Source organism: Acidovorax sp. sif1233, from assembly GCF_019218755.1.
Taxonomy (GTDB): Bacteria; Pseudomonadota; Gammaproteobacteria; order Burkholderiales; family Burkholderiaceae_C; genus Acidovorax.
The window spans coordinates 1-56,653 of record NZ_JAHUWZ010000006.1 but is presented as its reverse complement, the minus strand read 5'-3'; the positions used below and the strand labels follow the sequence as shown (position 1 = coordinate 56,653).

Below are 56,653 nucleotides of genomic sequence, written 5' to 3'. Positions count from 1 at the left end.
GCATCGAGCCCCTACGTGCAGGGACAGGACACGGCGTTCGACTCGGCGCGCCTGAACTCGGTGTTCGCGTTTCCGCTCTCGGGCCGCGCCCCGCTGGCGCTCACGTGGGAGGACTTCACCGCCTACTTCGACAAGATGACCCGCACCGGCGTGGTCAAGAGCATGAAGGACTTCTACTGGGACATCCGCCCCAAGCCCGAGTTCGGCACCATCGAGATCCGCGTGTTCGACACCCCGCTCACCATCGAGCGCGCCGCCGCGCTGGCGGGCTACGTGCAGTCGCTGGGCGCCTGGTTCCTGGCCGAGCAGCCCTTCATGCCCACCGAGGACGACTACCTGGTCTACACCTACAACCGCTTCCAGGCCTGCCGCTTCGGCATGGACGCGGTGTACGTGGACCCGGCCACGGGCGACCACATGCCGCTGCGCGAGCACATCCTCAAGACCATGGACAAGATCGCCGGCCACGCCGCCGTGCAAGGCGCATCGAGCGCCATGCACATGCTGCGCACCGAGGTCGAAGCGGGCCAGAACGATGCGCGCTGGCTGCGCGAGCGCCAGCGCGAGGAGCAACTGCTGGCCGAGGTCAGCCGCCAGGCGGCGCAGCGCTTTCGCGGCGCCACGGCCTGATCCTGCGCAGCCCCGCCGTCACGCCGGCAGCACCGCCAGCTGGCGCGAGCGCTGCGTGCGCCCGCCATGGCCCCAGTCGCTGGCGGGCAGCTCCCGCACCACCACGTAGCTGGCGGGGGCCAGCACGCCGTCCCCGGCCAGCTGGCGCTGCAGCTCCGCGAACGCCGCCTGGATGAAGGCGGCCTTCTCTTCCTGCGTGTTCGTGCCCTGCGTGATGCTGATCTCCAGCAACGCCGTGGGCTGTTCGGCCGGCGCACCGCCGATGTGCCAGCGCGCGGCGGGCAGGTCGTCGATGACCGCCGCCGTCACCTCGCGGCGCTTGCCCAGCAGGTCCACCGTGAGGTCCGTCAGCGCGCCGGCCAGTTGCCGGTAGCGTTCGGGGTTTTGCAGCGGGGCCAGTTTCAGAACGAGGGTTGGCATGGTGTTGTCTTCCTTTCTTGCGGGGTGGGAGCAGCAGGGGACGGCGTGTTCAGCCCGGCGCTGCGCAAAACCCAAAGGCCCGCGCGCGCCAGAGTGCGCGCCAGCCAGGCGTGGGCGTCACGAAGGGCCTGCTGGCGCAGCCGCAGCGCGTCGCGCCGGGCGCAATCGCGCAGCCTCTGGTACTCAGCGGGGTGCATGGGCTGGTGCATGGCGGTTCCTTTCGAGGGCTGTTTTGCAGGGCTTGAAGCCACTGTAGGCAGCCCCGGGCGCGGCGGAAACGGCCCACGGCGCAAGACCGTTTTGCGCGGATTGCAAGGCCCCGCCGTTACCATCGCCCCATGCGCGAGATCCGCTTTGAAGACATGCACCTGTTCGTGCGCGTGGCCGACCTGGGCTCGCTCTCGGCGGTGGCGCGCGAGCGCGGCGCGCCGGTGAGCCAGGTCTCGCGCACCCTGTCGCGCATCGAGCAAGCCTGCGGCGCGCGGCTGCTGCACCGCTCCACGCATGGCCTCGCGCCCACACCCGAGGGACTGACCTTCCTGGACTACTGCCGCCGCATCACGGGCACGCTCGACGAGCTGGAAGGCGAATTCGCCCACCAGAGCGGCCAGCCCCGTGGCTGGGTGCGCGTGGCGTCCAGCTCGGTCGTGGCCGAGCACCTGTTGATTCCGAGCTTTGACAGCCTGCAGCGGCAGCACCCGCAACTGCGCGTGGAGCTGCTGGTGGATGACCGCATGGCCGACATGGCGCGCGATGGCATCGACATCGCCATCCGCACCGGCCCCCCGCTGACCGACACCGTGGTGGCGCGCCCGCTGGGCACCTTGGCACGCGCCCTGTACGCCACGCCCGGCTACCTGCAGGCCCATGGCGCGCCAGAACACCCCGACGACCTGCACGCGCACCGCCTCATCGCCAACAGCGCGGTGGCTTTCCTGAACCATTGGCCCTTCCTCGTCGATGGAGAACCCCGCGTGCTGGTGGCCGAGGGCCACTGGCGCTCGGGCAGCACCGCCATCACGGCGCGCATGGCGCTGCAGGGCCTGGGCATTGCGCGCCTGGCCACGGTGGTGGCCGAGCCCCTCGTACGCCAGGGCCTGCTGGCGCCCGTGCTCGCCGACTGCGTGGACCTGCAGCCCAGCCCCATCCATGCCATCACCCTCACCCGCAGGCACCGGCTGCCCAAGATCCAGGCCTGCATCGACCACTGGGCGCGGTGGTTTGACCCGCGCTAGCGCACCACCATGCCACGCTCTTTTTTGCTGCCGCACATGTTTTCTGATTCTTGGCCCTCCCCGGCCCACCATCCACACCGCACACACCCCATGACCACAAGGCCCTGCCATGGGTGAGTTCGACCTGATCGCCCGCTACTTCACCCGCCCCGCGCGCCCCGGCGGCGCCGTGGCCCTGGGCGTGGGAGACGACTGCGCGCTGCTGGCGCCTGCGCCCGGCATGCAGCTGGCCATCTCCAGCGACATGCTGGTGGAGGGCCGCCACTTCTTTGCGGACGTGGACCCCGAGGCCCTGGGCCACAAGGCGCTGGCCGTGAACCTGTCGGACCTGGCGGCCTGTGGCGCGCGCCCGCTGGCGTTCACCCTCGCCCTGTCGTTGCCCCGGGTGGACGAGGCCTGGCTCGCGGGCTTCTCGCGCGGGCTGCTGGCGCTGGCCGACGCCCACGGCTGTGCGCTGGTGGGCGGCGACACCACGCAGGGCCCGCTCAATATCTGCATCACGGTATTTGGCGAGGTCCCCCCGGGCCAGGCCCTGCTGCGCAGCGGCGCACGGGCCGGCGACGACATCTATGTCAGCGGCACGCTGGGCGACGCCCGCCTGGCGCTGGAAGCCCTGCTGGGCCACGCCCCCCTGCCCGCCGGCGTGCTGGCCCGCGCGCGCCAGCGGCTGGAGCGCCCCACCCCGCGCGTGGCCCTGGGCCTGGCCCTGCGCGGGGTGGCCAGCAGCGCCATGGATGTGAGCGACGGGCTGCTGGGCGACCTGTCGCACATCCTCAAGGCCTCGGGCGTCGGGGCCCGCATCGACACGCACACTACTTCAAAAATGATAGCATACAGCGCTTACTCATCAAGCGCCAACGGCCAAATTGGCTTGGAATTGATCCACCAATGCACGCTGGCAGGCGGCGACGACTACGAGCTGGCCTTCACCGCCCCGCCCGCACGGCGTGACGCCGTGGCCGCCGCGTCGCAGGCCAGCGGCACGCCCGTCACCCGCATCGGCACCGTGCGGGCCGAGCCCGGACTGCAGCTGCTGGACGCGCAGGGCCAGCCCATGGACAACCGCTACGCCTCGTTCGACCATTTCCGGTGACTGGCCCCGGCGGCCGGCGGCCACTTTTTTTCGCGGACCATGAATCCTTTGGCGAAACCAGCGGCTCTTGGTGGGGGAGGCGCCCTGTGCTGGCACCTCCTTCAACCGACCAAGGAACCAATTCCCATGCTGTACCGCAAGAACATCACCCGCCCCGAAAGCCTGCTGCGCGTTGTGGGGGGCGTCGCCCTCATCGCTGCGGGGCTGTGGTGGCTGGCCGCATCCCCCTTGGGCCTGGCGCTGGCCGCCGCGGGCGTCGGCAGCATCCTGAGCGGCGCGTTGGGCTACTGCCCCGCCTGCGCCATGGTGGGCCGCAGGCCCGTGGAATGACATGAGACATTCCCCCCTCGAGTCGCTTCGCGCTCTCACGCTGCGCGCGGGCTGGGAGGCGCAGCCAGCGCGCCGGTCTCATGGGCTGCGGGTGGCGCAATGCACCGTGGAGAACTGAGAGGATGAGCCCGACCCAACCACTACCCACGCTCGCCCAGCTGCTGCCCGCGGCGCGCAGCGGCGACGCCGTGGCGATGGAGCAGCTGCTGCGCCTGACCCGCCCCGACATCCGCCGCTATGCGCTGCGCCACTGCGCGGCCACCACGGCCACCGACGACGTGGTGCAGGAGGCGCTCATCATCGTCTACCGCCGGGTGGGCGCGCTGCGCGAGGTGGCGGCGTTTGGCGGCTGGGTGGTGCGCATCGTGCAGCGGCTGTGCATGCGGCCCATGCTCGCGTGGCTCAAGGCCGAGCCCCTGGCGCAGGTGGAGGACACGCTGGCATGGTCGCACCGGCCCGACCACGAACTGCGCCACGACCTGGCCCTGGCCATCGACTCGCTGCCCCCCCTCTACCGCGACGCGCTGCTCCTGCGCGACTTCGAGGAGCTGACCATCGAGGAGATGGCCCAGCGCCTGGGCGTGACGCGCGAAGCGGCCAAGAGCCGCCTGCACCGCGCGCGGACCCTGGTGCGGGAGTACCTTTCCGCGCCCGCCAGCACCCCGGGGCCTTGAGGCCAGGCGCCAAAGCGGCCGCGCTGCGCAATAGTTCACGCGGCGCCCTGCGGGCTTTTGCAACGCCAGGCCCGCAGCGTGCAACATCACGCCCCATGGCCTACACCTACCTGTTCTTTCAACCCGCCCGGCTGCCGCTGCGCACGGAGGACCTCTCGCCCGACACCGTGCTGGTGCTGCGCGACATCGAGCACATCAAGGCATCGCTCGCCCAGGTGCTGCCGGGGCTGGAATGGGCCCTGCCCACCTGGGGCCATGCCACGGTGCTGGGCCACGGGGTGGAGTTCCACCTTCCCGAGAACGTCTCCGAAGGCCCGCTGGCCATGCATTGCTCGCTGCGCACCGACTACACCGCGTGGGTGCAGGCGCTGTGCGACACGCTGGGCTGGCTGGCCTTCGACGAAACGCCCATGTGCCTGCAGCCCCACGGGCCGCCCTTTCCCGCTTGACGCGCCGCGCGCGAAGCCCCGGTTCGACGCCGCCGCCCGGCGGGAACGGGAAGCCGCCCCGGCCCTCCAGCCAACCAGCCAGCCGGCAAACAGGCCTTCCTTGCGCGGCGACCGCCCCGCTCAGGCGCGCACGAACTGCGCCAGCGGCCGGCGCGGCGTGGCGGGCACCTCGCCCTGCGGGTAGCCGATGCGGCAGAACATCTGCACCGTGGCATCGTCCGCGCTGCGCGGCGCGGGCCGCCCCAGCACCAGCTGGTGCACGCGCTCGTAGTGCGGCGCCATCTCGGCGAACTCCTGCAGCGCCTGGCTCATGGGGTGCATGCCCACGCCCAGCGCCGTGGCCCGCAGCTGCAGGCGCGCGTAGGCCCGGCCCGCCTGGACCTGGTCGGCGCGCGTGTTACCGCCCGCGATCCACACAAAACCCATGGCCGTGCGGCTGTGGCCTTCGAAGCGGCCCATCGCGCTCTTGTAGGCCGCGCTGCCTTCGGCGGGCGGCGCCGTGCGGTCGAACATGCCCAGCGCCGCTACCGCCCGCACGAAGGGCGAGTTCAGGGAGATGCCGTCGCGGTGGCGCAGGATTTCGGAGGGGCCCACGCGCGTGAGGTGGATGCTCTCCATCATCGTGCGCGGGGTGAGCAGCTCGACCTGTGCGGATTCCCAGCACAGCGCGCGCAGCGGCCCCAGGCGGGCATCGTCCACCGTTCCCCCGGCCTGCAGCGGCGCCCCGGGGCGCTGGCTGGCCAGCAGCGCGGCCAGCACCTCGGGCGCCACGGGGCGGGCCGTGTCGAAGTCGCTCTTGGGCGTGCGGCGCTGCAGCACCTGCGCAAACAGCGGATCGGGCTGGCCCGCGGGCTGGAGGGTGACACGCGCCACGGGCCGGTCGTCCCAGGCGGTCAGCGCCTCGGGCAGCGGGCCCTGCGGCCACAGCTGCACCTCGCTGCCCGCGCCTTGCTGCGCCAATGCCAGCACCAGCAGCTCCAGGAACGCCCCGTGGCCGATCAGGATCTGTCGGCCCAGCGGGTCGGTGTGCGGCAGCACGCGCTCGCGGTCGGTGCGCAGGGTAATCACGCCGTCCTCGCGCAGGTCCACCACCCAGGGCTGCAGGTTGTGCGGGTTCGGCGCGGTGATGGCGTAGGCCACGGCGCGGCGGCGCACCTCGGTCTCGCCCACGGGGCCCTGCCAGGCCTCGACCGCCTCGGCGGGGTAGTGCGGGCCGGCCACGCCACACGCGGCCAGCGTGCCCGTGGCGGCGGCGATGGTGCCACCACCGGCCAATCGAATGAAGTTGCGGCGATGCATGGAGACGCTCCTTGGAGGGGTGAGAAAGGCAGACACGGGTCAGGCCAGCGCGGCACGGCGCGCCTGCGGCGCCAGCAGCCCCAGGTCGGCGAGCGCCTGGCGCACCGCCTGGTCGAAGGGCGTGTGGGGTTCATCGCCGATGAGCGCGCGCAGGCGCGTGTTGTCCAGCCGGTGCGGCATGCTCCACAGGTAGCGCATGGCCGCCAGCGCGGCGAACGTGGGCGCCACGGCGCCCGCGATGCGCAGCAGCGGCCAGGGCAGCCGCCCTACCCGCAGCGCGCCGGCATCGGGCAGCCAGCCCTGTTCCGCGGCAATGGCCGTGAAGCTGTGCAGCCATTGCCGGGCGCTGGCGTGGTGCCCCGCGAAATGCAGGCATTCAAAGGCGGCCAGGCGATGCCGCTCCTGGGCCACGCGCACGAAGGCACGCGCCAGGTCGGGCAGGTAGGCCCAGGGCGTGGCCACGTCCAGCGGGCCGGGCCAGGTGATGCGGCCCCGGGGCAGCTCCCTGGCGATGGCCTGGTCGAGCCAGCTGCCCGTGCCGCTGCCAAAGAAGTCGCCCGCGCGCACCACCACCGCCCGCAGTCCGCCGTCCCGCGTGGCGGCGGCCAGGCGCTGCTCGAGCTGCACGCGCAGGCGGCCCTTGAAGCCGGTGGCGGCCTGGGGCGTGTCCTCGCGCAGCACGGCGGGCATGCCCTCGCCGAAGTTGTAGACGTTCCCGGGCAGCATGAGCGTGGCGCCCAGCGTGCGCGTGACGGCGACCGCCGCCTCCATGAGGGCGGGCGCCTCGTCGCGCCAGGCCTTGTGCGTGTAGGCCGGGTTGAGCGCATGCACCACCACCTGGGCGCCCCGGGCCTGCGCCGCCAGCGCGGGGGTGTCCTGCACCGCCGCGGGCAGCCACCACACGCCGGGGATGGCCGGCAGCGCCGCTCCCTGGGCGCCCGGCCGCACCTGCGCCAGCACCTGCCAGCCCGCCTGGGCGAAAGCGCGGGCGGCGGCCTGCCCCAGGCGGCCCCGGCCTCCAAGGATCAGCACGGTGGAAGCCGCCGGGGCGGCGGTGCTGGGCGTGGCGCTGGTGGTCATTGGGGGCCTTTGTGAAAAGAAGGAATGGGGTGATTGTGGAAATGCGCGGCGAACTACACAATTGCCTAACTTTTCATATCAGCAATTCATTTTTGAATAGCAAGGCCCGCAGAAACCGGAGCACGCCGCCGCCCCATGAATCAGACCTTCGACTGGAGCCTGGTGCAGTCCTTCCTGGCCGCGCTCGACCAGGGCAGCCTGCTGGGCGCGGCGCGCGTGCTGAACGCGAGCCAGCCCACCATCGGCCGCCACATCGCCGAGCTGGAGGCACAGCTGGGCGTGGTGCTGTTCGAGCGCACCGGGCGCGGGCTGCTGCCCACGGCCACGGCGCTCCAGCTGGCCGAATCGGCGCGCGCGATGGAGGCCGGCGCGCACCAGCTCGCGCGCAGCGTGTCGGGCGCGCAGGCCGGGGTGAGCGGCACCGTGCGCATCACCGCCAGCCAGCCCGTGGCCTGCGCGCTGCTGCCCCCCGTGCTCGCGCGCATGCGGCAGGCACTGCCCGAGGTGCAGGTGGAGCTGGTGGCCAGCAACGAGGTCACCAACCTGCTGCGCCGCGAGGCCGACATCGCGCTGCGCATGGTGCGCCCCAGCCAGGCCAGCCTGGTGGCCAGGCGCATCGGGGCGGTGACCCTGGGCGCCTACGCCCACCGCGACTACCTGCGCCGCAAGGGCGTGCCGCGCCAGCCGGCCGACCTGCTTCAGCACGAGCTGATCGGCAACGACCGGCACGAGGACATTCCGCAGGGCTTCGCGGCCATGGGCTACCCGGTGGAACGCCAGCATTTCGCCTTCCGCACCGACGATCTCATGGCCTACTGGGCGGCCGTGCGCGCGGGACTGGGCATCGGCTTCGTCGGCCGCTACCTGGCCCGCACCGATCCCGAGGTGGTGGCCGTGCTGCCCCTGCTGCCCCTGCCCGAGCTGCCCATCTGGCTCACGGTCCACCGCGAGATCCGCACCAGCAGCAGAATCCGCGCCGTGTATGACTTCCTGGCGCACGAGGTCCCGGGGATGCTGTGAGCATCCGGCAACGCCACACGGCTGCTAGCATCCCATTTCCGTTTGTCCACCGCGCCCGAGGAACCCCGTGATCCACTTCCCCATCGCCCTGCGCTTGCGCGCTCCACGCCCGCTGCGGCACGCGTGCCTGGCCGGCCTGGCCGTGCTGTGCAACGTGGCCCCGGCGGCCCTGGCCCAGGACACCTCGCGCATCACGCGCGTCACTGTCTATCCGGGCAGCGCCACCGTGGAGCGGGTGGCCAAGGTGCCCGCCGGCGCGCGCAGCCTCACGCTGGCCTGCCTGCCCGCGTCGCTGGATGCGCAAAGCCTGCAGATCAACGCTGACCCCGGCGTGCGGGTGGGCGAGTTCAATGTGCTCACCGAAGACCGCGATGTGGTGGCCGCCTGCGCCAGCCCCCTGGACGGCCGCATCCGCGAGCTGGAGGACCAGATCGCCGGCGTGAAGGCCGAGGCCTCGGCGCTGCAGCTGGTGGACAGCTACCTGCGCGGCGTGGCCCACGCGGGGCCCGCCCCCGGCGATGCGGCGGCGGCGGGCCGCACCGGCGGCCTCGCCCCCGCACCCGCGCAGATCACCGCGACGGCCGAGGTGCTGCGCAAGTCCGGGCAGGACAGCTTTGCGCGCGCGCACCAGCTCCAGCGCAAGCAGGAATCGCTGGAACTGGCGCTCAAGCCCCTGGTGGCCGAGCGCGAGCGCGTGGCCAGCCAGCGCGCGCGGGTGGTGTCCGTCACCATCAACCTCGCCACCGAGCGCGAGGCCGAGCTGCGCCTGTCCTACCAGGTGCGCGGCCCGGGCTGGCAGCCCACCTACCGCGCCACGCTGGACGCCGGCCAAGCCAAGGTGCTGGTCGAGCGCCAGGCGCTGGTGGCGCAAAACAGCGGCGAGGACTGGGGCAACGTGCAGCTGACCCTTTCCACCGGCCAGCCCGGCCGCGCCACCCAGGGCCGCCTGCCGCGCGCCTGGACGCTGGACGTGGCACCGCCGCCGCAGCCCGTGGCCGCGGCGGCCCCCATGATGGCCATGGCCCCGCCCGCCCCCGCGCCCGCGGCCCGCGCGCGCAATGTGGCCGAGGAGGCCATGCCCACGTTCGACGTGAGCGCCACCGACAAGGGTTTCGCCACCGAATTCGCGGTGCCGCAGCGCATCACCGTGCCATCGAGCGGCCAGCGCGTGACGCTGGCGCTGGGCAGCCACGCCGCGCCCGCCACGCTGATCACCCGCACGGCCCCCGCCGTGGAAGAAGCCGCCTACCTGGTGGCCGACATCGCCCAGCCGCCCGGCGTGTGGCCCGCGGGCCCGGCGGGCCTGTACCGCGACGGCGCGTTCGTGGGCAGCGGGCGCATCGACTTCGGCACGCCCAGCCCGGGCGCTCCGGCGGGCAGCACCAGCCTGTCGTTCGGCCGCGATGAACTGGTCACGGTGCGGGCCGAGCCCGCGCAGGACCTGACCGGCAGCACGGGCTTCACCGGCTCGCGCACCGAGCGCAAGACCCGCCGCGCCTACAGCGTGGAAAACCGCCACAAGACCGGCATCACGCTGCAGGTGCTGCATGCCGCGCCGGTCTCGCGCAACGAGAAGATCGAGGTCGAATCGCGCTACCAGCCCCAGCCCGCCGACATGGCCTGGAACCGCACGCCCGGCACCGTGGCCTGGCAGCAGGCCCTGGGCGCGGGCGCCACGGCGCAGTTCAGCGCCGAGCACACGATCCGGTATCCCAAGGATGTGGAGCTGCAAGAGCGCCAGTAAATGATGAGCCCCCCCCTGAGGCGCCTCGCGCCGTCACCCCTCTCTCGCTGCGCGGGAAGGGGACGCACCCGGTGGCCTGGCAAAGCCAGTTTCACAGGTACGCTGGCCTTGTGCGCGCCAGCTCCATACGCCGTGGGTTGCACGAAGCACCGTTGATTGTTGATATGACCCCCAGCTCTCCTTCCGCCCACACACCCGCCCCCCGGCGCCCCACCGTGGCGTTCATGTTTTCTCACCCGGCCCACTTCATCGCCCTGGGTTTTGGCGCCGGGCTGTCGCGCGTGGCGCCGGGCACCGTGGGCACGCTGTGGGCCTGGCTGAGCTACCTGGTGCTGCAGCAATGGCTGTCGCCCCGGCACATGGGCCTGCTGATTGCAGGGAGCACCGTGGTGGGCTGGTGGGCCTGCACCACCACCGCCCGCAACATGGCAGTGGCCGACCCCGGCAGCATCGTGTGGGACGAGATCGTGGCCTTCTGGCTGGTGCTCTGGCTGGCCATGCCCATGGGCTGGTGGGGGCAGCTCGCGGCATTCGCGCTGTTCCGCTTCTTCGATGCCGCCAAGCCCGGCCCCGTGGGCTGGGCCGACAGCCTGTTCAAGGGCTTTGGCTGGCGCGGCGGCTGGGGTATCTTGTGGGACGACTTTGTGGCAGCCTTCTGCACGCTGCTGGCCATTGCACTGTGGAGGTTCCTATGACAACCGCATCGCTATCGAATGAAGAGCTGCTGGCGCTTGATACATCAGCGCTGGAGGCCAATTTGACGCAAATTTCCCTGCGGCTGCTGAAACACAGCCACCTGCTGGCCACCGCCGAGAGTTGCTCGGGCGGCATGATCGCGGCGGCCTGCACCGACCTGGCGGGCTCCAGCCAGTGGTTCGAGCGTGGTTTTGTCACCTACTCCAACACCGCCAAGGTCGACATGCTGGGTGTGCCCGCCGCCCTGATCGAACAGGACGGCGCCGTGAGCGAGTCCGTGGCCCGCGCCATGGCCGACGGAGCGCTCACCCATTCGCAGGCGCAGGTCAGCCTGGCCGTGACGGGCGTGGCCGGCCCCACGGGCGGCAGCGACGCCAAGCCCGTGGGCACGGTGTGGTTTGCCTGGTGCGTGAATGGCGAAACCCACAGCGAGATGCAGCACTTTGCGGGCGACCGCGCCGCCATCCGCACGGCCACGGTGCGCTATGCGCTGCAGCGGCTGCTGGCCTGGTTGCCCGCCTGAGGCGGCGTTGCCTTGCGCCGTCTCACGCCGTTGATTCGCGTTGCCGCGGTACCGCACTGCCTGCGGCTTCCGCTTGGGCTATACGGTTGAACGCACATCCGCACGAGACGGCGCCCGCAGGCGGGTCGGCCTATGCGCGGCCGCGAAAAACACCGCGCCGCCTTGCAGGGATCGCTGCCAGCCCGAGCAGACCTGCCAGCAGCACCAGCCCCCACGACGAAAGCGTGGGCACGGCCATGGCCGCCCCCAGAGCCACGGCAAACACCCCCGACAGCAGGCCCAGGTTCTGCGGATTGCCGTGGGCGTCGCGCGCTCCCGTCACCTGCACGTCGACCGCCGGGAGCACCAGATTGCCCGCGCCCACGGTGAAGCTCTGCACGTAGTGCGTGCTGTCCGTCCAGCTGCCGCCCGTGGGCGTCAGTACGGCAGCCAGCCCCGGCTGGTTGGGGAAGCTCAACACCGGCGTGCTGGCGGTGTCCATGGGTTCGCTGAAAGTGATCGTCAGCGTGAAGAGCTCCCCGGCGCGCAGAATGCTGCCGCCCCGCTGCGTGGTCAGGTCGCTGCGCAATACGGCGGTGCTGGGCGCGACCGCCAGGACGCTGGGGTTCCTGGTGTCGATGCTGAACACGCCCGTGAGTTCGAAATCGGTGTTCTTGTTGTCGGGGTCGTCCTTGCGCCCCACGCCGCCGGCGATCAGCACGTTGATGCTGTCGAACTGCTCGTCGCCATCGGCAATCGTCCAGGTCACTATGTAGCGGTTGCGGTTCGCCCATGTGGATGTGACATTGCCGAGCGTGAGCGGCGTGCCACCCGTGTTGGTGAACACCAGGTTCGTGCACAGATAGTTGAGCGGCACCCCATTGGGGCACCCGCCATAGTCGCTGGCAATGTCATACCGGATAACGAATGTGACGGTTTTCCCGATGTCGGCGTCGGTGAGGACATGGCCGCTGCCGGCCGGGTGCACCAGGATGCCGCCATCGACGACACCCTTCATGTCGACGACATGCGGGGGAGGGATGTAGAGAATCTCGAACACGTCGGCCTGAAAGCCGGGGGACTGGACCGCGCCCACGGCGTCCTTCGCGCCGCTGACCGCCACGTCCACCGGGCTGATGTTCACGACCATGCTGGCGGTGCCATAGTTCTGCCGGAACGTCGTGGCATCGAGCCAGGTCGAGGTGGTGGGCACCAGAAACGCCCCGGGGTCTTCACCCGCCGTGGGAAACGAGATGACCGGAGTGACGGCGGTGTCCATGGCGACGTCGTAGGTCACCGTCAAATGAAAGGCGTCACCGCCCGACACCGGGGAGTCGCTGGGCACGACCGATACCATCGCCGGAGCCGCCAGCACAAACGGTGCCGCCAGGCACAGGCACCACGGCAGCAGCAGCCGTGCCATCAGCCGGCCCCGCCCCCTTGAAATCACGCCCACCCCAAGCCCCGCCCCGCCTGTACAGGCCATCTCTGTCGTACCCACAACCATTCCTTTTTCGGCCCACAGGGCCTGTTTCTTTTTTTGCGCCGAGCACCTTGCCGAACCACCGGTGGAATTCAGAACCTGCGAGGAAAAACCCGGTGCCACGCGGGGCTGCCGCGCACCGCGCCCCAGGCTGCTGCCGGCTGCATGCGGACACCCCGGGGTGCCACCGCGCGCGCCGGCCGCCAGTGTAACTTTACGTAAGCAAAGACGATCCGGCGGCGGCCCGGGGCGCGAGGTGGGGCACCCGGTCGCCAACGCGCCCCTCGCGCGCACCCATCACCGCGTCCACCGTCAGCGCGCTCTTGCGCTGCAGCGCTGCGGTGTAGCATGGGCGCACCTCATTCGCGGCGCACACCATGCACTGGTTCCAAGGATTCAACACCCAACGTATCGCCACGGGCGGGGCAGATATCTTTGTGCGCACGGGCGGCAACGCCGAGGGGCCGCCGCTCTTGCTGCTGCACGGGTTTCCGCAAACGCATGCGCTGTGGCACCGCGTGGCGCAGCAACTGCAGCACGACTACTTTTTGGTGATGCCCGATTTGCGCGGCTATGGCGACTCGTCGCACGCTCCCGGCCTGCCCGGCCACGCCAACTACAGCAAACGCGCGATGGCGCAGGACATGGCCGAGGTCATGACGGCGCTGGGCCATGAGGCGTTCTTCCTGTGCGGCCACGACCGGGGCGGCCGCGTGGCGCACCGCCTGGCGCTGGACCACGCGGCGCGCGTGCGCAGGCTGTGCGTGATCGACATCGCGCCCACGCTCGACATGTACGCCCGCACCGACATGGATTTCGCGCGGGCCTACTACCACTGGTTCCACCTGATCCAGCCCGCGCCGCTGCCCGAGACCATGATCGGCGGCAACGCGCGCGCCTACCTGCACGCCAAGCTGGGCGGCTGGGGCAGCGCGGGCCTGGCCCACATCGAACCCCAGGCCCTGGCCGACTACGAGCGCTGCTTTTGCACGCCCGAGGCCATCCACACCGCGTGCGAGGACTACCGCGCCAGCGCGGGCATCGACCTGGACCACGACCGCACGGGCCGCGCGCAGGGCGAGAAGATCGCCTGCGACACGCTGGTGCTGTGGGGCGAGCACGGCGTGGTGCACCGGCTGTTCGATCCGCTGGCGCTGTGGCAGGCGCAGTGCGCGGGCGCCGTGACCGGCCAGGCCGTGCCCGCCGGGCACTTCATCCCCGAGCAATTGCCCGAGGCCACGGCCGGCGCGCTGCGCGCCTTCATGCGCTGACGGCGCGGGCCCGGGCCGGCACGGACCACAATCGCCGCGGCAGGCGTGCATTTGTTCACGCAGGCCCCGGCCGGCGCCTGCCGCCGGGCACGCGCAGGGGCTCCGGCGTTCCTAGAATCCGCCGCTTCGCAGCTGCGGAATCCGTTGCGAAGGCCTGTGCGCAGGCACCCCGTTTTCCGCAGCGCCCCCCCAAAACAAGCCCTGCCGATTGCGCGACCATGCCCCCTTTCACCGCCACCCAGAACCAACTGCTCACCGAGCACCTGCGCAGCTTTCTGCACGGCATCGAGCCCGAGGCGCTGGAGCTGCTGCGGGCCCACCTGGAATGGGTGGAGGTGCCCGGCGGCAGCACGCTGATGGCGCAGGGCGAGCCGGGCGAATCGATGTACCTCACGGTGAGCGGCCGCCTGCGCGCCTATGTGCGTGGCGACGACGGCCACCAGCGCCGCGTGGCCGACATGGGGCGCGGCCAGGTGATCGGCGAGATCAGCCTGTTCACCGATGCCCCCCGCGCCGCGACCGTGGTGGCCGTGCGCGACTCGGTGCTGGTGCGCCTGACCAAGGACGTGTTCAAGACCCTGCTGGCCAGCAGCGCGCAGGTGTCCATCGCGCTCACGCGCCAGATCATCCAGCGCCTGCAATCCGGGACGGCCGCCAACGTGGCCGCGCTGGAGCGCCCCGTGGCCATGGGGCTGCTGCCGATCAGCGCCGGGGTGGACCTGCAGGGCTTCGGCCAGGGCATGGCACGCCAGCTGGGCCTCATCGGCCGCGTGCGCGTGGTGGATTCCGCCACGGTGGACGCCGAACTGCGCGAGGCCGGCATCGCGCAGCGCGAGGGCGCCGACGCCACGGCCAACCGGCGCATCGCCATGCTGCTCGACGAGATCGAGGCGCGCAACGACTTCGTGCTGCTGGTGGCCGACCCCGAGCCCACGCCCTGGACCCGCCGCGTGAGCCGCCACTGCGACGAGCTGCTGCTGCTGGCCGACGCGCAGGCCGAGCCCGCCCTCCACGCCATCGAGGAGCAGTGCCTGCTGCGCCGCGCGCCGCTGGCCGAGGCCGCCGAGATCCTGGTGCTGCTGCACCCGGCCGGCACCCGGTGCCCGCAAGGCACCCAGCGCTGGCTGGACCGCCGCCCCGTGGCCGACCATCTGCACGTGCGCCCCGCCCTCGACCGCGACATGGCGCGCCTGGCCCGCATCCAGAGCCGCACGGCCGTGGGCCTGGTGCTGGCCGGTGGCGGCGCGCGCGGCTTCGCGCACTTGGGCGTCTACCGCGCGCTGCAGGAAGAAGGCGTGGAGATCGATTGTGTGGGCGGCACCAGCATCGGTTCGGTGATGGCGGCGTACGTCGCCTCCGACCAGCCGCTGGAGGCCGTGATGGCCAATGCGCGCGAGGCCTTTCGCACCAACCCCACGGGCGACTTCAACCTGCTGCCGCTGCTGTCGCTCATCAAGGGCCGGCGCCTGCGCCACATCCTGCACGCGGCCGTGGAGCGGCTGGTGGGCTTCCCCGCGCAGATCGAGGACCTGTGGAAGAACTACTACTGCGTGGCCACCAACTACTCCAAGGCAAGCGAGCAGGTCGTGCGCCGGGGCAGCCTGGTGAAGTCGCTGCTGGCCAGCATCTCCATTCCCGGCGCGCTGCCGCCCGTGGTGCACGAGGGCGACCTGCTGTGCGACGGCGGCACGTTCAACAACTTTCCGGTGGACGTGATGCGCGGCATGCGCGGCGTGGGCACGGTGATCGGCGTGGACCTGAACTTCAGGAAGCCCCGGCGCATCGACCTGGACGACGTGCCCACGAGCTGGGCCCTGCTGCGCGACAAGCTGCGGCCGCGCGCCAAGCGGCGCTACCGGCTGCCGTCGCTGGCGAGCTACCTGATGAACGTGACCATCCTGTACAGCATGTCGCGCCAGCGCCAGTCGCAGCAGCTCACCGACCTGTACTTCAACCCGCCCATGGACCGCGTGGGCATGCTGCAGTGGAACCGCTTCGAGCAGATCGTGCAGCAGGGCTATGCGCACGGTACCGAGGTGCTCGACGCGCTGGATGCCGTGCGCCGCCAGCGCATCGGCGGGCTGCGGGCGGCCTGAGAAGCAGCCCGCGCGGTGCGCGGGTTTCAAATCAAAAAAGGCCGTGGCGCCTGCGTGACAAGCGCCAATTGCTATTCATTTAATAGCAATCCAGCCCATGGAGACCGGAACTCAGGCCGCCCCGTGGCACTTCTTGTACTTCTTGCCGCTGCCGCAGGGGCAGGGGTCGTTGCGGCCCGGCTCGGGGGCCTTGCGCACCGTTTCCACGCGCGGGCCCATGCTCTTCCAGATCTGGCGCAGGTCGTACACGGCCCAGATGGCTTCGCCGAAGGCCTCGACGCGCGCCTGGCTGGTGCTGGGCGGGCCGTCCTCGCTGTACATGCAGACCTCGGGCTTGCCGGTGTCGTCCTCGGTCAGCGCGACGATGCTGTCCAGCGCGTCGTCCAGCCACCGGGCGGCCTCCTTGTCGCGCGGGGCGGCCCAGTCCTCGGGCCAGTTCTCCACGGCGAACATGAAGCCCAGGGCCCAGACCTGGCCGAAGGACGGGATTTCCTGGTCGTCGCCCATCTCCGCGCGCTGCTCGTCGGTGAGGCTGGCCACCGCGCCGCGCATGTCCATGGCCTCGGGCTGGAAGGTGCGGTCGTCATCCAGCGTTTCGACCTTGGTGTCCAGCTGCGCCACGATCTCGTTCCAGCGGCGGTCCCACAGCGCGAGGAAACGCGCCTGCTGGGCGGCATCCGCGAAGGCGGGCAGCAGCGGCAGGGGCTCGCCCTCGGCCACATCGAGCTCGGCGCCGTCGCCCAGCAGCATGGGCAGGTATTCGGCGGGGGCGATGGGGCGGCGGCTGCAGATCACGGCGGTCATGAAACCGTCGCAGAACTCCCACTGCGGGATTTCCTCGCCGCGCGAACGCAGGTCGTCCAGGATGTTGTCGATCTCTTCGAGTTCGTCGGGGCCCAGCCCCAGGGGGGCGGCGGCAGGCGTGGTATCGGTCATGGCAGGGCTCCGGTCAATCGCTCAGGGGCGAAGAAGAACAATTTTTTACTTCTATGATGCTGCGCAGGTCCGCCGCTTGCGGCCGGGCCTGCGAAAAGGCGGCCAGTGTAGCCCTCTCGCCGCCTGGCGCCCGGCATCCCGCAGAATCAGGACCCCCATGATCCACCAACTCAACTCCCTGTACCCGGTGCGCTACACGGCCTTCGCGCTGTGCGTTTTCGGGCTGCTGCTGTCGCTGTTCGCGCTGGTGGCCTTTAGCGTGGGACTGCCCGTGGTGCTGGTGTTCGCCGCCCTGGTGGCCGTGGGCGTGTACGACCTGCAGCAGTCGCGCCACGCCATCCTGCGCAACTACCCGGTCATCGGCCACATCCGCTTCATGCTCGAATACGTGCGGCCCGAGGTGCGCCAGTATTTCATCGAAAGCGACAGCGAGGCCGCGCCGTTCTCGCGCGCGCAGCGCTCGCTGGTGTACCAGCGCGCCAAGGGCGACCCGGACAACCGCCCCTTCGGCACCCACCTGGACGTGGGCGCGCAGGGCTACGAATGGGTCAACCACTCGCTCGCGCCCACGCAGCTGCCGTCGCACGACTTTCGCGTGTGGATCGGCGGCAGCCCGGACGCGCCATCGCGGTCCGTCTCGCCCTGCACCCAGCCCTACCACGCGAGCGTGTTCAACATCTCGGCCATGAGCTTTGGCGCGCTGTCGGCCAACGCCATCCTGGCGCTCAACCAGGGCGCCAGGAAGGGCGGCTTCGCGCACGACACGGGCGAGGGCAGCATCAGCCAGCACCACCGCGTGCACGGCGGCGACCTGATCTGGGAGATCGGCTCGGGCTACTTCGGCTGCCGCAATCCCGACGGCACGTTCAGCGAAGAGCGTTTTGCGGCCAACGCCACCGACCCGCAGGTCAAGATGATCGAGTTGAAGCTGAGCCAGGGCGCCAAGCCCGGCCACGGCGGCGTGCTGCCCGGGGCCAAGGTCACGGCCGAGATCGCGGCCGCGCGCGGCGTGAAGGAAGGCGAGGCCTGCATCTCGCCCGCCAGCCACAGCGCCTTCCGCAACCCGGTGGAGATGATGCAGTTCATCGCCAGGCTGCGCACGCTCTCGGGCGGCAAGCCCACGGGCTTCAAGTTCTGCCTAGGCCACCCGTGGGAGTGGTTCGCCATCGTCAAGGCCATGCTGGTCACGGGCATCACGCCCGACTTCATCGTGGTCGACGGCGCCGAGGGCGGCACCGGCGCGGCCCCGGTGGAGTTCAGCGACCACGTGGGCGCGCCGCTGCAGGAGGGCCTGCTGCTGGTGCACAACACCCTGGTGGGCGTGAACCTGCGCGACCGCGTGCGCATCGGCTGCGCGGGCAAGGTCATCAGCGCCTTCGACATCGCCCGCATGATGGCGCTGGGCGCCGACTGGTGCAACGCGGGGCGCGGCTTCATGATGGCGCTGGGCTGCATCCAGGCGCAAAGCTGCCACACCGGCCACTGCCCCACGGGCGTGACCACGCAGGACCCGCTGCGCCAGCAGGCCCTGGTGGTGCCCGACAAGGCCACGCGCGTGGCGCAGTTCCACCGCAGCACGCTGCACGCGCTGCAGGAGCTGGTGCAGGCCGCCGGCCTCACCCACCCCAAGGACATCACGGCCCACCACATCGTGCGCCGCATCAGCGACACCGAGGTGCGCCTCTTGTCCAACCTCATCACGCGCATGCTGCCCGGCGCGCTGCTGGGCCCGCTGGACGCGCAGCACAACGTGTTCCGCCTGTACTGGCCCCTGGCCAGCGCGCACAGCTTCCAGGCCAGCGAGCCCGCGCTGGAGCCCTCCATCCCGCACCATGTGGAGCTGGTCCATGCGGCGGCGGCAGGCACCGCCGCCGCGGTGGCAGGGGACGCGGCCGTATGACGATGGACACCCCCGGGGCCACCGCCGACTACGGCGCCTTCCTGCAGCAGCACCTGGCCACGCAGCCCCACGCCGTGATGGCCCACGTGCTGGGCGGCGAACAGATCTGGATCAAGCGCGCGGGCGCGCCCCACGGCACGGGGCGCTACCGCGCCATGGCCGCGCTGGCCGGCCTGCTGCGGCTCCCGGTGCTGCGCCCCGTGCCCAACCCCGGCGGCACCGCCGCCATCGCCACCGAGGTGCGGCGCCTCACGGACCTGGCGGCGCGGGGTGTGCGCGTGCCCGTGGTGCTGGCCGCGCAGCGAGATGGCTTCGCGATGCGGCACCTGGGCCGCACGGGGGAGGAGACCCATTCGCTGGGCAACGAGATCGACCATGCCGTGCAGGCGGGCGACACGGCGGCCGTGCTGGCGCTGTGGCAACAGGGGCTGGACACACTCGCCCATGTGCACCGCCAGGGCACGTGCCTGAGCCAGGCCTTTGCGCGCAACCTGGTGCGCTGCCCCGATGGCGAAGTGGCCTGCATCGACTTCGAGGACGATCCTGCGTCCGTGCTGCCGCTGCCGGTATGCCATGTGCGCGATGCGCTGTGCTATGCGCACTCCACGGCCATCTATCTGCACCAGAGCGGCACGCTGGGCGAGGGGCGCGAGCGCTGGGCGGCGTGGGTGGCGCAGGGGAGCACGGAGATGCGGGAGGTGCTGGCGACCAGCGTTCGCCGGATGGGGTGGATGCGGCAACTGCCTGCGAGCCGCAAGCTGGGGCGGGACTTGCAGCGGGTGCGGGCGGCGTATGACCTGTTGGCATGACAAGACTAGCGCGATGAACGACTATGAGATTTACACCCCCACAGCAGAAGAAGTCCACTCCGGCGTCCTCGGCCGCCGGATGCGGCAGTTCAACTACGGATTTGTTGGCGAATACGGCCAGACGCAGCCAGTGTGGGTGAGCGCACGTGACACCAAGGGTGAATTGCTGGGCGGGCTGCGCGGATTCGTGTTTCTGCAGTGGCTGAATGTGGAACTTCTGTTTGTCGACGAATCGGCCCGGCACCAAGGGCTGGGCCGAAACCTGCTAGCCACAGCGGAACAGAAAGCCCGCGAGCTGGGTGCGCACAGCGCGACGCTGAACACCTTTGAATGGCAAGCGCGGGGCTTCTACCTCAAGCAGGGCTATGAGGAGTTCGGACACATCGACAACTACATCCAGGGCTTTCAGCTGGTGTACATGAAGAAGGTACTCGCACCTTGATGTCGCCGGGCAGGGAGACTGGATCTTCAGAAGCGCTAGACGAACCACAGCCAGATGGCCACGCCTAGACACCCCAGCGAGAGCACAACAAAGGCCCAGCAGAGGCCAGGAATGCCACCGATGGCAGTGAACTTGTTCGCCTGCAGCCCCTCCTGTTCAGCGCGTGACAGGGGGTCCACTCCGACAGCCCGACCAGAAGATGGCGGTACAGCCCAGATCGTATGGTCCGACGTTCGCTCGAACTGACGCGCATCGAATGCAAGGTACGCGAAGAAGCCTGAGAGGACTAGAAAACCCAATGGTCCCATACCGATCCTTCCAGTGACGGCCGCATCAAGCCACTGCAGCGACGGACGCTTCTTCCAGCACCAACTCCGTCGCCACATCCGCGCCCAAGCTCAACAACCGCTTGCGCATACAAATCACCGCCTTGTCCTTGCTCAGCAAAATCGCCCGGTGCGCGGCGGCCAGGTCGATGAACTTCTGGTCGTCCGCGTCCTTGCACACATAGGCCACCTTGGGCGCAACATCCACCAGCTGCACCTGCACATCAAACGCGGACAGCACCTGCGCCGCGTCCACGCGGTAGTAGTCCATGCGCTCTGCGATGTGCGGGTAGGCCAACACCCGCTCCAGCTCATCGCGCATGACCTGCGTGGCGATCCATGACAGGCGCCCCTGGGCCAGCAGCGTGCGCAGCGGCGCGGTACGCGGGTCGCTGAAGATCAGCAGGTCCAGCGCCACGTTGGTGTCCACCACCACGGGGCGCGCGGGCTCGCCCTCAGCGGCCTCGGCGGGCAGCGAAAGCTCAACCCGCATCGCGCGGGCCGCCGGCATCGGGCGCCTGGGGCGGCGCCTTGGCACCGCGGTCGCGCACCGCGCCCTTGATCATGTCGAAGCGGAACATGCGGCATTCGATGGGGCCGTTCCACATCGGCACGCGGCGCGACTCCTTCAGGCGCATCTTGCCGGGCAGCTTGAGGTCGGGCGTGAGCATCCAGGCCGTCCAGCCGCTGTAGTTCTTCTTCCAGTGCGCGGCCAGCTGGCTGAAGAACTCGCCGCCATCGTCGGTATGGGCTTCTTCACGGCCCACGGCCAGGCCCTGGGCACGGTCGGCCGCGCGCTCGCTGGCATTGCGGCCCGCGGCACCGGCCGCGGCGATGCGTTCGCCGTACGGGGGGTTCAGGAGCATCACGCCGGGCTGCTCGCACGGCGGCATGCGCTGCAGCGCATCGCCTCCGCGCAGCTGCACGGCGCCCGCCACGCCGGCGCGCTCGGCATTGCGCTCGGCGAAATCCACCATCCGGAAGGCGACGTCACTGCCGAAAATAGGTACAGCGCTTGTCTGTATTGCGCCTTCAGCTTCATTTTTAATAGCAGACCAGACATGGGCCTGGTAGGGCAGCAGTTTCTCGAACGCAAAGCGGCGCAGCCTGCCCGCCGGAATGCGGCAGGCGATCTGCGCGGCCTCGATGGCGATGGTGCCGCTGCCGCAGCAGGGGTCGTACAGCGGCTGGGGGTTGTCGCCGTGGGGGTCCCAGCCGCTGGCGGCGATCATGGCAGCGGCCAGGGTCTCCTTCAGCGGGGCGTCGCCCTTGTCCTCGCGCCAGCCGCGCTTGAACAGCGGCTCGCCCGAGGTGTCGATGTAGATGGTGGCTTCGTCGGTGGTCAGGTGCAGGTGGATGCGCACGTCGGGCCACTGCGTGTTCACGTCGGGGCGCACGCCGCTCTTGGCGCGAAAGCGGTCGGCCACCGCGTCCTTGACCTTGAGCCCCGCGAAATTGAGGCTCTGCAGCGGGCTGTGCTGGGCGGTCACCTCGACCTTGAAGGTCTGGCGCGTGGTGAACCAGATTTCCCAGGCCACGTCGCTGGCGGCGGCGTAGAGGTCGTTCTCGGAGCGGTACGGGCGGTGCGCCAGCTGCACCAGCACGCGCTGGGCCAGGCGGCTGTGCAGGTTCAGCAGCAGCGCGTCGCGCCACGAGGCGCGCAGCAGCACGCCGCCCCGGCCCACCAGCAGATCCTGCCCCGTGAGGCCGGTGATGCCATGCACCTCGTCGGCCAGGAAGCCCTCCACACCGGCGGCGCAAGGGAGAAAAAGTTGGAGTTGATTCATGACGATGGTGAGGATACGCGCTCGGAAAGTGCGTGTGAATCCGGCGCGCCGGCACGGGCCAGCAGCAACTGGCGGATGGAGTCCGGGATCGGCGCCACCTTGCGGCCGGCCTTGCCGATGAAAACGATGCCGATCTTGCCGCGCGCCACCTCTCGGCCCGAGGTCTTCTCGGTCATGCAAAAGACCAGGTCGAACCCATAGCGGTTGAAGTCCGCAGGCGCCATCTCCACGCGCATGGTCTCGCCGTGGAACCCCTCGGACTTGTACTGCGCCACGATGTCTCCGACCACGATGGACAGCCCGCCCACGTCGGCCTCGGGGTAGCCGAGTGACTGGAAAAACCGCACCCGGGCCTCGGACACGAGGCTCAGCAGCTGCGCGTTGTCCAGGTGCCCGCCCTGGTTGACGTGGCTGATGTAGATCTGCATTTCGGTGGCGAAACCGAAGTGCGCGGGAAGGTCGAAGACGATGCGGGCCATGGACGGGGTGGCGAAGTAAGGGGGAAAGACGGCAACGGAGCGGAAAAACGGGCCACCAGGCGCATGCGCCGCGCACACGCCCGCACGGCGCCTACAGCGCCTTGCGCAGATTCGCCGGCGCGATCTTGAGCGCCTCGCGGTACTTGGCGACGGTGCGGCGCGCGCACTCGATGCCCTGCTCCTTGAGCATCTCGGCGATCTGGCTGTCGGACAGCGGCTTGGTCGGGCTCTCGGCGGCCACGAATTGCTTGATGAGGGCACGCACGGCGGTGCTCGACGCATTGCCGCCGGTCTCGGTGCCCAGGCCCGAGCCGAAGAAGTACTTGAGCTCGTAGGTGCCGATGGGCGTGGCCATGTACTTGGCCGTGGTCACGCGGCTGATGGTGGACTCGTGCAGGCCCAGCTCGTCGGCGATGTCGCGCAGCACCAGCGGGCGCATCGCGAGTTCGCCGTGGGTGAAGAAGTTCTTCTGCCGCTCCACGATGGCGCGCGAGACGCGCAGGATGGTGTCGAAGCGCTGCTGGATGTTCTTGATGAACCAGCGCGCCTCCTGCAGGCGCTGCTGCATGCCCTGGTGGCCCTCGCCGCCCTTGTGGCCGCGCAGGGCGCCGGCATAGATGTCGTGCACGCGCAGGCGCGGCATCACGTCGGGGTTGAGCTGCACGATGAAGTTGTGCTGCCCGTCGCGGCCATTGGCGCGCCCGGCCTTGCGCACGATCACGTCGGGGATGATGATGTTGCGCTCCACGTCGGCGAAGCGGCGCCCCGGGCGCGGCTCCAGCCGGGCGATCAGCGCCATGGCGGCGCGGGTGCGCTCCTCGCTGTCGCCGCAGGCCTGCGTGAGGCGGCGCACGTCGCGCCGCGCCAGCATCTCCAGCGGCTGCTGGCACACGCGCAGCGCGGTCTGCACGGTGTCGGGGTCGATGTCGCTGTCCTCGTCGGCGGCCAGCGCCTTGAGCTGCAGCGTCAGGCACTCGGCCAGGCCGCGCGCGCCCACGCCCACGGGCTCCAGGCTCTGCAGCAGCCGCTGTGCCACGGTGAAGCGGTGCACCAGTTCCTCGATCTGCTCCAGGTCGTCGGGCCCGGCCAGGCTGATGGCCAGCTCTTCGAGCGGATCCTCCAGGTAGCCGTCGTCGTTGAGCGATTCGATCAGGAAGCGCAGCGCGGCGCGGTCGATCTCGGACAGGCGCAGCGCCAGCGCCTGTCGGTGCAAAAAGGCGGTCAGCGATTCGTGCGTGCGGGCCAGCTCGGTGGCGTCGGCCTCGTCGCCTTCGGCGTCGTTGCGGTTGCGGGCGGGGGCGTCGCCGCCCCACTCGGCGTCGTTGGGCGCCATCTCCACCGTGCCGTCGCCGCTCCAGTCGGGCTCGTCGGCGCCCGCGCTCGGTGTTTCAGCATCATTTTGAGCCTCAGCGCTGGTACTGCTTGCGCTGGTAGCTCCTGAAAAAATAGCATCATCCGCGCTGTAGTCGTCGGCCTGGGCCGGCGTATCGGCGGCTTCCAGGCCAAACTCCTCGCGCGGCGCCTCGTCGGCGTTGCGTTCGAGGAACGGGTTTTCGTCGAGCATCTGCTCGACTTCCTGCGAGAGTTCCAGCGTGGACAACTGCAGCAGCCGGATGGACTGCTGAAGCTGGGGGGTCAATGCAAGATGCTGCGAGACGCGCAGCGAGAGTCCAGGTTTCATTGATTGAGCGCCGCCGGGCCGCCCCAAGGCGCGAAGGCCCCCTCGGGGGGCAGCGAACCACGCGCAGCGGGGAGCGTGGGGGTACCGTACCGCGCCGCCGGGCCGCCCCAAGGCGCGAACGCCCCCTCGGGGGGCAGCGCAGTACACGAAATGACAAGCGTGGAGGCCATGTCTACATGCGGAAATGTTCGCCCAGGTACACCCGGCGCACTTCGGCGTTGTCCACGATCTCGGACGGCGTGCCCTGGGCCAGCACCTGGCCATCGCTGATGATGAAGGCGTGGTCGCAGATGCCCAGCGTCTCGCGCACGTTGTGGTCGGTGATGAGCACGCCGATGCCGCGCGCCTTGAGGAAGCCGATGATGCGCTGGATCTCGATCACGGCGATGGGGTCGATGCCCGCAAAGGGCTCGTCCAGCAGGATGAAGCGCGGCTGCGTGGCCAGCGCGCGGGCGATCTCGACGCGGCGGCGCTCGCCGCCCGACAGGGCCATGGCGGGCGAGGCCCGCAGGTGGTCCACGCGCAGCTCCTGCAGCAAGGCCGTGAGACGCTCTTCGATGGCCTCGCGCGACAGCGGCTTGCCGTCGTCGTCCGCGCGCTGCAGCTCCAGCACCGCGCGCACGTTCTCTTCGACCGTGAGCTTGCGGAAGATGGAGGCTTCCTGCGGCAGGTAGGACAGCCCCAGCCGCGAGCGGCGGTGGATGGGCATGTGGGCCACCGAATGGCCGTCGATGCGGATGTCGCCCGCGTCGCTGCGCACCAGGCCCACGATCATGTAGAACGAGGTGGTCTTGCCCGCGCCGTTGGGCCCCAGCAGGCCCACGACCTCCCCCTTTTGCACGACCAGCGACACATCCTTGACGACCTTGCGGCTGCCATACGACTTGGCCAGGTGCTGCACCTCCAGGCGGCTGCCCGCCTGGGTGTCAGGACCGGGGCTGACGGGCTGCGCGCTCACTTGGAGCCGCCGCCAAGGCTGTTGCTGGGGCGCAGCACCGGCGCCGATGCCGGGGGCGCGGCCTCCGGCGCGGCGGTACCGGCGGGCGGGTCCTTGGGCGCGAGCACCGCACGCACCCGGCTGCCGGGCGCGGGCGCATCGCCCGCCGCATTGGTCGCGGGGGTGCGCTTGCCGTCCACGGTGAACACATCGGTGAGGTTGTTGTAGACGATCACGGCGCCGGTGATCTCGTCGCTGAGGACCGCCCCGCGGTAGCGGCGCAGCTCGGCGCGGGTGATGAAGCGCACGTTGTCGGCCTTGCCGTCGTACTCGATGACTTCGCTCTCGCCTTCGATGAACTCGTCCGGCGCGCCCGCCACGGTATCGCGCTTCTGGCGGAAGAAGGCCCGCTTGCCCGCCTCGGCCGTGACCACGCCGTACTGGTAGCCGTCGGCGTCCTGGCGCACGTCCAGCCGCGCGCCGCGCAGCACGATGGAGCCCTTGGTCATGACCACGCGGCCCGAGAACACGCTGGTCTGCTTGAGCTCATCGTGCCGCAAGGCGTCGGCCTCGATGTTCATGGGCTTGGCGCGGTCGGCCTTTTCGGCGTGCGCCGCGCCCAGATGGCAGGCCAGGGCGACAAGCAGGAGGTGGGGGAGGATGCGGTAGTTCATAGGGCACGAATCTTGCAGGTCATTGTAGCCACCCCACGGCGTGCGCCATGAAAAAAGCCCGCATCCGCGGGCTTCTTCTTGGGGCATCCGAGGCCGTCGGCGCTTGGAAGCCGCCGCCTGCACCCGTGGAGCCGGCGCTGCCGGGCCGCCGGGTGCGTCCCCCTGGGCAGGAAGGCGGCTCACGAGGGCCACGCTTCCTTCAAGGAGGCGTCACCCCTTTTTCGCCGTGGCGGCCAGGTGCTCCACCACCTGCAGCACGTTCTGCATGTTGCCGGCCATGGTGCCATCGGTGTAGTACTTGCCGGCCACGCCCATGGAAGGCACGCCTTCCACGCCATACGCGTCCTGCAGCTGCGACGCACGGCGCACCTGGTTGGACACGGTGAAGGAGCCGTAGACCTCCTTGAACTTGGCGGCATCGACCCCCTGCTGGGTCACCCAGGCCAGGATTTCGTCGTCCTTGGCCAGCTTCTGCTTTTCCACATGGATGGCGCGGAACACCTTGGCGTGCAGCGCGTCGAGCTTGCCCATGCCTTCGAGCGTGTAGTAGAGCTTTTGCTGCGGCACGAAGCTGGCATTGAAGGCCACGGGCATGCGGCGGATGCTCATGTCCTTGGGGGCGCTCTTCACCCATGCGTCGAGCGTGGGCTCGAAGGCGTGGCAGTGGGGGCAGCTGTACCAGAAGAATTCGATCACATCGACCTTGCCGGCGGGCGCATCGGGCGCCACGGGCTTGTCCAGCCGCTTGAAGTCCTTGCCCTCCTTGAACTGGCGGGCCTGGGCCAGCGCGGGGGTGGCCACTGGCAGCGTCAGGGCGGAAGCGGCAACCGCCGAGGCGGCGGACAAAGAAAACTCACGGCGTTTCATGGCAAAGACTCTCCTGGTTCTGGTCTGGGGGATGTGAGCCATGCCCCCGCAAAAAGTTCAGCTCCCGCTGCGCGGCAGTTCAGCGCTGCACCCGCACCAGGGCCGATTCCACCCCGGCGCCGTCGAGCTTTTCCTTGAGCTGCTCGGCATCATCGCGCTTGGTGAACGGGCCCACGCGCACGCGGAACACGGCCCGCCCATTTTGCTCGCGCTCGCTCACCCGGGCCTCCCAGCCCAGCATGGCCAGCTTGGCGCGCTGGGCATCCGCATCGGCCTGGGTGCGGAATGCCCCGGCCTGCACGAAGTAGTCGAACGGGTCCAGGTTGCCCTTGGCGGCGGCCTTGGCGACGGCCAGATCGCCCAGCGGGTCGGCGCCGGGCTTGCTTTCGGCCTTGGCCGCCTCGGGCTTGCTGGCAACCGGCTTGGGCGCGGAGGCGGCCGCCCGCACCTCGGGCGCCGCCGCGGAGGCGGGCGCGGAAGCCGCCGCCACCGCCGGCGCGGGGGGACGCGCGGGGTTCTTGCCGTACAGCGGAGAGTTCGGGTCCCAGTTCTTGTTCTTCTGGGATTCGGCGGCATCCATGTCCACGCCCCGCCCGTTGCCCTTGTTGAGGAAAGGCACCGGCACCTTGGTCACGTACACGGCCACCGCCAGTGCGGCCCCCAGGCCCACGATGACCCCGACGATGAAGCCGATGATGGTCCCACCCGTCTGTTGTTTCTTCATAGTGACTGCTTACATTCTGGCCGGAGCCGACACGCCCAGCACGGCCAGGCCATTGTGCAATACCTGCGCGGTGGCGGCGACGAGGGCCAGCCGGGCCCGCTTGACGGTTTCATCGTCCACCAGGATGCGCTCGGCATCGTAGTAGCTGTGGTAGCTGGCGGCCAGGTCGCGCAGGTAGAAGGTCACGTCGTGCGGCGCCTCGCCGTCGGCGGCGGCGGTGAGCATCTCGGGGTACTTGGCCAGCTGCAGCATCAGCGCCTGGGCCTGCGGGCCTTCGAGCGCCGACAGGTCCGCGCCCTGGAGCGAGGCCACATCGCCGCCGCCCTGCTCGGCCCAGCCGCGCAGCACCGACTGGATGCGCGCGTGGGCGTACTGCACGTAGTACACCGGGTTGTCGTTGTTCTGCGCCACGGCCAGGTCCACGTCGAAGGTGTACTCGGTGTCGGGCTTGCGGCTCAAGAGGAAGAAGCGCACCGCGTCCTTGCTGGTCCATTCGATCAGGTCGCGCAGCGTGACATAGCTGCCCGCGCGCTTGCTGATCTTGACCTCTTCGCCGCCCTTGACCACGCGCACCATGGTGTGCAGCACGTAGTCGGGGTAGCCCTGCGGGATGCCCACGCCGGCCGCCTGCAGCCCGGCGCGCACGCGGGCGATGGTGCCGTGGTGGTCCGTGCCCTGGATGTTGACGACCTTGGTGAAGCCGCGCTCCCACTTGGCGATGTGGTAGGCCACGTCGGGCACGAAGTAGGTGTACGTGCCGTCCTTCTTGCGCATGACCCGGTCCTTGTCGTCGCCGTAGTCCGTGCTCTTGAGCCACAGCGCGCCGTCCTGCTCGTAGGTCTTGCCGTTGGCCACGAGCTTGCCCACGGTGGCCTCGACGCGGCCGCTGGTGTACAGGCTCGACTCGAGGTAGTACTCGTCGAACTTCAGATTGAAGGCCTGCAGGTCCTTGTCCTGCTCGTTGCGCAGGTAGGCCACGGCGAACTGGCGGATGGACTCCACATCGTCCACGTCGCCGCTGGCGGTGAACGCGCGGTCGTCGGCCTTGACGGTCTTCTTCGCGAGGAAGTCGTTGGCGATGTCCTGGATGTAGTCGCCGTTGTAGAACGCCTTGGACGCCGGGTTCTCGGGGTCGGTGGGCCAGCACTCGTCGCCGGGCTTGAAGCCCTTGGCGCGCAGCTGCGTGCTGGTGGTCAGCGTCTGGATCTGCACGCCCGCGTCGTTGTAATAGAACTCGCGGTGCACCTTCCAGCCCTGGGTGGCAAAGAGGTTGCAGATCGCGTCGCCCAGCGCCGCCTGGCGGCCGTGGCCCACGTGCAGCGGGCCGGTGGGGTTGGCCGAGACGAACTCGACCAGCACGCGCTGGCCGTTGTCGGCCTGGTAGCCAAAGCGGTCTCCGGCACCCAAGACCTCGCGCACCACTTCCTGCTTGGCGGTGGGCTTGAGGCGGATGTTGAGAAACCCGGGGCCGGCGATCTCGATGGCATCGACCCAGCGGGCAAACGCGGGCGTGGCCTCGAGCGCGGCCTTGAGCTGCTCGCCCAGCGCGCGCGGGTTGAGCTTGAGCGGCTTGGCCAGCTGCATGGCCGCCGTGCAGGCGAAGTCGCCGTGGGCGGCCACCTTGGGGGATTCGAACGCAGCGCGCCCGGCAGTGCCGGGCGACAATTTTTCCAGCTCGCCGGCGAGCGCCGCGAGCAATTCCTGTTTGACGGAGAGCATGCGGGGATTCTACGGGGGCGCCCCGTCATCCCATCCCGCCGCTGTGGCGTTATGCTGAATGGCCCGGTGTCCACCGGGCCGTCCATCCCCCTACCCGCAGGAGCATTACATGAAGAAACTGCTTTCCCTGATGACGGCCATCGGCCTGACCCTCTCCCTGGCCACGGCCCATGCCGCCGACGCGCCTGCTGCCGCGGCCTCCGCGCCGGCCAAGGCGCCCACCGCGCAGCAAAGCAAGATGGCCACCTGCAATGCCGACGCCAAGGAAAAGAAGGGCGACGAGCGCAAGGCCTTCATGAAGGAATGCCTGTCTGCCAACAAGCAGGAAAAGCAGCAGACCAAGATGAAGACCTGCAACGCAGACCCCAAGGCCAAGACCCTCAAGGGCGACGAGCGCAAGGCCTTCATGAAGGAATGCCTGAGCAACAAGCCCGCCTGACACACCTTGGCCCCCAAACAAAGCCCCGCACGCGGGGCTTTGTGCTTTCTAGCGCGTGCCCACGCCCCGCGCCAGGAACACGGCCAGCAGCGGAATCACCACCAGCAGGTGCGCCTCGATCATCACCAGGCGGCGCGTGCCGCGCACCTCGGCCTCGGTGGGCAGCGCACCCGTGGCGCGCAGCTGCTTGCGCCAGCGCAGAAAGCGCACCGTGGGCACGATGGAGATCAGGCCGATGACCACGAACAGCGTGACCTTGGTGTGCAGCAGGGGCTGCGACCAGTACCACCCCGCGCCCTTCATGCCCCACCAGGTGCGCGCCAGGCCCGTGGCCAGCACGGCGATGGCGGAGATGCCATAGACCATGTCCACCCGCGCCAGGCGCTCCACCACCGCGGCGTTGAGCCACTCCTTGCGGCACAGGGCCGCCTCGCTGGCCAGGAAGACGGTCATGGTCAGGATGGCCAGAAAGTGGGCGTAGGCCAGCAGGGCTTCAGTGGTCATGGGGCGCCTCGTGACAATGGGACTGGCAATGCTAGCGCATCCGGCAAAAAACTCCTGATTTGATAGCTTTCAGCGCTTTCTCATCAAGCGCTGGAGGCCGATCTGGCTTGAAACCTGCGCAGCGCTGCCAGCCCCAGCAGCGCCGCCAGCACGAGCAGGCCCCATTCGGACAGCGTAGGAATCGCCTGCGCGGCGGCGGCCAGCATCAGCATGGCGTGCGGGTCGGCGATGGCGCCGGGGGCGGGGTCGTTGTCGCCCGTGCCGTTGTCGGTGACGGCAAAGCTCACCGTGTCGCCGCTGACCGCGCCATGCGGGAACCAGAGCGCCGTGGCACCGGCCGTGGCGGGGCCGAACTTGCGCGGCACCAGCCCCGCCAGGCTGCCGCCGGGGTAGGTGATGGCCACCGCGAGCGTGGCGCCCGCGCAGCCCGTGGCCGTGAAGCGCAGCACGCCCAGCGGTGCGGTCGCGCCTGCGGGCAGGTTGTCGCCCGGGGCGGCGGCGGTCAGCGCCAGGCTGCCCACGGTGCAGCCCGCCGGGCCGCCGGAGATGCTGGCCTGCGCCATGCCGCCGCCGGGCACCGCCAGGCTGGCCTGGCCCACCGTCAGCGCCAGAGGCCCGCCCGTGGCGCTGGTGTTGTTGGCATCGCCCGCATAGCTGGCGGTGATGGCGTGCGCGCCCACCAGCAGGCCGCTGACGGTGCAGGCGGCCACGCTGCCCGTGATGGCGGGCGGGGCCGCGCAGGCCAGCGGCAGGCCGTCCGCGCTGAAGCTCACCGTGCCCGTGGGGTTGCTGGCGCTGCCGAACGTGGCGGTGAGGGTGACGCTGGCCCCCAGTGCGCTGGGGTTGGCGTTGGCCGCCAGCGCCAGCGTGGGCGCCGCCATCACGGCAAAGGTACGCGCTACGGGCGCCGCCGCCGCCCAGGCCCCGCCGCCCGGCTGGCTGGCCGTCAGCGTGCACGAGCCCGCGCCGCTGAAGCTGGCCACGCTGCCCGCCACGCTGCACGCGCCCGTGGCGCTGTAGGTGATGGGCAGGTTCGACGTCGCCGTGGCGCCCAGGGTCAGCGTGGTGCCCGCAGCCTGCGCGGGGATGGTGGCGGGGAGGAAGGTGATGCTCTGCGCGCCCAGGGGCGTGACCGCGTTGGTCACGGCGGCGTCCGAATCGGGTTGCGTGGGGGATCCGTTGTGCGCCACCACGCGGAACGTGTAGCTTGCTCCATTGGCCAGGTTCGCCACGGTGCAGCTGTGCCCGGAGCCGGTCACGGTGCAGGATCTGGCGGGGTCTTGCACGGCGGTGGCGGTGTAGCTGGTGATGGGGGCCCCATAGGCGTCCGCCCACCGTTCCGGGCTCCAGTCCACCGTCGCCTCGGCGTCGCCCGCGGTGGCGGTGGCGCTGGCCGGCGGGGGCGGCTTGCCTGCCTGCACCGTGATGGAAGTGGGCAGCGACGCCGAGCAGTGGCGGCTGTCCGTCACCGTGGCCGTGAAGCTGAACGTGCCCGTGGCCGTGGGGGTGCCGGAAATGGCGCCTGCAGCCGACAGCACCAGACCCGGCGGCAACGCCCCCGCCGCGACCGCGAAGGACGACCCGCCCACCGCCCCGGCCTGCGCCAGCGTGTAGGCATAAGCGGCCCCGGCCGTGCCGTTGGCGGGCGTGCCGGTGGCCGTCATGGCGGGGGCGGGGCAGAGCGTCACGTCGTCGATGCCGATGTAGTCGCCGTTCGCGCCGAAGGTGCCGGCGCCGGTCACGAAGTAGCGGAACGCGACGCGGCCCGAGGTGGGGGCGGCCAGCCCGGACACGGTGATGCGGTACTGCGTCCAGGCGGCGGGGTAGCCGCCCGCCGCCAGGCCAGGGTTGATGCTCGTCAGCAGCGTGGTGAAGTCTCCCACGTCGGTGGCGGTGGTGCCCACGTCCGTGCTGGCGCCCTGCGTGCTCATGCGCACTTCCAGGCGGTCGGGGTAGTCCGTTGGGTTGGGGACCGGCTTGCGCGTGTAGAAGGTCAGCACGTCGCCATTGCTCAGTGTGCGGTTCGGCATGACCAGCCAGTTGCTGATGGTGCCGCTGCTGCCCGTGTTCCTGAAGTTGGCCGCTATGTAGGCATTGGCTGCGCCGCTGTAGGCGTCGAACGGGCCGGGGTCCGGCAAGGCAGAGATGGGGGTGCCCTGGAACCAGCCCATGGCGCCCACCGGGGCGCTGTTGTTCTGCATGACCCAGCCATTGCCCGATAGCGTGAAGGTGTCGTCAAAGCCTTCGTACAGGACTTGCGCAGGGGCCGCGCCCGGCAGCGCAGCCGCGGCGGCCAGCAGCAGGCCCGCAAGGCGGGCGGTGGTGGAGGGGAATGGCATGGGTGGGCTGGTGGCGATGAAGATGCGCCATGTTGCCGTTGCCTGCCGCTTTTGTATGTCCTCAGAACTGAGGACAAGGCCCTGCCAGGGTTCTATGCAAAAAATTGCCTCCAGCGCCCACCCATCAAGCGCCAGCAGCTACAAAAAGAGAAGTGATTCACACCACCCGCCTTCCCACGCGGCCCGCTGACAGCGCCACCAGGGCCAGCAGGGCCGACAGCAGCAGCAAGCCCCCTTCGGACAGCGCCGGAATCGCCTGCGCGCCGGCGGGCGCGGCGGCCAGCAGCAGCATGGCGTGCGGGTCGGCGATGGCGCCGGGGGCGGGATCGTTGTCGCCCGTGCCGTTGTCGGTGACGGCAAAGCTCACCGTGTCGCCGCTGACCGCGCCATGCGGGAACCAGAGCGCCGTGGCACCGGCCGTGGCGGGGCCGAACTTGCGCGGCACCAGCCCCGCCAGGCTGCCGCCGGGGTAGGTGATGGCCACCGCGAGCGTGGCGCCCGCGCAGCCCGTGGCCGTGAAGCGCAGCACGCCCAGCGGTGCGGTGGCGCCTGCGGGCAGGTTGTCGGCGCCGGTGGCCGCGCTCAGGCCCAGGGTGTTCACGGTGCAGCCGGCCGGGCCGCCGGTGATGCCGACCTGCGCCGTGCTGCCGCCGCCGCCCGGCACGGGCACGGCGGCGGTGTTGACGGTGTGCGCCAGCGGGCTGGCGGTGGCGGGCGCGTTGTCGGCATCGCCCGTGTAGCTGGCGGTGATGCTGTGCAGGCCCATGGCCAGGCTGCTGGTGGCGCAGGTGGCCACGCCGCCGCTGAAGGTGGCCGTGGTGCAGGCCAGCGGCGCGCCATCCACGCTGAACGCCACCTGGCCCGTGGGGCTGGCGGATGCGCCGTTCAGCGCGGCGGTGAAGGTGACGCTGGCGCCCACGGCGCTGGCGGACAGGGCCAGCGTGGGCTGGGCCTGCGTGCCCAGCAGCAGCGCGTTGGACGCCATGCCGTTCACGAACGCCCGCAGCGCATACCGGCCGCTGGGCAGCGCGCCCGGCGCGGCCACGTCGATGCTGGCGGCGGTGGAGCCGGTGGGCGCGAGCCAGGTGTGCGCGCCGTTGTCCAGCCGCGTCAACTGCACCAGCGGCAAGGGGGTGGGCGATGCGCTGGTGCTGCCGCCGCTGGCCTCGCTGTCGCCGCGCAGCCGCAAACCGGTGAGGGTGAAGGCCGCGCCGCTCAACCGGACGGGGCCGCCGGTCAATGCGGGAATGCGGGCCGGGGGCACTGCGCCGCCGGCAGGGTCGTAGCGCTCGGCGGTGGCGATGCCGCTGGTGGCCGTGACGCCGTCGCGCCCCCCGGCGGCGAGCACCGTGCCATCGGGCAGCACGGTGGCGGTGTGGTAGGCGCGCACAGTGGCCAGCGCGCCGGTGGCGGCCCAGGCGCCCGTGGCGGGGTCGTACAGTTCGGCGCTGCCCAGGTAGCCGCCACCACCCCCCCCAGCGGCCAAAACCTTGCCGCCGGGCAGCAGGGTGGCGGTGTGGCCGGAGCGTCCGGTGTTGAGCGGGCCGGTGGGGCTCCATGCGTTCAGGGCGGGGTCGTAAAGCTCGGCGCCGCCGAGGTCGGTGCCGTCGTGCCCCCCCGCGACAAGCACCTTGCCCTGGGGCAGCAGGGTGGCGGTGTGGGTCCAGCGTGGGCTGGCCATCGTGCCGGCGCCGCTCCAGGTGCCCGAGGCGGGGTCGTACAGCTCGGCGCTGCCCAGGGTGCCGCCGCTGCCATTCCCCCCCGCGATGAGCACCCTGCCGGTGGGCAGCAGGGTGGCCGTGGGCCATTGGCGTGCGGCGCTCATCGCGCTCGTGGCGGACCAGAGGCCGGTGGCGGGGTCGTACAGCTCGGCGGTGGCGGTTTGGCTGTTGCTGATGTTGCTGCCCAAGCCCCCCACGACCAGCACCTGGCCGCTGGGCAGCAGGGCGGCGGCGTGCCGCAAGCGGGGGCTGGCCATCGCGCCGGTGCCGCTCCAGGTGCCCGTGGCGGGGTCGTAGAGTTCGGCGCTGGCGAGCGCTCCTGCGCTGCCGAGGCCGCCCACGACGAGCACCTTGCCGCCGGGCAGCAAGGTGGCGGTGTGGTAGGCGCGCGCGGCGGCCAGCGGGCCCGTGGCGGCCCAGGCGCCGGTGGCGGGGTTGTACAGCGCGGCAGCGCCGATGAGCTGCCCGGTGCCATAACCGGCGCCCCCGCCCGCGACGAGCACCTTGCCGTCCGGCAGCAGGGTGGCCGTGTGCTCCGTGCGCTGGCCTGGCAGCGCGCCGGTACCCTCCCAGGTGCCGATGGCGGGGTCGTAGAGCTCGGTGCTGGCGAGCGGCGCGCCAAGGTCGCTGGCGCCCCCGATGAAGAGCACCTTGCCCTGGGGCAGCAGGGTGGCGATGTGGCGCCAGCGCCCGTCGTTCAGGCCGCCGGCGGCGGTCCATTGGTTGGTGTCAGGGTCGTACCGTTCGGCGCTTTGGAGAGCGCTGCCGCTGCCGAAGCCTCCCGCCACGAGCACCTTGCCGCCGGGCAGCAGCGTGGCGGTGTGGAACAAGCGCTTGCTGTTCAGCGAGGCGGCAGGCGCCCAGGTATCGCCCTGGGGGTCGTACAGCTCGGCGCTGGCAAGCTGCTCGCTGCCGCTGTTTCCGCCCACGGCAAGCACCCTGCCGTCGGGCAGCAAGGTGGCGGTGAAATCGCTGCGCGGCCCTTGCGGCAGCGGGGCGGCGGAGCCCCAGGTGTTGTCGCTCGGGCGGTACACCTCGGCGGTGGCGAGGTATCCGGTGCCGTTGCCGCCGCCGACGACGAGCACCCTGCCGTCGGCCAGCAAGGTGGCGGTATGGCCCTGGCGCGCTTCGGCCAACTGCCCGGCGGGGGACCAGGCGCCGGTGGCGGGGTCGTACAGTTCGGCCTGGGCCACCTGCCCCCCGCTGGCGTGGCCGCCCGCGACGAGCACCCGGCCATCGGCCAGCAGGGTGGCGGTGTGTTCCGTGCGCGGCTGGGCCAGCGCGCTGGCACCGCTCCACAAGCCGGTGGCGGGGTCGTACAGCTCGACGCTGGCGATGAATGCGCTGCCGTCGTAGCCACCCGCCACGAGCACCTTGCCATGGGGCAGCAAGGTGGCGGTGTGGCCGCGGCGCGCGTGGGCGAGCGGGCCGGTGGCGGCCCACTGGCCGGCGGCGGGGTCGTACAGCTCGGCGCTGGCAAGGTGGCTGAGGCTGCCGCCGCCATAGCCGCCCGCGACGAGCACCTTGCCGCTGGGCAGCTGGGTGCTGGTGTGCCATTGGCGCCCATCGCCAAGGCTGCCGCTGACCGCCCAGGTGCCCGCCTGGGCGTGCGCGGCGGGCCAGGCGGCCAGGCAGGCGATGGCGATGAACACGAGCTGGAGCAGCAGGGCGCGCAGGGCGCAGGGGCGGCGGGGCATGGCGGGGCCTTGGTGTGTGACGAACCGCCGGAATGTTAAGAAATTGCAACACGCCTGTATGTCCTCAGAACTGAGGACAAGGCCTTGCCGGGGTTTGATGCCTAACAGGCCTCCAGCGCTTAGCAGGCAGGCGCCGGCAGCTATCAAAAGAGTAGTTATTCAATCACCGCGCGCCAGCGGCAGCCACAGGGTGAATTCGCCCCCGCCCTCCCATGCCGCCCACTGGCAGCGCCCGCCCAGGGCCTGGGCGCGGTGGCGCACGTTGAGCAGGCCCTGCCCGGCCAGGGCGGCGGGCGGGCCTTCGGACAGCACGAAGGCGCCTGCGTTGTCGCGGATGCGCACCACCACGCCCGCGCCGCCCTGCCCGGCTTGCGCCTGCGGCGCGGTGGCCACGTCGATCAGGGTGGCCTGGGTGTGCTTGAGGATGTTGGCCAGCACTTCTTGCAGGATGCGCAGCACGTGCAGCGCGGACTGCGGGTCGAGCCAGGGCAGCGGGGGCAGGTCCTGCACGTTCCAGGCAAGGGTGATGCCCGCGGCCTTGAGCCGGGGCGCCAGGCGAAAGCGCACGGCCGCCAGCAGCGCCAGCAGGTCGGCATCGGCGGGGTCCAGCGAGTCGATGGCGAGCTTGAGGTCGTCGATGCAGTCCTTGAGCACCTGGGCCGTGTCGGCCGTGCTGGCCTGGCCGCGCTCGACCATGCGCAGCGCGCTCATCAGCGACGAGCCGATGCCGTCGTGCATGTCCTGCATCATGCGCTGGCGCTCGGTGGCCAGGGTCTGCTGGCGCTCCAGCGCGCGCAGTTGCTCGTGGCTGGCGGTCAGTTCGCGCTCGCGGGCGGCGAGCTGGCTCTCCAGCCCGGCGTTGGCCACCTCGACCGCGTGGATGGCGCCCACGTAGCGCCGCCAGACGATGGCCAGGAAGATGGCGAACAGGCCGATGGCGTTGTAGGGCGCCAGATAGACATGCTCCATGTCGATGCGGTAGTTGACCATCAGCAGGTCGTGCGCGCCCGCGGGCACGTTCAGCGAGAACCAGGCGAACAGCACCAGCCCCTCGCGCGACCGCGCGCGCCACGAGGCCCACAGGCCCGACGCGGCCACCACCGCCGTCAGCAAGGTGATGACGAGATAGACCAGCGGCAGCATGGCATCGAGGTACGGCAGCAGCGGCGGCAGCGGCAGGGTGAGCACGGTGCCCAGCGACACCAGCCCCGCGATGCCCAGCGCCAGCGCGGGCATGCGCCGCCCGTGCACGCGGAAGGCGAAGGCGAAGGTGCACACCATGGCCCAGCCCAGCGAATTGACGGTCATCCAGCCGAACCAGTCGTCGGGCACGGGCAGGGGCCGGTCGTCCACCACGTAGTGCAGGCTGCGCAGCAAGGTGGTGACGGAGATGGCGAAGAACAGCAGGTAGATGGGCTCGCGGCGGCGCACGCAGCCCACGGCCAGCGCGAACAGGCCAATGGCCAGAAAGGCGGCGCCGGTCAGGCTGATGAAGTCGTTCTGCACGAAGCGGCGCACGCTGTAGCGCCACAGCAGGTTCTGCTCGGTGCCCACCCAGGCGCTGGAGACGGCCCCGCCCACGCCGCGCTGGCTGGCCATGCGCAGCCACACGGTGCGGGGCGGCTCGCCACCGGCGGCGTGGTTGCCCAGCGCCACCCACAGGGGCCGGTTGAAGCTGTTCCACACGCGGCTGCCGCGCGTGCGGTAGGCCATGCGGCCATCGACATAGATGGCGACGATGCCGATGGTCTGCCAGCGCGGCAGGTACAGAAACAAGTCCTGGCCCGGCGCGCCCGATGCGCTGGGGGCACCGGGTGTACCGGGCGGGGGCAGGTCGAGCCGGTACCAGGCCACGTCGGGCGGGGCCCGCAGCGAGGCACCGCCCTCGGCCAGGCTGCGCTCCCGCGCGTGGGGCAGCGGCACGCTGGCCCACGCGCCTTTCTCCTCCTCCCCTGCGAAGGGCGGCGCGGGCGGAGGTTCCCAGCCCGCGCCGGGCTCCATGCGGAAGGCGGCCTGCCGCAGGTGCGTGGGGTTATCGGTAGCGCTGCCGCCGCCGCAGGCCGCGAGCCAGGCGGCCAACAGCAGCGCGGCGCACCACCTACCCGTTCGCCAGAAGGCCTTGCCTGTGGGCGGCATGGATGGCCTCGGCGCGCGTGTTGACCTGCAGCTTGGCGTAGATGCGCCGCACGAAGGTGAGCACCGTGGTGCGGGAGACGCCCATGGTGCGGGCCGTCTCCTCGGTGGTGAAGCCCTTGCTCACGCAGCGCAGCACCTCCTGCTCGCGCGCGGACAGCAGCGCGGCGGGCGGCTCGGTGGCGGGCGGCAGGCTGGCGGCGGCGCGCGCCAGGATCTTGCGCGCCACCATGGGGCTGATGGGGCTGCCGCCCGCGTGGATGCTGCGGATTTCCTCGGCCAGCTCGGCGGCGCTCACGTCCTTGAGCAGGTAGCCCATGGCCCCGGCCTCGATGGAGCGCAGCACGTGCGTTTCATCGCCAAAGATGGTGCTCACCAGCACGCTGCAGCCGGGCCACTGCGCGCGCGCGGCGCGGATCACGTCCAGGCCCGAGCCGTCGGGCAGGCCCAGGTCCACCAGCAGCACATCCATGGGCGACTGGGGCAGCAGCGCCAGCGCCTCGGCCCGGCTGGCCGCCGCCATGGCCAGCGCCAGGTCGGGCTGCGCGCCGATCATGGCGATGAAGGTGTCGCGGCAGGCCGGGTCGTCCTCGACCACGCCCACCCGCAAAGGAGCCGGCAGGCGCGCGGGCCAGGGGGCGGGCAGGGGCGGGGCGGTGTCGGGGGCCATGGGCTGGATTATGGGCAAGCGCCGGGCAGCAGCGCCATGTCATCAGTTCTGAGGACAGACAGGCGCATGGCCAATCCCTACCATCTGTGACTTCACGCCAATGCTTTCAATTTCATAGCTGCCTGCGCTTTCTGTGTGGGCGCTGGAAGCCTTTTTTATGCCCAAACGAATCGCCCTCGCCGCCGCCTGCCTGCTGGCCGCCAGCCTGGCCCCCGCGGCCACCATCACCGTCAACACCACGACCGTCATGGGGGGCGACGGCCTGTGCAGCCTGACCGAGGCCCTCGGCAGCGCGGTGACGGATACCGTCTGGGACGCCGACTGCGCGCTGGGCAGCGGCGCCGACACCATCGCGTTCGACCCCGCCGCCTTTCCCGCAGGCAGCACCATCACGCTGGGCAGCGCGCTGGACATCTACCAGGCCTCGAACACCACCATCGACGGCGGCGGGCGCGTGACCCTGGACGGCGGCGGCGCCACACCCCTGGTCACCGCCACGCTGGCGGGCACCACGCTCACGCTGCGCGGGCTGACGCTGGCCGGCGGCAATACCGCCGGCGGCGGCCCGACGGATGGCGGCGGCATCTACGCGGACGGCGTCACCCTGAACATCGACCACAGCGTCATCACCGGCAACACGGCCCTGGCCAACGGCGGCGGCCTCTTCAGCCGCGACAGCACGGTGACCATCACGGACAGCCAGTTCACCGCCAACACCGCCAGCCTGGGCGGCGCCGTCTACAGCACGGGCAGCGGCTCGCTGACGGTGGCGAACAGCCGCTTCACGGGCAACGTCGCCGGCCAGCAGGGCGGCGCCCTCTACAGCGGCGTGAACACGCTGGTCACCGGCAGCATCATTGCCAACAACGCCAGCCCCGCCGCAGGCGGCGCGAACAGGGGCGCGGGCGTCCGGTTCAGTGCTCCGGCCGGGCACACGTTCACGCTGAACCACAACCAGATCACCGACAACACGCCCGGCGACAACTGCTATAGCGCCATCCCCTTCACCGGCACGGGCAACCAGTACTGGCCGGAGAGCGACACGAGCTGCCCCGCAGCCGCGGGCCGCTTCGTCAACCCCCTTGCGCCGCCCGCGGCCATCCCCGTGGATGCGCCCTGGGCGCTGGCGCTGCTGTCTGCGCTGGTGGCCGCGCTGGGCTTGCACCGGCGGCGAGGCGGCGTTTAAGGCCAAAACACCCTTCAACGCCCGCTCAGCAAGCGCAAACAGCTATCAAAACAAAAGCAAACAAGCCATGTTCCACACCCCGTGCCCCCATCCCCTGCGCGGGCTGGCCTGCGCCGCCGCGCTGGTGGCCGCTGGCGCCGCCCAGGCGGCCAGCCTCACCGTGACCAACGGCAACGACAGCGGCCCGGGCAGCCTGCGCCAGGCGCTCGCCGATGCCAACGCCAGCGGCGACACCATCGCCTTCGCGGGCGGCGTGTCCCGCGTGGCGCTGCAGGGCCAGCTCGTCATCGGCAAGAGCGTCACCATCGACGGCCCCGGCGTCACGCTGGACGGGCAGCTTCGGGGCCGCGTGCTGTGGGTCAACGCGGGCGCCACCGCCACCCTGCGCGGGCTGGTCATCACGCGCGGGCTGCTGGCAGGCAAGGGGATCGACGTGGGCGGCACGGCGCAGTCGGGCTCGTCCTGGGGCGCGGGCATCCGCAACGATGGCACGCTCACGCTCGACGGCGTGCAGGTGCAGGGCAACTACGCCACGGGCGGCGGGCAGAGCGGCATGGGCGGCGGCGGCGGGGGCAGCGGCGTGGGGCTGAACATCGGCCAGCCGGGCGAGATCAAGGGCGCGGGCGGCAGCGGAGGCAATGGCAGCAGCCTCAATGGAGGCGGTAGCGGCGCCATCGATGCGCCAACGGGTGGGGAGGGTTTCAGCAATGGCGGCAGCGGCAGCCATGGCGGGGGCGCGGGGGGCGGTGGCGCCGGTGGTGGCGGTGCCGGCGGCGGTGGCTGGGCGGGCGGCGGTGGCGGTGGCGGATGGTACGGCGCGGGAGGTGGCGGCTATGGCGGCGGCGGTGGAAACACCGACGCCGGGAACGGCAGCAACGGCAGCAGCGGCGGCGCAGGCGCAACCCTTGCAGGAAACGGCGGCACCGGCAGCACGGGCTTTCCAGGAAATGCTGGTGACACGGGCGGCGGCGGGGGGTATGCCGCGCTCGGCGGCGTCTGGGTGGGCGGCGGCGGGGGCGGGGGATGGATTAGCGGCGGCGGAAATAGCGCCGGCGGCGCGGCGGCCGGCGGCATCTACAACGCGCCGGGCGCGCAACTCACGGTGCAGGGCGCGGGCTGCGCCATCAGCGCCAACCTGGCCGCGGGCGGTGGCGGTAGTGGTCACCCTGCCAGCTTCGCTGGCGGCCAGGCCGTGGGCGGGCTGTGGAACGATGGCCAGCTGACCCTGGCGCCCGGCTGCGAACACAGCGTCAGCGGCAACGCGGCCGGCGCCGGGATGCGGGGCCGGAACGCAGGCCCTGACCGCGCCGACGCCGACCTGCGCGACGACAAGCTGCTGCAACTGGCCGTGCTGTCCACGGGCGGCAGCGTGGGCGCCACGGCCCCGCCCGCCCCCACGGCAGGCCAGATCACCAACTGCATTGCGAGCAGCGGCACCTGCGAGGCCAGCTACCTCGCGGGCGGCGTGGTGACCCTCACGGCCACGCCCGCCACCGACTGGCACGTGGTGTGGGGCGGCGACTGCGCCGGCAGCGCCACCACCTGCACCGTCACCCTGGACCAGGCGCGCAGCGTGACGGCGAGCTTCGCCATCAACACCCATGCCCTCAGCGCCAGCGCATCGCCCGCCGGCGGCGGCATCGTCACCTGCCCGGCGAGCGTGAACCACGGCGGCGGCGCCACCTGCACCGCCAGCGCGCCCCACGCGGGCTTCACCTTCACCGGCTTTACCGGCTGCGACGGCGTGGACCTGCCCAGCCGCACCTGCACCCTCGCCAACGTGCAGGCCCCGCGCAGCGTGCAGGCGCAGTACGCGGCCATCACCACCGCCACCGGCACCACCGTGCCGGCCGGCGGCGCGGGGGGCGCGGCCAGCGCCAGCTTCACCGGCGGGGGGGCGGGCTGCCGCTTCGACCCGGCGGCCACCGGGTTCATCGCGGCGGCCGCAACGCCGCCAGGCCGCACCGCGCCGCAAGGCGCATTCCGCTTCAAGCTGGTGGGCTGCACCCCGGGCGCGACGGTGCGCGTCACCACCATCTGGCCGCAGGCGGTGGACGACTTCATCAAGCACAGCCATGGCAACTTCATCACGCCCGGCAACCTGCTCATCAACGGCAACACCGTGGGCTTTGACGTGACCGACGGCGGCGTGGGCGATGACGATGGCCTGCAGAACGGCGAGATCCTGGACCCGGCGATGCCCCTGGCCGCCGCCCCCCCCAGCGCCCATGGCATCCCGGCACTGGGCGGATGGGGCTTGCTGCTGCTCACGCTGCTGGCGGGCTCGGCAGGCATGGTGGCGCAGCGGCGCAAGGCATTCGCCTGAACACAGACGGGGGCCAGCGCTTGTCCAGCAAGCGCAAGTAGCTATTACATCAATAGCAAAAAAAAGCGGCACAAGCCCCGGGGCCTGCGCCGCTGCGGCGGCGAGTGGCGACGTATCAGGCCGCGGAGCGGGCCACCGCGCCCAGGGGCACCTCGGCGGCGGGCACCACCCCGGGGGCGGGCAGCGGATGGCCGTTCAGCGCGGCGTCCAGGCGTTCGTGGTCCAGCGCGTTTTCCCAGCGCGAGACGACCACGGTGGCGACCGCGTTGCCGATGAAGTTGGTCAGCGAGCGGCACTCGCTCATGAAGCGGTCCACGCCCAGGATCAGCGCCATGCCGGCCACCGGCACCTCGGGCACCACGGCCAGGGTGGCGGCCAGGGTGATGAAGCCCGCGCCGGTCACGCCCGCCGCGCCCTTGGACGACAGCATGGCCACCAGCAGCAGCGCCACCTGGTGGCCCAGCGAGAGTTCGGTGTTGGTGGCCTGGGCGATGAACAGCGCGGCCAGCGTCATGTAGATGTTGGTGCCGTCCAGGTTGAACGAGTAGCCCGTGGGCACCACGAGGCCCACCACCGACTTGCTGCAGCCGGCCTTTTCCATCTTCTCCATCAGCGACGGCAGGGCCGATTCGGACGACGAGGTGCCCAGCACCAGCATCAGCTCGGCCTTCAGGTAGCGGCACAGCTTGAGCACCGAGAAGCCGCACAGCCGGGCCACGAAGCCCAGGATGACCACCACGAACAGCAGCGAGGTGATGTAGAACGAGCCCACCAGCCAGGCCAGGTTGACGAGCGAACCCAGGCCGAACTTGCCGATGGTGAAGGCCATGGCGCCGAACGCGCCGATGGGCGCGGCCTTCATCACGATGCCCACCACCTTGAACACGGGCGTGGTCAGCGCTTCCAGAAAATTCTGCACCGGGCGGCCGGCCTCGCCCACCATGGCCAGCGCGATGCCGAACAGCACGGCCACCAGCAGCACCTGCAGGATGTTGTCGCCCACGAAGGGGCTGACCAGCGTCTTGGGGATGATGTCCATCGCGAAGCCGGTGAGCGACATCTCGTGCGACTTGGCCACGTAGGTCTTCACGGCCGTCTGGTCCAGGTCGGCGGGGTTGATGTTCATGCCCGCGCCGGGCTGCACCACGTTGGCCACCACCAGGCCGACGACCAGCGCCAGCGTGGAGAAGAACAGGAAGTACGCCATGGCCTTGCCGAACACCCGGCCCACGGTGGAGAGCTGCGACATGCCCGCGATGCCGGTCACGATGGTCAGGAAGATCACCGGGGCGATGATCATCTTCACCAGCTTGATGAACGCGTCGCCCAGCGGCTTGAGCGCCTCGCCGTAGGCCGGCTCGAAGTGGCCCAGCAGCACCCCGAGGACGATGGCGACCACCACCTGGAAGTACAGTTGCCGGTAAAAGGGAAGCCGCACGGGATGGGCGGTGGGGGCGGTAATGGCGTGCATGGGGATGTCTCCTGAAATCACGGTGACTGCACCAGCGGGGTGCGTCGAGGGTGCCGTTTGTACAGCCGCCCCCGGATTCAGCCGATAACCTATTGGTATTAGTCGGTGGCACCGCCAGAGGGCGCCCCGTGCCCCAATATAGGGAAAACCCCTAGGCGCCAGCGAGGTGAGGCACACTCGCTGCCCTCACCATCACAGCCCGGGGCACGCTCCCGGCCCCCTGATTTCTGCCCCATGACGACGCCGCGCCTTCGCAAATTCTGGACCCTGCTGATCCTCCTCACCGGCATGGCGGGCAGCATGTTCGTGGCCGGGCAGTGGGCGTGGCAGCGTTCGCTGCACGAGGAGAGCGACAGCGTGCAGCAGCAGCTGACCCTGTACGGCCAGACGCTGGCCCAGCGCATCGACCGCTACCGCACCCTGCCCGAGGTGCTGGCGCTGGACGCGCAGCTGCAGGATGCGCTGACCCGCGCCCTGAGCCCGGCGGAGGTGGAGCAGCTCAACCTCAAGCTGGAGCAGGCCAACGGCGCGAGCCAGTCGTCCACGCTCACCCTGCTCAACCGCGAAGGGCTGGCCGTGGCGGCCAGCAACTGGCGCACCACCACCAGCAACGTGGGGGTGGACTACAGCTTTCGCCCGTATGTGCAGGAGGCGCTGGCGCAGGGGCGCGGCAGCTTCTACGGCATCGGCGTGACCACGGGCGAGCCGGGCTACTTCCTGTCGCAGGCCATCCGCGACGCCAGCGGCCACACGCTGGGTCTGGTGGCGATCAAGATCGCGCTGCAGGAGCTCGAGCGCGAGTGGCTGCAGACGCCGGACATCGTGCTGGCCTCCGACGCGCACGGCGTGGTGTTCCTGGCCAGCCAGGACGCGTGGCGCTACCGCCTGCTGGAGCCCCTGGGCGACGAGGAGCGCCGCGAGCTCAACGCCACGCGCCAGTATTCGAACCAGCCGCTGCGCCCGCTGGCCTGGCGCGTGGACGACCACATGGACAACGGCGGCCGCCTGGTGCGCCTGTTGTCGCCCGACCTGCCGCCCCTGCCCGGCCGCGTGCTGTGGCAGACCCAGCCGCTGCCCGGCACGCCCTGGCAGCTGCACCTGGTGCACGACACGCACAGCAGCATCGCCGACAGCCGCTGGGCCGCGGCGGCCGGCGGCGGCGGGTGGCTGGCACTGGCCCTGCTGGTGCTGTTCGTGCGCCAGCGGCAGCGCCTGGCGAACCTGCGCCAGCGCAGCCGCCAGGAGCTGGAGACCGTGCTGCAGCAGCACGCGCAGGAGCTGCGCACCGCCCAGGACGGGATCGTGCAGGCGGCGCAGCAGGCCGCCCAGCAGACCGACACGGGCCTGTCGCGCAGCCTGGAGCACCTGCCCCAGGGCGTGGTCATCATCGATGCCGACCTGAACCTCGTGGCCTGGAACTCGCGCTACGTGCAGCTGTTTCGCTACCCCGCCGACCTGATGCGCGTGGGCCAGCCCATCGCGGACCTGCTGCGCCACAACGCGCGCCGCGGCCTGCTGGGCCCCGGCCCGGCCGACGAGGCGATCGAGCGGCGCCTGTCGCACCTGCGCAGCGGCCTGCCCCATCTGCACGAGAGCGCCAAGGGCGATGGCACGGTGCTCGAGATCCGCGGCAACCCGCTGCCCGAGGGCGGCTTCGTGACCAGCTATGCCGACATCACCAGCTACAAGAACGCCGCACGCGAACTGCGCAGCCTCGCCGATGCGCTGGAGCAGCGCGTGGCCGACCGCACGCGCGACCTGGACGCCGCGCGGCGCGAGGCCGAGCGCGCCAACCGCTACAAGACCCGCTTCGTCGCGGCCGCCGTGCACGACCTGCTGCAGCCGCTGAACGCCGCGCGCATGTTCACCTCGCTGCTGCGCAGCCACCTGCAGGACGACGCCGAGCGGCGCACGGTGGACAGCATCGACGGCGCGCTCGCTTCGCAGGACGCGATCCTGAGCAGCCTGCTCGATATCTCGCGCATGGAGTCGGGGCAACTGGACGTGCACATCCACGACGTGGCCCTGGGCCCGCTGCTGCAGGTGCTGGCCCACAACTTCGGCGTGCTGGCCGAGGGCCAGGGCCTGCAGCTCCGCTGCGTGCCCACGCGCGCCGTGGTGCGCACCGACGAGAACCTGCTGCGCCGCATCCTGCAGAACTTCGTCTCCAACGCCATCCGCTACAGCCGGCAGGGGCGCATCGTGGTGGGCTGCCGCAGGGCCGGCGACCACCTGCGCATCGAGGTGCACGACCAGGGCCCGGGCATCCCCGAGGCGCTGCAGCGCGAGATCTTCGAGGAGTTCCGCCGCCTGGACGAAGGCCGCGCCGACGACCGGGGCGCGGGCCTGGGCCTGGCCATCGTCGAGCGCCTGGGCCGCCTGCTGGGGCACGAGATCGGGCTGCGCTCGCAGCTGGGGCGCGGCAGCGTGTTCTGGGTGCGCGTGCCGCTGGGCGACCCCGCCGCCGCGCGGCAACAGCCAGCCGCCGCCGCCACGGCCGCTCCACGGCAGCCGCAGGAAGACGCCCCGCTGCAGGGCAGCAGCGCCTGGGTGATCGAGGACGACGGGCCCACCTGCGCCGCGACACGCGCCCTGCTGGAGCGCTGGGGCTGCCAGGTGCCGCTGGCCGGCGGCGCGCCCGAGGCGCTGGCCCAGGCCGAACGCGGCCAGGCGCCGCAGCTGGTGCTGCTGGACGTGCACCTGGGCGCCCGCCACCATGGCCCCGATGTCTACGCCCAGCTGTGCGAACGCTGGGGCCAGGCCCCAGCGGTGATCCTGGTCACCGCCGAGCACGACGCCACGCTGCGCCGGCAGGCGGCCGAACGCGGCTGGGGCTTTCTGGCCAAGCCGGTGCGGGCGCCGGCGCTGCGGGCGCTGGTGAGCCAGACGCTGCTGAGACAGGGAGCATCCCCCTGAGCCGCTGCGCGGCTTCCCCCTTCTTTCTCTCTGCGCGCTGCGCGCTACGGGAAGGGGGACGACGCCAGTGCAGGCACCGTGTGCTGGCGGCCCTCGCACGGCGTCTCGCACATGGTGCTGCGCCCGGTTGGGGAGGCTGCGCTCATTGCTACGCTTTTAGTAGCTGCCAGCGCTTGATGAATAGGCGACAGCGGCCGTTTTGATTCAGATCCCGACCTCAGGAAGACACGCCGTCTTCCGTCTCCAGGCTTTTCACCAGCACCGCCGCCTGCGTGCGGCTGTAGCACGCGAGCTTTTTCAGGATGGCCGTGACATGCACCTTCACGGTGTTCTCCGCCAGGCCCAGCGCGGCGGCGATCTGCTTGTTGAGCAGGCCGTCGGCCAGGCACAGCAGCACGCGGAACTGCTGGGGCGTGAGCTGCGCGAGCCGCGCGGCCAGTTCGGCGTCGGCCTCGGAGCGCTCGGCCGCCATGGGCGGGAACCAGCTGCCGCCGTCGAGCACGGCCTCGATGGCCTCGCCCATGGCCTCGGCCGGCGCGGACTTGGGGATGAAACCGGCCGCGCCGAACTGCTGCGCGCGGCGGATCACGCGCGGGTGGTCGTTGGACGAGATGATGACCACCGGCAGCTCGGGGTACTCGCCGCGCACGTGCAGCAGCGAGGAGAAGCCGCGCGCGCCGGGCATGCTCAGGTCCAGCAGCACCAGCTCCACCTCGGGGTGCTCCTGCAGCGCCGTGCCCAGCGTGGCGGCGCTGGCCGCCTCCAGCGTGCGGAACTGCGGCAGACGCTCATGCAGCACGTGCAGCACGGCGGCGCGGAACAGCGGGTGGTCGTCAGCGACGAGAAGCGTGGGCTCGGCCATGGAGTGCGCAGTCTGCCACGGGGCGGTCCATCAGCACCACACGTCGCACGGAGCGGGCCAACGCATGGGGCGCGCCAAGGCCAGCGCTACCGTGGAACCGGCTTGGCCCCCGAAGGCATCCCGCTTCGCGTCGGAGGAAGGCGCGCAGCGGCCCAGGGAAGTCATTCGCCTTTCCAGAACGCGGGCTGCGCGTACTGGTGTTTCAGGAAGTCGATCCACAGCCGCACGCGCAGCGGCAGGTGCTTGCGCTGGGGGAACACCACGTAGATGCCGTTGGGCGGCGCGGCGAAGTCCTCCAGCACCGCGACCAGGCGACCAGCGGCGATCTCGGCCTCGACCTCCCAGGTGCTGCGCCAGGCGATGCCCCAGCCGCCCAGGCACCAGTCGTGCAGCACCTGGCCGTCGGAGCAGTCGAGCGGCCCGCCGGGCTTCAGATGCATGACCTCCGTGGCGCCATCCGCAAGGGGCACCCGGAACGCCCAGCCGCGCGTCTGCGATGCGTCGCTGGACAGCGTGAGGCAGTCGTGCTGCACGAGTTCGGCCGGCGCGCGCGGCGTGCCGCGCCGGGCCAGGTATTCGGGCGTGGCCACGCACAGGCGGCGGTTGTCGGCGATGCGAACGCTCACCAGCGACGAGTCGGGCAGGTCGCCCACGCGCACGGCGCAGTCGAAGCCTTCCCCCGCGAGGTCCACCACGCGGTCGCTGAGGTTCAGCGAGATGGTCACGTCCGGGTGCGCCGAGCGAAAACGCGGCACCAGCGGCGCCACATGGCGGCGGCCAAAACCCGCGGGCGCGGTGATGCGCAAATGGCCCGTGGCCTTGACCCCGCCTTCCGACACGCTGGCCTCGGCATTGGCCACGTCGGACAGCAGGCGCTGGCAGTCTTCCAGGAACGCGCTGCCCTCGTGCGTGAGGCTGATGCGCCGCGTGGTGCGCACCAGCAGCTTCACGCCCAGGTGCTCTTCCAGCGCGTCGAGCCGCCGCCCCATGATGGCGGGCGCCACGCCCTCGGCCTTGGCGGCGGCCGTGAGGCTGCCGCGCGTGGCCACCGACACAAAGGATTCGAAGGCCTTGAGTTTGTCCATGGGCAGTGATTATGGAGACATCCGAGGGCGTGCAAGCCCGGCGCCGCACGGGCCTTACGCCCCCGGCCTTGAAGCAAAAACAGCGTCCAGCGCCCGGGGGCATTGCGCCAATAGCTATTGTTTTTATAGCATTCAGAACAGGCGCGACTTGAGGAAACCCACCGTGCCATACCGCTTGACGTCCGCGTAGTGGTCGCGCGTGAGCCCCTGCACCATGGCCGTGTAGGCATCCGCCAGGTCGGGCGCGATGGTGAAGTGGTCGTAGTTCACGATGGCCTCCACGCGCTCGCCCTGGGCGGCAAGCGGTGCCAGCAGGCGGCGCACCTCGTGCTCGATGGCGTCGATGGTGGTGGCCGTGTTGATCTGCAGGCCCGAGAAGTCGATGTGCAGCAGCCTGCGCGCGGCGTCGAGCTCGAAGCGCTGCACCAGCGGGCGGTTGAGCAGCTGCTCGCGCAGGCCCAGCGGGCCGGGCTCGAACAGGCGCATGTCCATGGCCTGCAGGCCCGGGCTGATGCGCGGCGTGAAGGCCATGTGGGCGAGCACGTCGCGGTGCAGGTCGATGCCGGGCGCCAGCTCGATCAGCTCCAGCGCGCCGCTGCCGCCCTCCTCGCCCGAGGGCACCAGGCGGAACACGCAGCGCTCGGTGACGTACAGCACGCGCTGGCCGCGCCGCAGCGCCTCGGCGCCGCTGAAGGTGCGGTGCTCGACCTCGCGCACCAGCTTGCGCGCGCCGCCTTCGTGCAGGATGTGCAGGTGGCCGTCGACCGCCTCCACCTGCAGCGCCCCCGCCGTGAACGTGCCGACGAACACCACGGTCTTGGCGTTCTGGCTGATGTTGATGAAGCCGCCCGCACCCGCCAGGCGCGGCCCGAACTTGCTCACGTTGAGGTTGCCGTGCTGGTCGGCCTGCGCCAGGCCCAGGATGGCGATGTCCAGGCCGCCGCCGTCGTAGAAGTCGAACTGGTTGGGCTGGTCGATGATGGCCTGCGGGTTCACGGCCGCGCCGAAGTTCAGGCCCCCGGCGGGGATGCCGCCGATCACGCCGGGCTCGGCCGTGAGCGTGACCAGGTCGATGATGCGCTCCTCGGCCGCCACGTTGGCCACGCCCTCGGGCATGCCGATCCCCAGGTTCACCACCTGGTGCGGGCGCAGCTCCAGCGCCGCGCGGCGGGCGATGATCTTGCGCTCGGTCAGGGGCATGGCCTCCAGCGTGTCCACGGGCACGCGCAATTCGCCCGCGAACGCGGCGCTGTAGGGCTCGGCAAAGGTCTGGTGGTGGTGCGCGGGCTCGGTGGCCAGCACCACGGCGTCCACCAGCACGCCGGGCACCTTCACCTGCCGGGGGTTGAGCGTGCCGCGTTCGGCGATGCGCTCGACCTGCGCGATGACCACGCCGCCCGAGTTGCGCGCGGCCATGGCGATGGCCAGCGCTTCGAGCGTGAGCGCCTCGCGCTCCATGGTGAGGTTGCCGTCCGCGTCGGCCGTCGTCGCGCGGATGATGCCGACGTGGATCGGGAAGGCCTTGTAGAACAGGTAGTCCTGCCCGTCGATGGGCAGGACGCGCACCAGATCCTCGGTGGTGCGCGCGTTGAGCTTGCCACCGCCGTGGCGCGGGTCCACGAAGGTGTCGAGACCCACGCGCGTGAGCGTGCCGGGCTTGCCCGCGGCGATGTCGCGAAACAGGTGCGTGATCACGCCCTGCGGCAGGTTCCAGGCCTCGATCTGGTTGTCCACCGCGAGCTTCTGGATGCGCGGCACCAGGCTCCAGTGCCCGCCGATCACGCGCCTGAGCAGGCCCGCGTGGCCCAGGTGGTTGAGGCCGCGCTGCTTGCCGTCGCCCTGGCCTGCGGCGTAGACCAGGGTGAGGTCGCGCGGGGTCTGTGTGGCCTCCCAGCGCTGGGCGAGCGCCACGGCGATGCTCTCGGCAAAGCCGATGCCGACGAAGCCGCCCGTGGCCACGGTGTCGCCATCGTGGATGAGCAACACCGCGTCGGCGGCGCTGACGATCTTGTTCTTGTAGGCTGCGTTCAGCGCGCCAGCGGCCAGGGGTGCCTGCATGGGTTTGTCTCCCGGTGGGTTTGTTGTGTGCGCAGCGTAGTGGGTAACCGGCCAAAGCACCATTCCGGGCGACTACGGACGGCCACCAGCTGTGCGTAAAAGTCACTGGTTTAGAGATTTTCAGCGTATTTATGTGGGCAAATATTTGCAATACAGTCTGTCCATGGCCTGCTCATGCAGGTCCCGTTTTCTTTTTCATTGATTCACGTTTGCACAACTTTCTAGGCACCCCATGACCGATCGCACCAAAGTCCACGGCCTGCAAGTGGCCACCTCCCTGTACCGCTTTGTCGAAGACAAGGTGCTGCCCGGCACGGGTGTCGATGCCGCCGCCTTCTGGAAGGGCTTTGACGCCATCGTGGCCGACCTGGCCCCGCGCAACATCGCCCTGCTGGCCGAGCGCGACCGCCTGCAGACCGAGCTCGATACCTGGCACAAGGCCAATCCCGGCCCCATCAAGGACATGGTGGCCTACCGTGGTTTCCTGGAAAAGATCGGCTACCTGGTGCCCCAGCCCGCCGATGTGAAGGCCACCACCGCCAATGTGGACGACGAGCTGGCCACGCAGGCCGGCCCGCAGCTGGTGGTGCCCATCCTGAACGCCCGCTATGCGCTGAACGCCGCCAACGCGCGCTGGGGCAGCCTGTATGACGCGCTGTACGGCACGGATGCCATCAGCGAAGAAGGCGGCGCCGAAAAGGGCAAGGGCTACAACCCCGTGCGCGGCGCCAAGGTGATCGCGTTCGCGCGCCAGGTGCTGGACGACACCGCGCCGCTGGCTGCGGGTTCGCACAAGGATTCGACGGGCTACAAGGTGGAAGGCGGCCAGCTGGTCGTCTCGTTCGCCAACGGGAGCACCACGGGCCTGAAGGATCCCTCGCAGTTCAAGGGCTACCAGGGCAACGCCGCGGCGCCTTCGTCGGTGCTGCTGCAGCACAACGGCCTGCACCTGGACATCCAGATCGACCGTTCCACGCCCATCGGCCAGTCCGATGCGGCGGGCGTGAGCGACCTGGTGCTGGAAGCCGCGCTCTCCACCATCCTGGACCTGGAAGACTCCGTGGCCGCTGTGGACGCTGAGGACAAGGTGCTGGGCTACAGCAACTGGCTGGGCATCATCCAGGCCACGCTGACCGAGCAGGTCGCCAAGGGCGGCAAGACCATCACGCGCGGGCTGAACCCTGACCGCATCTATACGGGCCCGCAAGGTGGCGAGGTGCGCCTGCACGGCCGCTCGCTCATGTTCCTGCGCAACGTGGGCCACCTGATGACCAACCCGGCCATTCTCTGGACCGACGCGCAGGGCGCGCAGCGCGAGATCCCAGAAGGCATCATGGATGCAGTGGTCACAACGGCCATCGCATTGCACGACCTGCAAGGCCACGGCGCGAACGGTATCCGCAACTCCCGCAAGGGCAGCGTCTACATCGTCAAGCCCAAGATGCACGGCCCGGCCGAGGTGGGCTTTGCCAGCGACCTGTTCGGCCGCGTGGAGCAACTGCTGGGCCTGCCCGCCAACACCGTGAAGCTGGGCATCATGGACGAAGAGCGCCGCACCTCCGTCAACCTCAAGGCCTGCATTGCCGCTGCATCGAGCCGCGTGGCGTTCATCAACACCGGCTTCCTGGACCGCACCGGCGACGAGATGCACACCGCCATGCACGCCGGCCCCATGGTGCGCAAGGGCGACATGAAGACCAGCGCCTGGATCCAGTCGTACGAGAAGAACAACGTGCTGGTGGGCCTCTCCTGCGGCCTGCGCGGCAAGGCACAGATCGGCAAGGGCATGTGGGCCATGCCCGACCTGATGGCCGAGATGCTCAAGCAAAAGATCGCCCACCCCAAGGCCGGCGCCAACACCGCCTGGGTGCCCAGCCCTACCGGCGCGACGCTGCACGCGCTGCACTACCACCAGGTCAACGTGGCCGAGATCCAGATCGGCCTGGAGAAGACCGACGTGAACGCCGAGCGCGACAACCTGCTGACCGGCCTGCTCACCGTGCCCGTGGCAGCCGCCCCCAACTGGAGCGACGCCGAGAAGCAGCAGGAGCTGGACAACAACGCCCAGGGCATCCTGGGCTATGTGGTGCGCTGGGTGGACCAGGGCGTGGGCTGCTCCAAGGTGCCCGACATCCACAACGTGGGCCTGATGGAAGACCGTGCCACGCTGCGCATCAGCAGCCAGCACATGGCCAACTGGCTGCTGCACGGCGTGGTGACCGAAGCGCAGGTGCGCGAGACCTTCGAGCGCATGGCCGCGGTGGTGGACGGCCAGAACGCGGGCGACCCGCTGTACCAGCCGATGGCGGGCCACTTCGCCACCAGCATGGCCTACCAGGCCGCCTGCGACCTGGTCTTCAAGGGCCAGGAGCAGCCCAGCGGCTACACCGAACCCCTGCTGCATGCCTGGCGCCTGAAGCTCAAGGCCGCACAGGCCACCTGATTCCGGGAGCGCCGCGCGCAAAGCGCGCCACGCTCACCTATTGATAGCTGCCAGCGCCTGCCCATCAAGCGCTGGCAGCTGTTTTTTTATGGATTGCCCTGGCTGCGGCGGGCCACGTGCCAGTGGTGCGCGGCACGGACCGCCCGCCGCGCATGGCACCGGCGCCCAGGCTTTCCCGCTGCGCGGAAGACGGGACGCCGCAGGCGCCTTACACTGGGCCCGCAGCCGCCTCCCATCCACAGCGGGCGCGTGCCGCCCGCCATCATGCCGCCCTCCAGTGCCCCGCCATCCGCTGCGCCGTCTTCCTCCCCCTCCTCCAGCTGCCCCCTGTGCGGCCAGCCGAACCAGTGCGCCATCGCGGCGGGCCAGCCCGCCGAGAGCTGCTGGTGCATGGCGCGGGTGATCAACCCGGAAGCGCTGGCGGCGCTGCCGGCCCCAGCACGGGGCCAGGTGTGTATCTGTCCTGCGTGCGGCGCGCGGGGCGCTCCAGCGGCGCCCCGGCCCGGCGCCTCTGAAGACGCGCCGGCGCCGATATGATTTCCGCTTTTGTTTTCTGCAACTATCTCCAAGGAGGCTGATATGCCCACGTACCACGTCGAAATGATGGAAGGCCGCACGGTCGAGCAAAAGCGCAAGCTGGTGGAAGAGATCACCCGCGTCTCCGTCGAGGTGCTCGGCGGTTCGCCCGAGTCGGTGGACATCCTGATCACCGACGTCAAGCGGGAGAACTGGGCCACGGGCGGCAAGCTCTGGTCGGAGAGGAGCTGACATCCCCCTGAGGCACTGGGCGCCTTCCCCCTGCTCTCGAATTGCTTTGCAACAATCCGAGAAAGGGAGGGCCCGGTCCTCGGTGCGGGGCGGCCCGTCCCTGGCTGCGCTGACCTGGGGCTGCGCCAGCCCATTGAAGAATCCGTGCTTCTTCGCAACTGATCGCCAGCCCACCGATCCATGAAAACACAGCCTTCTTCTAGTTCCCTCGCCGCCCTGCGCGAACGCCATGGCGAGCGCTACCGCTGGCTGCTGCTGCTGTCCGTCATGGTCGGCACGATGGCGTCGATCATGTCGTCGACCATCGTGAACGTGGCCATCCCCGACATGAGCCACTACTTCACCCTGGGCCAGGAGCGCGCCCAATGGGTCACCTCGGGCTTCATGGTGGCCACCACGGTCTCGATGCTGACCACGCCGTGGCTCCTGTCCCGCTATGGCTACCGCGCCACCTATGTGGGCGCCATGCTCCTGCTGCTGGCCGGCGGCATCGGCGGCGGGCTGGCCCGTGATTTCGGCCTGGTGCTGGCCGCCCGGGTGGCCGAGGGGCTGGCGGCCGGCATCGTGCAGCCCATTCCCGCCGTCATCATCCTCTACGCCTTCCAGCCCCACGAGCAAGGCCGCGCCAGCGGCATCTTCGGCATGGGCGTGGTGCTGGCGCCCGCCATCGGACCGAGCATCGGCGGCCTGCTGGTCGACTGGTTCGGCTGGCGCTCCATTTTCTTCATGGTCGTGCCGCTGTGCCTGGCCTCCCTCTGGCTCGCCTACAAATTCGTGCCCGTCACCGCGCCGGGCGGCGTGGCCGCCAACCGCCAGGGCGAGGCGCTCGACTGGCGCGGCCTGGCGCTGGGCACGGCCGGGACGCTGTGCCTGCTCAATGGGCTGGTGGCACTGCATGGGGGCACCGCATCGGAGGCCATCCTGTTGCTGGCCGGTGCCGTGGTCGCCACGGGCCTCTTCATCGGCTGGCAACGCCGGCAGCTGCGGCAGGGGCGCAAGCCGCTGATGGATTTGCGGTTGTTCCAGTACCGGCAGTTCGCCATGGGCAGCATCGTGGCGTTCATCTATGGCACGGCGCTGTTCGGCTCCACCTACCTGTTGCCGGTGTTCATGCAACTGGGGTTGTCGCTCTCGGCCTCGCACGTGGGCACCATCATGCTGCCCGCGGGCTTCGTGCTGGCCATCACCATCGCCCTGGTGGGACGGCTGGCCGACAGGCAGCCCACGCACCTGCTGGTGAGCATCGGCCTGGCCCTGCTGGCCCTGTCGTTCGGGCTCATGGTGCTGGTGGGCCTGGGCTCCGCACTGTGGATGCTGGTGGCTTTTGCGATCCTGGGCCGCATCGGACTCGGCTTCATCCTGCCGTCGCTCAACCTGGGGGCCATGCGGCCGCTGGACAAGTCGCTGATCTCGCAGGGATCGAGCGCCATCGGCTTCCTGCGCATGCTCGGCGGGGCCGCCGGCGTGAGCCTGTGCGGTATCGTGCTGGAGTGGCGCCTGGGGGCGCATGGTGCATCGCTGACCTCGGGCGCGAGCAACACGGCCCGCATCGACGCCTTTGGCGAGACCTTTCTGATGCTGACCGCGCTGTGCCTGCTGGCCCTGGTGGCCGCGTGGCAGCTGCGCGAAGCGCCTGCGGCGCCGGCCGATACCTCCCCCCCTTCACCCCCGGCCTGATGGCCGATTGATCCGGACTTTGCTCGACCATGTGCCAACTGCTCGGTATGAACTGCAACACGCCGACCGACGTGACCTTCAGCTTCACCGGTTTCGCGCAGCGCGGCGGCAATACGGCCGACCATGCCGACGGCTGGGGCATCGCCTTTTTCGAAGACCGGGGACTGCGGCACTTCGTGGACCATCTGCCCGCCGTGAATTCGCCCGTGGCGGAGTTGATCCGCCGCTACCCCATCCAGAGCCGCAACGTGATCGCGCACATCCGCAAGGCCACCCAGGGTGTGGTGAGCCTGCAGAACTGCCACCCCTTCGTGCGCGAGCTGTGGGGCCGGTACTGGGTGTTCGCCCACAACGGTGACTTGAAGGACTTCCGCCCCCGCCTGCATGCGCATTTCCATCCGGTGGGGGATACCGACAGCGAGCACGCCTTCTGCTGGATCATGCAGGAGCTGGCCAAGTCCCATGCCAGCGTGCCCAGCATTGCCGAACTGACCATCACCTTGAAAGAGCTGGCCGCGCGCATCGCGCCGCATGGCACCTTCAATTTCCTGCTCTCCAACGGCCAGGCGCTGTGGGCCCATGCATCCACAGGGCTGTACTACATCGAGCGCAAACACCCGTTCAGCGAGGCACAGTTGTCGGACGAGGACGTGCGCATCGACTTCGCCACCCGGACCACGGCCACGGACCGCGTGGCCGTGATCGTGACGGCCCCCCTCACCACCAATGAGGAGTGGACGGCCTTCGGCAAGGAAGAACTGCTGGTGTTCGTGGACGGACAGCGGCAAGGCGGTTGAGCCACCGGGCTTTCGCGCAGGCCCTTCCCTCGATCCCTCGGGGTGTACCGCCCGCGCCTGCCGGGCTTAGCGTCCCTAAACGCCAGTGGTGTCACGGAAGACGCACTGCCCACAACGTGCTTTTCGCCGTTCCCCAAAGCAAAAAACCCCAGTCATTGCTGACTGGGGTTTTCTGGGCTGTAAGAGCCTGACGATGACCTACTTTCACACGGGAACCCGCACTATCATCGGCGCAAAGTCGTTTCACTGTCCTGTTCG

At 70.4% G+C, this 56,653-nt stretch carries 47 protein-coding genes (1 of these 47 cut by a window edge); 24 read left to right on the top strand and 23 right to left on the bottom strand.

What is annotated here, in order from left to right; genetic code table 11:
- Window positions 1-630: the 3' portion of a YbdK family carboxylate-amine ligase gene (locus tag KW843_RS19240; protein WP_218296778.1), read on the top strand. 495 nt of this gene lie to the left of the window's left edge; 630 of the gene's 1,125 nt are visible here — the last part of the coding sequence; its start codon lies off the left edge, out of view; its stop codon occupies window positions 628-630.
- Window positions 631-648: 18 nt separating this feature from the next.
- Here KW843_RS19240 and KW843_RS19235 read toward each other — a convergent pair whose 3' ends face one another.
- The gene (locus KW843_RS19235) at window positions 649-1,050 is read right to left on the bottom strand and encodes a tautomerase family protein (protein WP_218296777.1); all 402 of its coding nucleotides are present in this window, start codon (window positions 1,048-1,050) and stop codon (window positions 649-651) included.
- A 338-nt stretch (window positions 1,051-1,388) separates the two neighbouring features.
- Here KW843_RS19235 and KW843_RS19230 point away from each other — a divergent pair, with 338 nt between their 5' ends.
- From KW843_RS19230 to KW843_RS19210, 5 genes are all read left to right on the top strand, one after another.
- Window positions 1,389-2,285: a LysR family transcriptional regulator gene (locus KW843_RS19230; protein ID WP_218296776.1), complete on the top strand. Its 897-nt coding sequence runs from the start codon at window positions 1,389-1,391 to the stop codon at window positions 2,283-2,285.
- 109 nt (window positions 2,286-2,394) lie between these two features.
- Window positions 2,395-3,378 (top strand): thiamine-phosphate kinase, encoded by a 984-nt coding sequence (gene thiL / locus KW843_RS19225; protein WP_218296775.1) that lies wholly within the window; start codon window positions 2,395-2,397, stop codon window positions 3,376-3,378.
- 126 nt (window positions 3,379-3,504) lie between these two features.
- Window positions 3,505-3,708 carry a DUF2892 domain-containing protein gene (locus tag KW843_RS19220; RefSeq protein WP_218296774.1) on the top strand — a complete coding sequence of 68 codons (204 nt, stop codon included), beginning with the start codon at window positions 3,505-3,507 and terminating at the stop codon, window positions 3,706-3,708.
- Window positions 3,709-3,830: 122 nt separating this feature from the next.
- On the top strand, window positions 3,831-4,382 hold the full coding sequence (locus tag KW843_RS19215; RefSeq protein ID WP_218296773.1) for an RNA polymerase sigma factor: 552 nt from the start codon (window positions 3,831-3,833) through the stop codon (window positions 4,380-4,382).
- A gap of 95 nt (window positions 4,383-4,477) precedes the next feature.
- On the top strand, window positions 4,478-4,831 hold the full coding sequence (locus KW843_RS19210; protein ID WP_218296772.1) for a hypothetical protein: 354 nt from the start codon (window positions 4,478-4,480) through the stop codon (window positions 4,829-4,831).
- A 120-nt stretch (window positions 4,832-4,951) separates the two neighbouring features.
- Here the strand turns inward: KW843_RS19210 and KW843_RS19205 are convergent, their stop codons facing one another.
- Window positions 4,952-6,130: a twin-arginine translocation pathway signal protein gene (locus KW843_RS19205; protein WP_218296771.1), complete on the bottom strand. Its 1,179-nt coding sequence runs from the start codon at window positions 6,128-6,130 to the stop codon at window positions 4,952-4,954.
- 39 nt (window positions 6,131-6,169) lie between these two features.
- On the bottom strand, window positions 6,170-7,210 hold the full coding sequence (locus KW843_RS19200; protein WP_218296770.1) for an NAD-dependent epimerase/dehydratase family protein: 1,041 nt from the start codon (window positions 7,208-7,210) through the stop codon (window positions 6,170-6,172).
- 135 nt (window positions 7,211-7,345) lie between these two features.
- Here KW843_RS19200 and KW843_RS19195 point away from each other — a divergent pair, with 135 nt between their 5' ends.
- The 4 genes from KW843_RS19195 to KW843_RS19180 all read left to right on the top strand — a co-directional run bounded on the left by KW843_RS19195 (window position 7,346) and on the right by KW843_RS19180 (window position 11,193).
- Complete coding sequence (locus tag KW843_RS19195) at window positions 7,346-8,230, top strand: LysR family transcriptional regulator (RefSeq protein WP_218296769.1); 885 nt, start codon at window positions 7,346-7,348, stop codon at window positions 8,228-8,230.
- 67 nt (window positions 8,231-8,297) lie between these two features.
- Window positions 8,298-9,974, top strand: coding sequence for a DUF4139 domain-containing protein (locus KW843_RS19190; RefSeq protein ID WP_369643602.1), 1,677 nt, complete (start codon window positions 8,298-8,300; stop codon window positions 9,972-9,974).
- Between the two features lie 164 nt (window positions 9,975-10,138).
- Window positions 10,139-10,669: a phosphatidylglycerophosphatase A gene (locus KW843_RS19185; protein ID WP_218296768.1), complete on the top strand. Its 531-nt coding sequence runs from the start codon at window positions 10,139-10,141 to the stop codon at window positions 10,667-10,669.
- Window positions 10,666-11,193, top strand: a complete 528-nt coding sequence (locus tag KW843_RS19180; RefSeq protein ID WP_218296767.1) for a CinA family protein — start codon at window positions 10,666-10,668, stop codon at window positions 11,191-11,193. Before KW843_RS19185 ends, KW843_RS19180 begins: the two co-directional genes overlap by 4 nt.
- 130 nt (window positions 11,194-11,323) lie before the next feature.
- Here the strand turns inward: KW843_RS19180 and KW843_RS19175 are convergent, their stop codons facing one another.
- Entirely contained in the window at window positions 11,324-12,595 is a 1,272-nt protein-coding gene (locus KW843_RS19175; RefSeq protein WP_255594826.1) for an IPTL-CTERM sorting domain-containing protein, read from the bottom strand.
- Window positions 12,596-13,032: 437 nt separating this feature from the next.
- On the opposite strand from KW843_RS19175, the gene KW843_RS19170 reads away from it, so the two are divergent.
- Together KW843_RS19170 and KW843_RS19165 are read left to right on the top strand one after the other, a co-directional pair.
- Window positions 13,033-13,926 (top strand): alpha/beta fold hydrolase, encoded by an 894-nt coding sequence (locus KW843_RS19170; RefSeq protein WP_218296766.1) that lies wholly within the window; start codon window positions 13,033-13,035, stop codon window positions 13,924-13,926.
- A 218-nt stretch (window positions 13,927-14,144) separates the two neighbouring features.
- Window positions 14,145-16,022, top strand: a complete 1,878-nt coding sequence (locus tag KW843_RS19165) for a cyclic nucleotide-binding and patatin-like phospholipase domain-containing protein (protein ID WP_218296765.1) — start codon at window positions 14,145-14,147, stop codon at window positions 16,020-16,022.
- A 111-nt stretch (window positions 16,023-16,133) separates the two neighbouring features.
- Here the strand turns inward: KW843_RS19165 and KW843_RS19160 are convergent, their stop codons facing one another.
- Window positions 16,134-16,958, bottom strand: a complete 825-nt coding sequence (locus KW843_RS19160) for a YecA family protein (RefSeq protein WP_218296764.1) — start codon at window positions 16,956-16,958, stop codon at window positions 16,134-16,136.
- Between the two features lie 157 nt (window positions 16,959-17,115).
- Here KW843_RS19160 and KW843_RS19155 point away from each other — a divergent pair, with 157 nt between their 5' ends.
- Genes KW843_RS19155 through KW843_RS19145 form a run of 3 tightly spaced genes read left to right on the top strand, consistent with a single transcriptional unit; the run spans window position 17,116 to window position 20,109 of the window.
- On the top strand, window positions 17,116-18,858 hold the full coding sequence (locus tag KW843_RS19155) for an FMN-binding glutamate synthase family protein (RefSeq protein ID WP_218296763.1): 1,743 nt from the start codon (window positions 17,116-17,118) through the stop codon (window positions 18,856-18,858).
- Complete coding sequence (locus tag KW843_RS19150; RefSeq protein ID WP_218296762.1) at window positions 18,855-19,667, top strand: hypothetical protein; 813 nt, start codon at window positions 18,855-18,857, stop codon at window positions 19,665-19,667. Before KW843_RS19155 ends, KW843_RS19150 begins: the two co-directional genes overlap by 4 nt.
- Before the next feature lie 13 nt (window positions 19,668-19,680).
- Complete coding sequence (locus tag KW843_RS19145; protein WP_218296761.1) at window positions 19,681-20,109, top strand: N-acetyltransferase; 429 nt, start codon at window positions 19,681-19,683, stop codon at window positions 20,107-20,109.
- A 333-nt stretch (window positions 20,110-20,442) separates the two neighbouring features.
- Here KW843_RS19145 and KW843_RS19140 read toward each other — a convergent pair whose 3' ends face one another.
- The 9 genes from KW843_RS19140 to argS all read right to left on the bottom strand — a co-directional run bounded on the left by KW843_RS19140 (window position 20,443) and on the right by argS (window position 29,303).
- Window positions 20,443-20,928, bottom strand: a complete 486-nt coding sequence (locus KW843_RS19140) for a putative toxin-antitoxin system toxin component, PIN family (RefSeq protein ID WP_218296760.1) — start codon at window positions 20,926-20,928, stop codon at window positions 20,443-20,445.
- Window positions 20,918-22,222: a class I SAM-dependent RNA methyltransferase gene (locus KW843_RS19135; RefSeq protein WP_218296759.1), complete on the bottom strand. Its 1,305-nt coding sequence runs from the start codon at window positions 22,220-22,222 to the stop codon at window positions 20,918-20,920. The genes KW843_RS19140 and KW843_RS19135 overlap by 11 nt, the downstream gene beginning before the upstream one ends.
- On the bottom strand, window positions 22,219-22,701 hold the full coding sequence (locus KW843_RS19130; protein WP_218296758.1) for a thioesterase family protein: 483 nt from the start codon (window positions 22,699-22,701) through the stop codon (window positions 22,219-22,221). Before KW843_RS19130 ends, KW843_RS19135 begins: the two co-directional genes overlap by 4 nt.
- Before the next feature lie 91 nt (window positions 22,702-22,792).
- On the bottom strand, window positions 22,793-24,382 hold the full coding sequence (locus KW843_RS19125; RefSeq protein WP_218296757.1) for an RNA polymerase factor sigma-54: 1,590 nt from the start codon (window positions 24,380-24,382) through the stop codon (window positions 22,793-22,795).
- A gap of 172 nt (window positions 24,383-24,554) precedes the next feature.
- On the bottom strand, window positions 24,555-25,340 hold the full coding sequence (lptB, locus tag KW843_RS19120) for an LPS export ABC transporter ATP-binding protein (protein ID WP_218296756.1): 786 nt from the start codon (window positions 25,338-25,340) through the stop codon (window positions 24,555-24,557).
- Window positions 25,337-25,993: a lipopolysaccharide transport periplasmic protein LptA gene (lptA, locus tag KW843_RS19115; protein WP_218296755.1), complete on the bottom strand. Its 657-nt coding sequence runs from the start codon at window positions 25,991-25,993 to the stop codon at window positions 25,337-25,339. Before lptA ends, lptB begins: the two co-directional genes overlap by 4 nt.
- 210 nt (window positions 25,994-26,203) lie before the next feature.
- The gene (locus KW843_RS19110) at window positions 26,204-26,860 is read right to left on the bottom strand and encodes a thiol:disulfide interchange protein DsbA/DsbL (protein WP_218296754.1); all 657 of its coding nucleotides are present in this window, start codon (window positions 26,858-26,860) and stop codon (window positions 26,204-26,206) included.
- 79 nt (window positions 26,861-26,939) lie between these two features.
- A complete protein-coding gene (locus tag KW843_RS19105) occupies window positions 26,940-27,584 on the bottom strand; it encodes an SPOR domain-containing protein (RefSeq protein WP_218296753.1) in 645 nt (214 codons plus the stop codon).
- 9 nt (window positions 27,585-27,593) lie between these two features.
- Window positions 27,594-29,303 (bottom strand): arginine--tRNA ligase, encoded by a 1,710-nt coding sequence (gene argS, locus KW843_RS19100; RefSeq protein ID WP_218296752.1) that lies wholly within the window; start codon window positions 29,301-29,303, stop codon window positions 27,594-27,596.
- 109 nt (window positions 29,304-29,412) lie between these two features.
- Between argS and KW843_RS19095 the strand changes: the two genes are divergently transcribed.
- On the top strand, window positions 29,413-29,742 hold the full coding sequence (locus KW843_RS19095) for a PsiF family protein (RefSeq protein WP_218296751.1): 330 nt from the start codon (window positions 29,413-29,415) through the stop codon (window positions 29,740-29,742).
- 48 nt (window positions 29,743-29,790) lie between these two features.
- On the opposite strand, the gene KW843_RS19090 is transcribed toward KW843_RS19095, so the two are convergent.
- The 5 genes from KW843_RS19090 to KW843_RS19070 all read right to left on the bottom strand — a co-directional run bounded on the left by KW843_RS19090 (window position 29,791) and on the right by KW843_RS19070 (window position 38,806).
- A complete protein-coding gene (locus tag KW843_RS19090) occupies window positions 29,791-30,246 on the bottom strand; it encodes a DUF2214 family protein (protein ID WP_218296750.1) in 456 nt (151 codons plus the stop codon).
- 83 nt (window positions 30,247-30,329) lie between these two features.
- Window positions 30,330-32,585 (bottom strand): IPTL-CTERM sorting domain-containing protein, encoded by a 2,256-nt coding sequence (locus KW843_RS19085; RefSeq protein WP_218296749.1) that lies wholly within the window; start codon window positions 32,583-32,585, stop codon window positions 30,330-30,332.
- 157 nt (window positions 32,586-32,742) lie between these two features.
- Window positions 32,743-36,003 carry an IPTL-CTERM sorting domain-containing protein gene (locus KW843_RS19080; protein ID WP_218296748.1) on the bottom strand — a complete coding sequence of 1,087 codons (3,261 nt, stop codon included), beginning with the start codon at window positions 36,001-36,003 and terminating at the stop codon, window positions 32,743-32,745.
- A gap of 159 nt (window positions 36,004-36,162) precedes the next feature.
- Window positions 36,163-38,139 (bottom strand): 7TM diverse intracellular signaling domain-containing protein, encoded by a 1,977-nt coding sequence (locus tag KW843_RS19075; protein WP_218296747.1) that lies wholly within the window; start codon window positions 38,137-38,139, stop codon window positions 36,163-36,165.
- Complete coding sequence (locus KW843_RS19070; RefSeq protein WP_218296746.1) at window positions 38,102-38,806, bottom strand: response regulator transcription factor; 705 nt, start codon at window positions 38,804-38,806, stop codon at window positions 38,102-38,104. Before KW843_RS19070 ends, KW843_RS19075 begins: the two co-directional genes overlap by 38 nt.
- A gap of 157 nt (window positions 38,807-38,963) precedes the next feature.
- Between KW843_RS19070 and KW843_RS19065 the strand changes: the two genes are divergently transcribed.
- Window positions 38,964-39,992: a right-handed parallel beta-helix repeat-containing protein gene (locus KW843_RS19065; protein ID WP_218296745.1), complete on the top strand. Its 1,029-nt coding sequence runs from the start codon at window positions 38,964-38,966 to the stop codon at window positions 39,990-39,992.
- A 67-nt stretch (window positions 39,993-40,059) separates the two neighbouring features.
- Window positions 40,060-42,318 (top strand): IPTL-CTERM sorting domain-containing protein, encoded by a 2,259-nt coding sequence (locus tag KW843_RS26940; RefSeq protein ID WP_304505118.1) that lies wholly within the window; start codon window positions 40,060-40,062, stop codon window positions 42,316-42,318.
- 115 nt (window positions 42,319-42,433) lie between these two features.
- Here KW843_RS26940 and KW843_RS19055 read toward each other — a convergent pair whose 3' ends face one another.
- Window positions 42,434-43,789: a dicarboxylate/amino acid:cation symporter gene (locus KW843_RS19055; RefSeq protein ID WP_218296744.1), complete on the bottom strand. Its 1,356-nt coding sequence runs from the start codon at window positions 43,787-43,789 to the stop codon at window positions 42,434-42,436.
- 234 nt (window positions 43,790-44,023) lie between these two features.
- On the opposite strand from KW843_RS19055, the gene KW843_RS19050 reads away from it, so the two are divergent.
- Window positions 44,024-46,705: a PAS-domain containing protein gene (locus tag KW843_RS19050; RefSeq protein WP_218296743.1), complete on the top strand. Its 2,682-nt coding sequence runs from the start codon at window positions 44,024-44,026 to the stop codon at window positions 46,703-46,705.
- 217 nt (window positions 46,706-46,922) lie between these two features.
- Here KW843_RS19050 and KW843_RS19045 read toward each other — a convergent pair whose 3' ends face one another.
- The 3 genes from KW843_RS19045 to KW843_RS19035 form a co-directional block, all read right to left on the bottom strand.
- Window positions 46,923-47,567, bottom strand: a complete 645-nt coding sequence (locus tag KW843_RS19045) for a response regulator transcription factor (RefSeq protein WP_218296742.1) — start codon at window positions 47,565-47,567, stop codon at window positions 46,923-46,925.
- A gap of 161 nt (window positions 47,568-47,728) precedes the next feature.
- A complete protein-coding gene (locus KW843_RS19040; protein WP_218296741.1) occupies window positions 47,729-48,652 on the bottom strand; it encodes a LysR family transcriptional regulator in 924 nt (307 codons plus the stop codon).
- Window positions 48,653-48,784: 132 nt separating this feature from the next.
- Window positions 48,785-50,710: an acyl CoA:acetate/3-ketoacid CoA transferase gene (locus KW843_RS19035; protein ID WP_218296740.1), complete on the bottom strand. Its 1,926-nt coding sequence runs from the start codon at window positions 50,708-50,710 to the stop codon at window positions 48,785-48,787.
- Window positions 50,711-50,942: 232 nt separating this feature from the next.
- Between KW843_RS19035 and KW843_RS19030 the strand changes: the two genes are divergently transcribed.
- The 5 genes from KW843_RS19030 (at window position 50,943) to KW843_RS19010 (ending at window position 56,395) form a co-directional block, all read left to right on the top strand.
- On the top strand, window positions 50,943-53,153 hold the full coding sequence (locus KW843_RS19030) for a malate synthase G (RefSeq protein ID WP_218296739.1): 2,211 nt from the start codon (window positions 50,943-50,945) through the stop codon (window positions 53,151-53,153).
- A 264-nt stretch (window positions 53,154-53,417) separates the two neighbouring features.
- Window positions 53,418-53,690: a cysteine-rich CWC family protein gene (locus KW843_RS19025; RefSeq protein ID WP_218296738.1), complete on the top strand. Its 273-nt coding sequence runs from the start codon at window positions 53,418-53,420 to the stop codon at window positions 53,688-53,690.
- Window positions 53,691-53,714: 24 nt separating this feature from the next.
- A complete protein-coding gene (locus KW843_RS19020; RefSeq protein WP_370627859.1) occupies window positions 53,715-53,921 on the top strand; it encodes a 4-oxalocrotonate tautomerase in 207 nt (68 codons plus the stop codon).
- A 180-nt stretch (window positions 53,922-54,101) separates the two neighbouring features.
- On the top strand, window positions 54,102-55,598 hold the full coding sequence (locus KW843_RS19015; protein WP_218296736.1) for an MFS transporter: 1,497 nt from the start codon (window positions 54,102-54,104) through the stop codon (window positions 55,596-55,598).
- A gap of 29 nt (window positions 55,599-55,627) precedes the next feature.
- On the top strand, window positions 55,628-56,395 hold the full coding sequence (locus KW843_RS19010) for a class II glutamine amidotransferase (RefSeq protein WP_218296735.1): 768 nt from the start codon (window positions 55,628-55,630) through the stop codon (window positions 56,393-56,395).
- Window positions 56,396-56,653 lie beyond the last annotated feature (258 nt).

Coding starts and splice junctions, on each gene's coding strand:
- KW843_RS19230 (WP_218296776.1), top strand. CDS start 1,389: ATGCGCGAGATCCGCTTTGAAGACATGCACCTGTTCGTGCGCGTGGCC.
- KW843_RS19135 (WP_218296759.1), bottom strand. CDS start 22,222: ATGAATCAACTCCAACTTTTTCTCCCTTGCGCCGCCGGTGTGGAGGGC.
- KW843_RS19130 (WP_218296758.1), bottom strand. CDS start 22,701: ATGGCCCGCATCGTCTTCGACCTTCCCGCGCACTTCGGTTTCGCCACC.
- KW843_RS19055 (WP_218296744.1), bottom strand. CDS start 43,789: ATGCACGCCATTACCGCCCCCACCGCCCATCCCGTGCGGCTTCCCTTT.
- KW843_RS26940 (WP_304505118.1), top strand. CDS start 40,060: ATGTTCCACACCCCGTGCCCCCATCCCCTGCGCGGGCTGGCCTGCGCC.
- KW843_RS19035 (WP_218296740.1), bottom strand. CDS start 50,710: ATGCAGGCACCCCTGGCCGCTGGCGCGCTGAACGCAGCCTACAAGAAC.
- KW843_RS19180 (WP_218296767.1), top strand. CDS start 10,666: ATGACAACCGCATCGCTATCGAATGAAGAGCTGCTGGCGCTTGATACA.
- KW843_RS19140 (WP_218296760.1), bottom strand. CDS start 20,928: ATGCGGGTTGAGCTTTCGCTGCCCGCCGAGGCCGCTGAGGGCGAGCCC.
- KW843_RS19220 (WP_218296774.1), top strand. CDS start 3,505: ATGCTGTACCGCAAGAACATCACCCGCCCCGAAAGCCTGCTGCGCGTT.
- KW843_RS19110 (WP_218296754.1), bottom strand. CDS start 26,860: ATGAAACGCCGTGAGTTTTCTTTGTCCGCCGCCTCGGCGGTTGCCGCT.
- KW843_RS19010 (WP_218296735.1), top strand. CDS start 55,628: ATGTGCCAACTGCTCGGTATGAACTGCAACACGCCGACCGACGTGACC.
- KW843_RS19015 (WP_218296736.1), top strand. CDS start 54,102: ATGAAAACACAGCCTTCTTCTAGTTCCCTCGCCGCCCTGCGCGAACGC.
- KW843_RS19170 (WP_218296766.1), top strand. CDS start 13,033: ATGCACTGGTTCCAAGGATTCAACACCCAACGTATCGCCACGGGCGGG.
- KW843_RS19150 (WP_218296762.1), top strand. CDS start 18,855: ATGACGATGGACACCCCCGGGGCCACCGCCGACTACGGCGCCTTCCTG.
- KW843_RS19025 (WP_218296738.1), top strand. CDS start 53,418: ATGCCGCCCTCCAGTGCCCCGCCATCCGCTGCGCCGTCTTCCTCCCCC.
- KW843_RS19045 (WP_218296742.1), bottom strand. CDS start 47,567: ATGGCCGAGCCCACGCTTCTCGTCGCTGACGACCACCCGCTGTTCCGC.
- KW843_RS19210 (WP_218296772.1), top strand. CDS start 4,478: ATGGCCTACACCTACCTGTTCTTTCAACCCGCCCGGCTGCCGCTGCGC.
- KW843_RS19200 (WP_218296770.1), bottom strand. CDS start 7,210: ATGACCACCAGCGCCACGCCCAGCACCGCCGCCCCGGCGGCTTCCACC.
- KW843_RS19095 (WP_218296751.1), top strand. CDS start 29,413: ATGAAGAAACTGCTTTCCCTGATGACGGCCATCGGCCTGACCCTCTCC.
- KW843_RS19065 (WP_218296745.1), top strand. CDS start 38,964: ATGCCCAAACGAATCGCCCTCGCCGCCGCCTGCCTGCTGGCCGCCAGC.
- KW843_RS19145 (WP_218296761.1), top strand. CDS start 19,681: ATGAACGACTATGAGATTTACACCCCCACAGCAGAAGAAGTCCACTCC.
- KW843_RS19165 (WP_218296765.1), top strand. CDS start 14,145: ATGCCCCCTTTCACCGCCACCCAGAACCAACTGCTCACCGAGCACCTG.
- KW843_RS19105 (WP_218296753.1), bottom strand. CDS start 27,584: ATGAAGAAACAACAGACGGGTGGGACCATCATCGGCTTCATCGTCGGG.
- KW843_RS19070 (WP_218296746.1), bottom strand. CDS start 38,806: ATGGCCCCCGACACCGCCCCGCCCCTGCCCGCCCCCTGGCCCGCGCGC.
- lptA (WP_218296755.1), bottom strand. CDS start 25,993: ATGAACTACCGCATCCTCCCCCACCTCCTGCTTGTCGCCCTGGCCTGC.
- KW843_RS19160 (WP_218296764.1), bottom strand. CDS start 16,958: ATGACCGATACCACGCCTGCCGCCGCCCCCCTGGGGCTGGGCCCCGAC.
- argS (WP_218296752.1), bottom strand. CDS start 29,303: ATGCTCTCCGTCAAACAGGAATTGCTCGCGGCGCTCGCCGGCGAGCTG.
- KW843_RS19195 (WP_218296769.1), top strand. CDS start 7,346: ATGAATCAGACCTTCGACTGGAGCCTGGTGCAGTCCTTCCTGGCCGCG.
- KW843_RS19215 (WP_218296773.1), top strand. CDS start 3,831: ATGAGCCCGACCCAACCACTACCCACGCTCGCCCAGCTGCTGCCCGCG.
- KW843_RS19090 (WP_218296750.1), bottom strand. CDS start 30,246: ATGACCACTGAAGCCCTGCTGGCCTACGCCCACTTTCTGGCCATCCTG.
- KW843_RS19080 (WP_218296748.1), bottom strand. CDS start 36,003: ATGCCCCGCCGCCCCTGCGCCCTGCGCGCCCTGCTGCTCCAGCTCGTG.
- KW843_RS19050 (WP_218296743.1), top strand. CDS start 44,024: ATGACGACGCCGCGCCTTCGCAAATTCTGGACCCTGCTGATCCTCCTC.
- KW843_RS19175 (WP_255594826.1), bottom strand. CDS start 12,595: ATGGCACGGCTGCTGCTGCCGTGGTGCCTGTGCCTGGCGGCACCGTTT.
- KW843_RS19075 (WP_218296747.1), bottom strand. CDS start 38,139: ATGCCGCCCACAGGCAAGGCCTTCTGGCGAACGGGTAGGTGGTGCGCC.
- KW843_RS19185 (WP_218296768.1), top strand. CDS start 10,139: ATGACCCCCAGCTCTCCTTCCGCCCACACACCCGCCCCCCGGCGCCCC.
- KW843_RS19085 (WP_218296749.1), bottom strand. CDS start 32,585: ATGCCATTCCCCTCCACCACCGCCCGCCTTGCGGGCCTGCTGCTGGCC.
- KW843_RS19235 (WP_218296777.1), bottom strand. CDS start 1,050: ATGCCAACCCTCGTTCTGAAACTGGCCCCGCTGCAAAACCCCGAACGC.
- thiL (WP_218296775.1), top strand. CDS start 2,395: ATGGGTGAGTTCGACCTGATCGCCCGCTACTTCACCCGCCCCGCGCGC.
- KW843_RS19155 (WP_218296763.1), top strand. CDS start 17,116: ATGATCCACCAACTCAACTCCCTGTACCCGGTGCGCTACACGGCCTTC.
- KW843_RS19040 (WP_218296741.1), bottom strand. CDS start 48,652: ATGGACAAACTCAAGGCCTTCGAATCCTTTGTGTCGGTGGCCACGCGC.
- KW843_RS19030 (WP_218296739.1), top strand. CDS start 50,943: ATGACCGATCGCACCAAAGTCCACGGCCTGCAAGTGGCCACCTCCCTG.
- KW843_RS19125 (WP_218296757.1), bottom strand. CDS start 24,382: ATGAAACCTGGACTCTCGCTGCGCGTCTCGCAGCATCTTGCATTGACC.
- KW843_RS19205 (WP_218296771.1), bottom strand. CDS start 6,130: ATGCATCGCCGCAACTTCATTCGATTGGCCGGTGGTGGCACCATCGCC.